At 40.3% G+C, this 56320-nt stretch carries 63 protein-coding genes, 3 tRNA genes and 1 pseudogene (2 of these 67 only partly in view); 36 read left to right on the forward strand and 31 right to left on the reverse strand.

Translation table 11 applies throughout. The features are described 5' to 3' along the window. The 4 genes from orn to PTET_RS01850 all read left to right on the forward strand — a co-directional run. Positions 1-334, forward strand: the 3' portion of a protein-coding gene (gene orn / locus PTET_RS01835; RefSeq protein ID WP_008115490.1) for an oligoribonuclease. It extends 212 nt beyond the left edge of the window; only the last 334 of its 546 coding nucleotides appear in the window; the start codon falls outside the window, past its left edge; the stop codon is at positions 332-334. A 97-nt stretch (positions 335-431) separates the two neighbouring features. Further along, positions 432-507, forward strand: a tRNA-Gly gene (locus PTET_RS01840). A gap of 53 nt (positions 508-560) precedes the next feature. Beyond that, positions 561-636 (forward strand) — tRNA-Gly (locus tag PTET_RS01845). Between the two features lie 127 nt (positions 637-763). Then, positions 764-839, forward strand: a tRNA-Gly gene (locus PTET_RS01850). Between the two features lie 169 nt (positions 840-1008). On the opposite strand, the gene PTET_RS01855 is transcribed toward PTET_RS01850, so the two are convergent. The 3 genes from PTET_RS01855 to PTET_RS01865 form a co-directional block, all read right to left on the reverse strand. Further along, entirely contained in the window at positions 1009-1437 is a 429-nt protein-coding gene (locus tag PTET_RS01855; RefSeq protein ID WP_013463965.1) for a secondary thiamine-phosphate synthase enzyme YjbQ, read from the reverse strand. Continuing rightward, on the reverse strand, positions 1434-1901 hold the full coding sequence (locus tag PTET_RS01860) for a chemotaxis protein CheX (protein WP_013463966.1): 468 nt from the start codon (positions 1899-1901) through the stop codon (positions 1434-1436). The genes PTET_RS01855 and PTET_RS01860 overlap by 4 nt, the downstream gene beginning before the upstream one ends. Before the next feature lie 63 nt (positions 1902-1964). Next, positions 1965-2399 carry a transcriptional repressor gene (locus PTET_RS01865; protein ID WP_013463967.1) on the reverse strand — a complete coding sequence of 145 codons (435 nt, stop codon included), beginning with the start codon at positions 2397-2399 and terminating at the stop codon, positions 1965-1967. 92 nt (positions 2400-2491) lie between these two features. Between PTET_RS01865 and PTET_RS01870 the strand changes: the two genes are divergently transcribed. The 8 genes from PTET_RS01870 (at position 2492) to PTET_RS01905 (ending at position 7996) form a co-directional block, all read left to right on the forward strand. Then, positions 2492-3112, forward strand: a complete 621-nt coding sequence (locus PTET_RS01870; RefSeq protein ID WP_008115498.1) for a MarC family protein — start codon at positions 2492-2494, stop codon at positions 3110-3112. Between the two features lie 123 nt (positions 3113-3235). Then, positions 3236-4168 carry a tRNA dihydrouridine(20/20a) synthase DusA gene (gene dusA, locus PTET_RS01875; protein WP_244186381.1) on the forward strand — a complete coding sequence of 311 codons (933 nt, stop codon included), beginning with the start codon at positions 3236-3238 and terminating at the stop codon, positions 4166-4168. Positions 4169-4404: 236 nt separating this feature from the next. Next, entirely contained in the window at positions 4405-5085 is a 681-nt protein-coding gene (locus PTET_RS01880) for a PspA/IM30 family protein (RefSeq protein ID WP_096038112.1), read from the forward strand. A gap of 10 nt (positions 5086-5095) precedes the next feature. Beyond that, positions 5096-5302, forward strand: a complete 207-nt coding sequence (locus tag PTET_RS01885; RefSeq protein ID WP_013463970.1) for a PspC domain-containing protein — start codon at positions 5096-5098, stop codon at positions 5300-5302. Positions 5303-5312: 10 nt separating this feature from the next. Then, complete coding sequence (locus PTET_RS01890) at positions 5313-5639, forward strand: hypothetical protein (RefSeq protein WP_096038113.1); 327 nt, start codon at positions 5313-5315, stop codon at positions 5637-5639. A 78-nt stretch (positions 5640-5717) separates the two neighbouring features. After that, positions 5718-6227, forward strand: coding sequence for a copper chaperone PCu(A)C (locus PTET_RS01895; RefSeq protein ID WP_096038114.1), 510 nt, complete (start codon positions 5718-5720; stop codon positions 6225-6227). An 8-nt stretch (positions 6228-6235) separates the two neighbouring features. Beyond that, positions 6236-7222, forward strand: coding sequence for a DUF2333 family protein (locus tag PTET_RS01900; RefSeq protein ID WP_013463973.1), 987 nt, complete (start codon positions 6236-6238; stop codon positions 7220-7222). Between the two features lie 3 nt (positions 7223-7225). Continuing rightward, positions 7226-7996: a TIGR04219 family outer membrane beta-barrel protein gene (locus PTET_RS01905; protein WP_024601350.1), complete on the forward strand. Its 771-nt coding sequence runs from the start codon at positions 7226-7228 to the stop codon at positions 7994-7996. 76 nt (positions 7997-8072) lie between these two features. On the opposite strand, the gene PTET_RS01910 is transcribed toward PTET_RS01905, so the two are convergent. Both PTET_RS01910 and PTET_RS01915 read right to left on the reverse strand, forming a co-directional pair. Further along, entirely contained in the window at positions 8073-8954 is an 882-nt protein-coding gene (locus PTET_RS01910; RefSeq protein ID WP_013463975.1) for a TIGR03899 family protein, read from the reverse strand. Further along, complete coding sequence (locus PTET_RS01915) at positions 8923-9471, reverse strand: SRPBCC family protein (protein WP_024601349.1); 549 nt, start codon at positions 9469-9471, stop codon at positions 8923-8925. The genes PTET_RS01910 and PTET_RS01915 overlap by 32 nt, the downstream gene beginning before the upstream one ends. Before the next feature lie 289 nt (positions 9472-9760). Here PTET_RS01915 and PTET_RS01920 point away from each other — a divergent pair, with 289 nt between their 5' ends. Beyond that, positions 9761-11944, forward strand: a complete 2184-nt coding sequence (locus PTET_RS01920; RefSeq protein ID WP_024601348.1) for a YgiQ family radical SAM protein — start codon at positions 9761-9763, stop codon at positions 11942-11944. Between the two features lie 87 nt (positions 11945-12031). Here PTET_RS01920 and mgtE read toward each other — a convergent pair whose 3' ends face one another. The 12 genes from mgtE to PTET_RS01980 all read right to left on the reverse strand — a co-directional run bounded on the left by mgtE (position 12032) and on the right by PTET_RS01980 (position 21585). Continuing rightward, complete coding sequence (gene mgtE, locus PTET_RS01925) at positions 12032-13390, reverse strand: magnesium transporter (RefSeq protein ID WP_024601347.1); 1359 nt, start codon at positions 13388-13390, stop codon at positions 12032-12034. A 139-nt stretch (positions 13391-13529) separates the two neighbouring features. Beyond that, positions 13530-13802, reverse strand: a complete 273-nt coding sequence (locus tag PTET_RS01930) for an HPr family phosphocarrier protein (protein WP_013463979.1) — start codon at positions 13800-13802, stop codon at positions 13530-13532. An 18-nt stretch (positions 13803-13820) separates the two neighbouring features. After that, positions 13821-14663 carry an RNase adapter RapZ gene (gene rapZ, locus PTET_RS01935; protein ID WP_010390558.1) on the reverse strand — a complete coding sequence of 281 codons (843 nt, stop codon included), beginning with the start codon at positions 14661-14663 and terminating at the stop codon, positions 13821-13823. A gap of 19 nt (positions 14664-14682) precedes the next feature. After that, positions 14683-15135, reverse strand: a complete 453-nt coding sequence (gene ptsN, locus PTET_RS01940; RefSeq protein WP_013463980.1) for a PTS IIA-like nitrogen regulatory protein PtsN — start codon at positions 15133-15135, stop codon at positions 14683-14685. A gap of 4 nt (positions 15136-15139) precedes the next feature. Next, entirely contained in the window at positions 15140-15427 is a 288-nt protein-coding gene (hpf, locus tag PTET_RS01945) for a ribosome hibernation promoting factor (protein WP_010390562.1), read from the reverse strand. A gap of 26 nt (positions 15428-15453) precedes the next feature. Then, positions 15454-16953: an RNA polymerase factor sigma-54 gene (locus PTET_RS01950; protein WP_024601344.1), complete on the reverse strand. Its 1500-nt coding sequence runs from the start codon at positions 16951-16953 to the stop codon at positions 15454-15456. Between the two features lie 334 nt (positions 16954-17287). Further along, positions 17288-18013: an LPS export ABC transporter ATP-binding protein gene (gene lptB / locus PTET_RS01955; RefSeq protein WP_013463982.1), complete on the reverse strand. Its 726-nt coding sequence runs from the start codon at positions 18011-18013 to the stop codon at positions 17288-17290. Beyond that, entirely contained in the window at positions 18010-18549 is a 540-nt protein-coding gene (lptA, locus tag PTET_RS01960) for a lipopolysaccharide transport periplasmic protein LptA (protein ID WP_016900279.1), read from the reverse strand. Before lptA ends, lptB begins: the two co-directional genes overlap by 4 nt. Further along, entirely contained in the window at positions 18539-19093 is a 555-nt protein-coding gene (lptC, locus tag PTET_RS01965; protein WP_024601343.1) for an LPS export ABC transporter periplasmic protein LptC, read from the reverse strand. The genes lptA and lptC overlap by 11 nt, the downstream gene beginning before the upstream one ends. Then, positions 19090-19641, reverse strand: coding sequence for a 3-deoxy-manno-octulosonate-8-phosphatase KdsC (gene kdsC, locus PTET_RS01970; protein ID WP_013463985.1), 552 nt, complete (start codon positions 19639-19641; stop codon positions 19090-19092). Before kdsC ends, lptC begins: the two co-directional genes overlap by 4 nt. Beyond that, positions 19642-20613: a KpsF/GutQ family sugar-phosphate isomerase gene (locus PTET_RS01975; RefSeq protein WP_096038115.1), complete on the reverse strand. Its 972-nt coding sequence runs from the start codon at positions 20611-20613 to the stop codon at positions 19642-19644. 3 nt (positions 20614-20616) lie between these two features. Further along, complete coding sequence (locus tag PTET_RS01980) at positions 20617-21585, reverse strand: calcium/sodium antiporter (protein ID WP_013463987.1); 969 nt, start codon at positions 21583-21585, stop codon at positions 20617-20619. Between the two features lie 266 nt (positions 21586-21851). On the opposite strand from PTET_RS01980, the gene PTET_RS01985 reads away from it, so the two are divergent. The 7 genes from PTET_RS01985 to murA are packed head-to-tail and all read left to right on the forward strand — an operon-like array spanning position 21852 to position 26518. Then, a complete protein-coding gene (locus PTET_RS01985; protein WP_013463988.1) occupies positions 21852-22667 on the forward strand; it encodes an ATP-binding cassette domain-containing protein in 816 nt (271 codons plus the stop codon). After that, positions 22667-23446 carry a lipid asymmetry maintenance ABC transporter permease subunit MlaE gene (gene mlaE / locus PTET_RS01990; protein ID WP_013463989.1) on the forward strand — a complete coding sequence of 260 codons (780 nt, stop codon included), beginning with the start codon at positions 22667-22669 and terminating at the stop codon, positions 23444-23446. Before PTET_RS01985 ends, mlaE begins: the two co-directional genes overlap by 1 nt. 14 nt (positions 23447-23460) lie before the next feature. Beyond that, a complete protein-coding gene (gene mlaD / locus PTET_RS01995; protein ID WP_013463990.1) occupies positions 23461-24009 on the forward strand; it encodes an outer membrane lipid asymmetry maintenance protein MlaD in 549 nt (182 codons plus the stop codon). Between the two features lie 5 nt (positions 24010-24014). Next, positions 24015-24695 carry an MlaC/ttg2D family ABC transporter substrate-binding protein gene (locus tag PTET_RS02000; protein ID WP_013463991.1) on the forward strand — a complete coding sequence of 227 codons (681 nt, stop codon included), beginning with the start codon at positions 24015-24017 and terminating at the stop codon, positions 24693-24695. Then, positions 24688-24981, forward strand: coding sequence for an STAS domain-containing protein (locus tag PTET_RS02005; protein WP_008465119.1), 294 nt, complete (start codon positions 24688-24690; stop codon positions 24979-24981). Before PTET_RS02000 ends, PTET_RS02005 begins: the two co-directional genes overlap by 8 nt. A 5-nt stretch (positions 24982-24986) precedes the next feature. Further along, positions 24987-25244: a BolA family protein gene (locus tag PTET_RS02010; protein WP_007378312.1), complete on the forward strand. Its 258-nt coding sequence runs from the start codon at positions 24987-24989 to the stop codon at positions 25242-25244. Positions 25245-25258: 14 nt separating this feature from the next. Then, positions 25259-26518: a UDP-N-acetylglucosamine 1-carboxyvinyltransferase gene (murA, locus tag PTET_RS02015; protein ID WP_008465122.1), complete on the forward strand. Its 1260-nt coding sequence runs from the start codon at positions 25259-25261 to the stop codon at positions 26516-26518. A 91-nt stretch (positions 26519-26609) separates the two neighbouring features. Here murA and PTET_RS02020 read toward each other — a convergent pair whose 3' ends face one another. From PTET_RS02020 to PTET_RS02030, 3 genes are all read right to left on the reverse strand, one after another. Next, the gene (locus PTET_RS02020) at positions 26610-27692 is read right to left on the reverse strand and encodes a trypsin-like peptidase domain-containing protein (RefSeq protein WP_013463993.1); all 1083 of its coding nucleotides are present in this window, start codon (positions 27690-27692) and stop codon (positions 26610-26612) included. A gap of 87 nt (positions 27693-27779) precedes the next feature. Continuing rightward, positions 27780-29132: a Do family serine endopeptidase gene (locus PTET_RS02025; RefSeq protein WP_096038116.1), complete on the reverse strand. Its 1353-nt coding sequence runs from the start codon at positions 29130-29132 to the stop codon at positions 27780-27782. Positions 29133-29254: 122 nt separating this feature from the next. Further along, positions 29255-29689, reverse strand: a complete 435-nt coding sequence (locus PTET_RS02030; RefSeq protein ID WP_008115546.1) for a YhcB family protein — start codon at positions 29687-29689, stop codon at positions 29255-29257. Positions 29690-29822: 133 nt separating this feature from the next. On the opposite strand from PTET_RS02030, the gene zapE reads away from it, so the two are divergent. Continuing rightward, positions 29823-30911, forward strand: a complete 1089-nt coding sequence (gene zapE, locus PTET_RS02035) for a cell division protein ZapE (RefSeq protein ID WP_024601625.1) — start codon at positions 29823-29825, stop codon at positions 30909-30911. 145 nt (positions 30912-31056) lie between these two features. Here zapE and gorA read toward each other — a convergent pair whose 3' ends face one another. Beyond that, a complete protein-coding gene (gene gorA / locus PTET_RS02040; RefSeq protein ID WP_028834537.1) occupies positions 31057-32418 on the reverse strand; it encodes a glutathione-disulfide reductase in 1362 nt (453 codons plus the stop codon). Between the two features lie 252 nt (positions 32419-32670). Between gorA and prlC the strand changes: the two genes are divergently transcribed. From prlC to PTET_RS02070, 6 genes are all read left to right on the forward strand, one after another. Next, positions 32671-34722, forward strand: coding sequence for an oligopeptidase A (gene prlC / locus PTET_RS02045; protein ID WP_096038117.1), 2052 nt, complete (start codon positions 32671-32673; stop codon positions 34720-34722). Positions 34723-34884: 162 nt separating this feature from the next. After that, on the forward strand, positions 34885-36063 hold the full coding sequence (locus PTET_RS02050) for a response regulator (protein WP_013463997.1): 1179 nt from the start codon (positions 34885-34887) through the stop codon (positions 36061-36063). Positions 36064-36139: 76 nt separating this feature from the next. Next, a complete protein-coding gene (locus tag PTET_RS02055) occupies positions 36140-36895 on the forward strand; it encodes a class I SAM-dependent methyltransferase (RefSeq protein ID WP_058154124.1) in 756 nt (251 codons plus the stop codon). Positions 36896-36956: 61 nt separating this feature from the next. Continuing rightward, positions 36957-37571, forward strand: a complete 615-nt coding sequence (locus tag PTET_RS02060) for a TniB family NTP-binding protein (protein ID WP_255314647.1) — start codon at positions 36957-36959, stop codon at positions 37569-37571. Between the two features lie 198 nt (positions 37572-37769). Continuing rightward, on the forward strand, positions 37770-38813 hold the full coding sequence (locus tag PTET_RS02065; RefSeq protein WP_208619155.1) for an aldo/keto reductase: 1044 nt from the start codon (positions 37770-37772) through the stop codon (positions 38811-38813). Between the two features lie 10 nt (positions 38814-38823). Further along, positions 38824-39237, forward strand: a complete 414-nt coding sequence (locus tag PTET_RS02070) for an SRPBCC family protein (RefSeq protein ID WP_058154126.1) — start codon at positions 38824-38826, stop codon at positions 39235-39237. A 77-nt stretch (positions 39238-39314) separates the two neighbouring features. On the opposite strand, the gene PTET_RS02075 is transcribed toward PTET_RS02070, so the two are convergent. The 4 genes from PTET_RS02075 to dkgB (PTET_RS02090) form a co-directional block, all read right to left on the reverse strand. After that, positions 39315-40184, reverse strand: coding sequence for a LysR family transcriptional regulator (locus tag PTET_RS02075; protein WP_016899538.1), 870 nt, complete (start codon positions 40182-40184; stop codon positions 39315-39317). Positions 40185-40503: 319 nt separating this feature from the next. After that, positions 40504-40830, reverse strand: coding sequence for a MoaF-related domain-containing protein (locus tag PTET_RS02080; RefSeq protein ID WP_016899539.1), 327 nt, complete (start codon positions 40828-40830; stop codon positions 40504-40506). A 5-nt stretch (positions 40831-40835) separates the two neighbouring features. After that, entirely contained in the window at positions 40836-41762 is a 927-nt protein-coding gene (locus PTET_RS02085) for a cyclase family protein (protein ID WP_016899540.1), read from the reverse strand. A 1-nt stretch (position 41763) separates the two neighbouring features. Further along, the gene (dkgB, locus tag PTET_RS02090; protein WP_096038118.1) at positions 41764-42570 is read right to left on the reverse strand and encodes a 2,5-didehydrogluconate reductase DkgB; all 807 of its coding nucleotides are present in this window, start codon (positions 42568-42570) and stop codon (positions 41764-41766) included. 110 nt (positions 42571-42680) lie between these two features. Between dkgB (PTET_RS02090) and PTET_RS02095 the strand changes: the two genes are divergently transcribed. Together PTET_RS02095 and PTET_RS02100 are read left to right on the forward strand one after the other, a co-directional pair. Next, the gene (locus tag PTET_RS02095; RefSeq protein WP_096038119.1) at positions 42681-43580 is read left to right on the forward strand and encodes a LysR family transcriptional regulator; all 900 of its coding nucleotides are present in this window, start codon (positions 42681-42683) and stop codon (positions 43578-43580) included. Then, entirely contained in the window at positions 43522-43953 is a 432-nt protein-coding gene (locus tag PTET_RS02100; RefSeq protein ID WP_255314646.1) for a type I restriction enzyme endonuclease domain-containing protein, read from the forward strand. Before PTET_RS02095 ends, PTET_RS02100 begins: the two co-directional genes overlap by 59 nt. 67 nt (positions 43954-44020) lie before the next feature. Here the strand turns inward: PTET_RS02100 and PTET_RS02105 are convergent, their stop codons facing one another. From PTET_RS02105 to PTET_RS02130, 6 genes and pseudogenes are all read right to left on the reverse strand, one after another. Then, positions 44021-44974 carry an alcohol dehydrogenase catalytic domain-containing protein gene (locus PTET_RS02105; RefSeq protein WP_096038120.1) on the reverse strand — a complete coding sequence of 318 codons (954 nt, stop codon included), beginning with the start codon at positions 44972-44974 and terminating at the stop codon, positions 44021-44023. A 1-nt stretch (position 44975) separates the two neighbouring features. After that, positions 44976-45794 (reverse strand): 2,5-didehydrogluconate reductase DkgB, encoded by an 819-nt coding sequence (dkgB, locus tag PTET_RS02110; RefSeq protein WP_096038121.1) that lies wholly within the window; start codon positions 45792-45794, stop codon positions 44976-44978. A gap of 10 nt (positions 45795-45804) precedes the next feature. Continuing rightward, a complete protein-coding gene (locus PTET_RS02115) occupies positions 45805-46719 on the reverse strand; it encodes an LLM class flavin-dependent oxidoreductase (RefSeq protein WP_096038122.1) in 915 nt (304 codons plus the stop codon). Positions 46720-46756: 37 nt separating this feature from the next. Beyond that, complete coding sequence (locus PTET_RS02120) at positions 46757-47932, reverse strand: MFS transporter (RefSeq protein WP_096038123.1); 1176 nt, start codon at positions 47930-47932, stop codon at positions 46757-46759. 299 nt (positions 47933-48231) lie between these two features. Beyond that, a complete protein-coding gene (locus tag PTET_RS02125) occupies positions 48232-49173 on the reverse strand; it encodes a cyclase family protein (protein ID WP_096038124.1) in 942 nt (313 codons plus the stop codon). 441 nt (positions 49174-49614) lie between these two features. After that, positions 49615-50764 (reverse strand): annotated as a pseudogene (locus PTET_RS02130) (IS3 family transposase). Positions 50765-51093: 329 nt separating this feature from the next. Between PTET_RS02130 and trmJ the strand changes: the two are divergent. From trmJ to hscA, 7 genes are all read left to right on the forward strand, one after another. Continuing rightward, positions 51094-51819 (forward strand): tRNA (cytosine(32)/uridine(32)-2'-O)-methyltransferase TrmJ, encoded by a 726-nt coding sequence (gene trmJ, locus PTET_RS02135; protein WP_096038125.1) that lies wholly within the window; start codon positions 51094-51096, stop codon positions 51817-51819. A 202-nt stretch (positions 51820-52021) separates the two neighbouring features. Next, positions 52022-52513 (forward strand): Fe-S cluster assembly transcriptional regulator IscR, encoded by a 492-nt coding sequence (iscR, locus tag PTET_RS02140; protein WP_008113921.1) that lies wholly within the window; start codon positions 52022-52024, stop codon positions 52511-52513. A gap of 24 nt (positions 52514-52537) precedes the next feature. Next, a complete protein-coding gene (locus tag PTET_RS02145; protein WP_008113922.1) occupies positions 52538-53755 on the forward strand; it encodes an IscS subfamily cysteine desulfurase in 1218 nt (405 codons plus the stop codon). A gap of 40 nt (positions 53756-53795) precedes the next feature. Then, the gene (gene iscU / locus PTET_RS02150; protein WP_054202356.1) at positions 53796-54179 is read left to right on the forward strand and encodes a Fe-S cluster assembly scaffold IscU; all 384 of its coding nucleotides are present in this window, start codon (positions 53796-53798) and stop codon (positions 54177-54179) included. Between the two features lie 9 nt (positions 54180-54188). Then, the gene (iscA, locus tag PTET_RS02155) at positions 54189-54512 is read left to right on the forward strand and encodes an iron-sulfur cluster assembly protein IscA (RefSeq protein WP_008113924.1); all 324 of its coding nucleotides are present in this window, start codon (positions 54189-54191) and stop codon (positions 54510-54512) included. An 86-nt stretch (positions 54513-54598) separates the two neighbouring features. Then, the gene (gene hscB, locus PTET_RS02160) at positions 54599-55126 is read left to right on the forward strand and encodes a co-chaperone HscB (RefSeq protein ID WP_096038126.1); all 528 of its coding nucleotides are present in this window, start codon (positions 54599-54601) and stop codon (positions 55124-55126) included. A 42-nt stretch (positions 55127-55168) separates the two neighbouring features. Continuing rightward, positions 55169-56320: the 5' portion of a Fe-S protein assembly chaperone HscA gene (hscA, locus tag PTET_RS02165; protein ID WP_096038127.1), read on the forward strand. The gene runs 711 nt beyond the window's last position; the window shows 1152 of its 1863 coding nt (coding positions 1-1152); its start codon is at positions 55169-55171; the stop codon falls past the right edge of the window.

Here is a 56320-nt window from a genome sequence, read left to right on the forward strand (position 1 = left end):
TACAGCGCGTTGTAAGGCAAGTACTTTCGATGAAGCTTATGCCGTTGAGCAAACCCTCGCGTTTTTAAAGCAATGGGTGCCAGCGGGTGCTTCACCCATGTGTGGTAACTCGATTGGCCAAGATCGTCGTTTTATGAATAAGTATATGCGTGAGCTTGAAGACTTTTTTCATTACCGTAATTTAGATGTAAGTACCATTAAAGAACTTGCTCGTCGTTGGAAACCAGATGTATTGGCTCAAGTGAATAAAAAAGGGTCACATTTAGCGTTAGACGACATTAAAGATTCGATTATGGAATTAAAGGTTTACCGAGAAAAGTTTTTTAATTTATAAAAAATACTTGCAAAGCACCCTAATTATTGTAGAATCCTGCCCCGCTCAAGACGATAACCCCCGCGGGGTTAGTGTGTTTGAGCTTTGACTTTTGAATGCGGCACTAGCTCAGTTGGTAGAGCGCGACCTTGCCAAGGTCGAGGTCACGAGTTCGAGCCTCGTGTGCCGCTCCAATTTCTCACCAAAGAAATTGTAGTTCAAGATGAAAAGTTAAAATTGATATAATGCGGCACTAGCTCAGTTGGTAGAGCGCGACCTTGCCAAGGTCGAGGTCACGAGTTCGAGCCTCGTGTGCCGCTCCAATTTCTCACCAAAAGAAATTGTAGTAGAAATAAAGATTCAAGATGAAAGGCGAAAGGAACAAGGTTTAATTTTGACAGAACCTAGAACTTAGAACCTAGAACCTAGGACCTAGAATCTTCATATAATGCGGTACTAGCTCAGTTGGTAGAGCGCGACCTTGCCAAGGTCGAGGTCACGAGTTCGAGCCTCGTGTACCGCTCCAATCTTATTTACTTTCCAGATATTCATTTTTAAATAGCAAACAATAATCCACATGTGAATCATTATAAATTTAATTTATATAATTTTTATTAGATTTGAAGTACTCAATGGATGCGAACGATCTGTGTTGTAAAACCTAAAACCTAAAACCTAAAACCTAAAACCTAGCTCTAAAACGTTTCGCCTTGCAAAGTGGCAATAATTCGCCTAGCCCCGCCATGGTCGCGATGTTCGCCTAAGTATATTCCTTGCCAAGTCCCCAGCGCTAATTGACCATTATTAATAGGTATCGTTAACTCGCAACCTAAAGTGCTGGTTTTAATATGAGCAGGCATATCATCATCGCCCTCATAGTCATGACGATAATAAGGCTGGCGCTCAGGTACAAACTGATTGAAGTGGCTTTCCATATCCATACGCACGGTCGGATCGGCATTTTCATTAATGGTTAAGCTGGCAGAGGTGTGTTGAATAAATAAGTGTAATAACCCTATTTTTAGTTGGCTCAGCTGTGGGAGTTTAGTCAGTATGTCGTTATCAATTAAGTGAAAGCCCCGCGAGCGAGGCTTTAATGTAATCGTGGTTTGCGACCAGCTCATAGCTTATCGAAGCTCACTTCAATGTTTGCATTACCTGCATCACTGGTAAATGGCATAATAATTTTTTTGCCGTCACTTTTATGCGTAATAGTATGGTTTTTACCAGACACAACAATGGGGGTTGCCATGGCAAAGTCATAGCCTTTTTCACCTAATAGGTTTTTAGCACCACCGGTGACCATATTGGTTATTTCGCCGACCATGTCAGTGACTTCTTCATTTACGCTGTCAGGTCGCTCACCTAACATACGTTCCATTATAGTCAGCGCTAAACTTTCGTCGAAGGTTATTGAAAATGAACCGCGAGTTTGGGGGCCAACCATACCAATTAATCCCGATACATCACCACAGGCTACTTCATCGGTTTTAATGCGAGGTTTACCTGGTTTTAACTGAGTTTGAGCCATGGTGCTCAATACATTCATCAAAGAAGATAAAAAGGGATTAATGAACTCTACATTCATATTATATATCCTTAAATTGGTACTGATAGAGGGTATACGTAAAGTATAGCTATAGTCGCTCAGCTATGCTCGACAAGCGTCACATTTACCGTGTGCTTCTATGGTTTGCCCAGAAACTACAAAGCCACTTTCGGCTGCTAAGTTATTGAGCTCATGTGAAATTACTGTTGAATGCAGCTCTTTAACAAACCCACATGTATCGCAAATTAGTAATTGAACAGGATGAATATGATCAAAGTGATGACACAACATGAATGCATTAGTGCTTTCAATTTTATGAATAAAACCGAGTTCTGCTAAAAAGTCTAAAGCACGATAAATTGTCGCAGGTTTTGCGCCTGTTTCAGTGACTTTTAATTGCTCTAGCAAATCGTATGCACCCACACCACCTTGAGCGCTTGCTAATAAACGAAATACCTTTTCGCGAATAGGTGTGAATCGCGCACCACGGTTGTCGCATACTTGTTTTGCTTTACTTACGAGTGATTCTATATTCATCTTCTCTCATCCTTACTTTGCCGTGATATACTAACATACTGTATTGTAGTTGCAGCGTTTTATTAACCGCTTTTGTGAAAAGGTATTCATTAATGCATGAACTATTAGCCATATTTATTTTCTTTTTTGCAGTTATCGATCCAATCGGCACAATTCCGGTTTTTATCGCCGTAACTCGGGGTGATGACGACAAGTTTAAGCGTAAAGTAATTTTTAAAGCAGTGGGTGTATCTGCTTTAGTACTGTTATTTTTTGTGGTTGCCGGTGAGCAATTACTCAATGTGATTGAGATTCCACTATCGGCATTTCAAATAGCCGGTGGGTTGATCTTATTAATTTTTGCACTCTCCATGACGTTTGGTGAAAGTAAACCCGAAGCTGAAATTAAAAGTGTTCGCGATAGCACTGAAACCGCTATTTTTCCGCTGGCTATACCCTCAATTGCAAGCCCAGGCGCTATGTTAGGTGCGGTATTAATGACGCGTAATGAAGAATATACTTGGGTTGAACAAATGATTACCTCATCAATGATGCTGGCCGTTTTAGTGGTGGTACTTATTTTGTTATTACTTGCTACGCATGTACATAAAATAATAGGTGATAGTGGGGCAAGTATTATTAGCCGAATTATGGGGTTAATTTTAAGCTCAGTCGCAGTAACGAATATTTTAAATGGTATCGCACAATACTTTGGCTTGCAGGTGTTTGCTTAATATTGCTGCGCATGGGGCTTTTGTGTAAAATGCAGCGCCTTTTAAGCTGTGCTTAAATTATAAATTTTTGAGGACTACATTTTGGATAAACGTACTTTAAATCGACGCTTTTCTGTTGCCCCCATGCTCGATTGGACTGATCGCCATTGTCGTACGTTTCATCGTAAAATGACAAAGCACACCGTGCTCTACACTGAAATGATCACCACAGGTGCTATTTTGTTTGGCCGTGGCGACTATTTGCACTTTAATCAACATGAAGGCCCAGTAGCGCTGCAGCTGGGGGGCTCAGATCCGCAAGCGCTAGCACAGTGTGCCAAGCTTGCAGGTGACCGCGGTTATGATGAAATAAACCTTAACGTAGGTTGTCCGTCTGATCGTGTGCAAAATGGGCGTTTTGGTGCCTGTTTAATGGCAGAGCCCGAGCTTGTGGCAGAGTGTGTTGCTGCAATGAAAAGTGTAGTCAGTATTCCTGTTACGGTAAAAACGCGCATTGGTATTGATGAGCAAGATTCCTATGAATTTTTATGTGCGCTTATTGAAGCATCGCATAAAGTAGGCTGTGATGATTTTATTATTCATGCCCGTAAGGCATGGCTAAAAGGATTGAGTCCAAAAGAAAATCGCGAAGTTCCTGAGCTTAACTACCCCCGCGTTTACCAGCTTAAAAAAGATTATCCACAACTTGATTTAAGTATTAATGGCGGTGTTAAAACCATTGAGCAAAGCCTTGAGCATTTACAGTACATAGATGGAGTGATGGTTGGGCGAGAGGCTTACAGCAATCCATTTATGCTAAATGAAGTTGATGAAAAAATATATGGTGATGCTGCTAATACTCAGACACGTCATGATGTTGTGCGCTCTATGTATGATTACATTGAAGAAGAGATGCGTTTAGGCGCTAACTTTTGGCATGTTGCTCGCCATATGTTAGGTATTTTTCAGGGACAACCCGGTGCGCGTGGTTTTAGACGCCATTTATCTGAAAATGGCCATGGCAAGCAAGCTGATTTGAGTGTTATGGATAAAGCACTAAGTTACGTACCCGAATAATAGATCCTCTGTATAGAAAAAAGCCACCTCAGGTGGCTTTTTTTGATCCCAAATTTTGGTCAAAAGTTTAATTTATTAGCCAATTCGACTTAATTTCATTCAGTGGCGAGTCATTAATTTACCTACTTAAAATAACTTAACTACATGATATTTAATGAAAATAAAACCATTTTAAGTTGTTGGCATAACTCTTGGAATCCTGTTGATGTATAAATAAAAATCATCAGGAGAATAACATGGGCATATTTAACCGCGTAAACGACGTCATTCAAGCAAATATTGTAGCTATGCTTGATAAAGCAGAAGACTCAGAAAAGTTACTCAATTTAATGCTTACTGAAATGCAAGAAGCGCTTAATGAGTGTCGTAGTACGGCAGCTGCACTTTTATGTGAAGAAAAGAGCATTAAACGTCAAATAAGTAACAAACAGCAAGCGCTCGCAAATTGGCAATTAAAAGCTGAGCATGCTGTGACAAAAAATCGTGACGATTTAGCTAAATCAGCATTAGCCGAAAAACACACTGTTGAACAAAGTATCAAGTGCCTACAAACACAGCTTGAAACATTGCAGCAATCGATTGTAAAAATCACAGAAGACTGTGAGCGCTTACAGCAAAAAATGACGCAGGCAAAAGCAAAGCAAGCACAACTTGCAAAGCGTGAAAACGTAGTTGAGGCAAGGGCAAAAATAAATACGCAACTACAAAGCGATAAAGTGGCTTTTGCCTTATCACGATTTGAGCAAATAGAGCGCCGCGTTGAAAGTGTAGAGTCGCAAGTTGAAGCGTATGAGCTCACAGATACTGCGAGCAATACAGCTATGCAAATTGAGTCACTGGTTAAAAATGAAAAAATTGATGCAGAACTGGCTAGTTTAAAAGCAAGTTTAAATACTGCTAATAAACAAACAGCTTAAGGAGATTGTTATGAATAGTTTTAATACACACCGTCGTTGGTACAAAAATACGCTTAACAAAAAAATATCAGGCGTCTGTAGTGGGTTAGCTTACCGACTAGACTTTCCGGTATGGTCTACTCGCTTAGTGACTGTTTTATTATTTTTAAGTTTTCCGTTTGCAGTGGCGCTAGGTTATTTAATTGCTCACTGTTGCCTTGAAGAAAAAGCAGTGTAAGGAGAGCAGCATGAAAACATTCGCCGTGTGCCTAGTTATTGTTGCGTTGTTTTTAATTAATAGCGGTTCAATTATTCACTTTGATGTGTGGCAGTTTCCGCTATGGATCTCAGATATTAGCTGGACAGGTATAGAGCTCATTGGTGCATTAGTTGCTATTATCGTTTTTATTGCGATTGTTGCTTTAGTGACGATGGGGTTAGTTGGAGCGGCGATGGTGGCACTGGCTGGTACTATTTTAGCTTTTTTATTCGGATCATTGATGATTGCTTGGCCGTTATTGTTTGTAGCAGGGCTGTGTTGGTTAATCGCAGATAACAAAAAAGTCGTCTCTTGAGCTTAAATTAGCTGCCTAACATAGGGGAATTATGATAAATTTGAACTATATTTTTTTGTTTTAACAAGGATTTTACTGATGATTAAACAATGTATTTCGATAGCAAGTGCATTAATGGTGGGTGTTTTTTCGTCTTCGTTAATGGCGCACGAAGGACATGAACACGATAGTGTTGTTGCGCAGCTACAAGTAACACATGCGCAAGTAAGAGAGTTTTTGCCGGCAACCAAAGCCAGTGTGGCTTACTTTAGTATTAAAAACCACAGCAATGTACCAGCAACCTTGACTAAAGCGACAATTGATGGCCTAGGGCGTGTTGAAATTCATGAGCACGTTCACGCTGACGGTATGATGAAAATGCAAAAAGTCGAATCATTGCGTATTAAAGCTCACCAACAACTCGATTTTAAGCCAGGCAGCTATCATTTAATGGTGTTTGAACCACAAGAACCGTTAAAAGTAGGTCAAGAACGTAAACTCACGCTATATTTTGAAGACGGGAACCGAGTATTTACCAATGCAAAAGTCGTTTCGTTAGCCTCACAAGCAGAGCCGGTAAAAGCATCGAAAGATCATAGTCATCATTAGGAGGATAAATGTCACAGCATAAAGGAAAAATAATAACGGCACTGGTACTGTTATTTGTCGTGTTTTACGCCATTGCAGTGTACTGGAGTATAGAGCCTTCACGTTTTGATGTTGTGCAAAATGCTAAGCAACAAGCGCAGCAACGCAGTGAAAAACTAGTCACAGGTTATGTAACAACTTCAACACTCATCACTGTAGCTGATACGCTTTTAACTAAATCAGGCGGTTACTTATCAAATGATGTGCTACCACCGAGCGTAATAATGGACAATATGCCGGCCTGGGAGTATGGTGCGCTGGAAATGGTGCGTGATTTAGCGTTGTCTATGCGAAAAGATTTTAGCCGCTCACAATCGCAATCAACTGAACACGAAGCGCTCAAAAAAGCTCAGCCACAATTTAATATCAGCTCTGAAGCATGGGCATGGCCAAGTGCTGAGGGTGAATACCAAAAAGGAATTGATTATTTAATGGTATATCGTTCTCAAATAGCCAATCAGCATGAGCGCGATAGCCAATTTTACTCTCGTGCAGATAACCTACGCAGTTGGTTAAAAGAAGCTGAAAAGCGTTTAGGCAGCTTAAGTCAGCGTTTAAGTGCAAGCGTGGGTCAAGATAAGGTTAACACTGACCTCGCCGGTAACTCTTCAAATACACAGGCCACCTATACGCCTTTACAACAACAAATAAAAACATCATGGTGGGAAATTGATGATGTATTTTATGAGTCACGTGGGGCCACTTGGGCTTTACTGCACTTTTTACAGGCGGTTGAATATGATTTTGCCGATGTGCTTGATAAAAAGAACGCCCGTGTCAGCTTGCAACAAATTATTCGCGAGCTTGAAGCAACCCAAGAAACGGTATGGAGCCCAATGATTTTAAACGGTAATGGATTTGGTTATGTCGCCAACCATTCACTTGTTATGGCAAATTATATTTCTAGAGCCAATGCGGCACTAATTGAACTTAGCGAATTATTAGCGCAAGGATAAAAAATGAAAAAGTATTGTATAGCAGCAGCCTTATCAATGGCATGTTTAGCCCCTGTAGCACAAGCCGACACTGTATTGGGTTTATATGTAGGGGTTGATGGTTGGAAAGCAGATAATGACGGTAGCTTTTCTGATAACAATAACGCCCTGCAAAACTTCAACTTTGAAGATGAAACCTTTGTAAGTTATTACGCTGCGCTTGAGCACCCAGTGCCATTAGTGCCAAACTTAAAGTTAAAATACACTGAGCTTGAATTAAACGGCTCAACAGTGCTTGAAGACACATTTAGTTTTAACGGTACTGATTATATTGTTGGCACTGATGTTAATTCAGTGACTGACTTATCGCACATTGATTATATTTTTTACTACGAGATTTTTGATAACGATTTAATCTCAATTGATTTAGGTCTTAATGCTAAGCAGTTTGATGGTGAGCTTGTTGTAACAGGTACATCACAACAAGGTGGCGCTAACTTTACTGAAATCGAAGAGTTCTCTGGTGTTGTGCCGTTAGTATATGGACGTTTTGAAGCGGGTTTACCATTTAGTGGTTTAAGTGTTTTTGCTGAAGGCAGCTTTTTAGCCATAGATGACAGTAAAGTACAAGATTACCAAATGGGTATTGCTTGGGAGTTTATTGATAACCTAGCGGTTGATGTTGCGGTTAAAGCGGGCTACCGCTCTATGGTTTTAGAACTTGATGATGTCGATGATATTAATACTGATATTGATGCATCGGGTCCGTTTGCCGGTATTCAGGTTCACTTTTAATTAAAGTATTATTTTGAGCCACCTTGTGTGGCTCTTATTTTTAAAAGCTAACACACGCTTTAGTCATCTCTGTTTGCTATTTTAAAGAATGCCAAACTAATTCAAACTCCCCTTCAAATGCTGAACCAATTAACTGTTTGTACACCTTGTTAATCGGGTAGTTCATTAATCTAAATAGTTCATCACCTGTTTGAGTAAACTTATAATAGCTAAGCACCAAATCGTTACTTTTTGCTTTTAAGGTTAGTTTTTGTGATAAAAAGGATAGGGTGAACTCTTGTCCTACTTTTAATGCCGCTGACTCTATTTCTTTACGATACAGCAAGTTTAAATCCATTAAAGTTAGTACGTCTGGAAAGCTCACGCCGCTTTTACCTATGCTTAATGACACTTTATTGCCTTTACCTAGTAAATCAAATAATGAGGGTTTTTTGTAATACCCCAAGAATATTAGGTGGCTGCTATCCTTTTCGTTATATCCAGAAATAGACACGCACTTTCTTAATGAATCGGCTTCGCGCTGGGTCATGTGCTTAAGTGTTTGTAAACTTTTAATAGAAAAAGTACCTGGGCTAATGGTTTCGCCAGTAAAAATTTTTGCCCACAACACTTGCATAGATTGATTTGAGGTATCTTCACATAAGGCTATAAAGTGCTCCACCCAATCAGCATCGGGCTGCTTAGCGCAAGCAACATCAGGACAAAACTCCATTGCTAAGGCTAAAATAGTCTCAATATTTTGTTGCTGTTTAATCAGTAGTAAGTCTTGTCGTTTTTGAGCACGCGCTAAAATTGAATGCTCGCTATTAATACTATAAAGCGATTTGGCTTTACCTTGAGGATTATAGGTTTTTTCATCAATGGCAGGCGTATTGCTCACTTTTGTGACCGAGTAACCTAGCAGTGACTCAATAATATTGGCAAGTTTAATCCTGGCTTGTGCGGTTTTGACTGTCATGGCTTTCCATTATTGCTTGTGCATCACTGAGTTGAGCGACCGTTTTTAGGTTATTTAATCCTAGGGTCACTATATTACCTAATATATTTTCAGCAGATATAGCAACGTACCCAGAAATAAGCGGCATCGTTGCTTGTCCTTCTATATGCCACGTGACGGTTTTTGTGTGCGGGCTAAATAGTAATTTGCTAGTGATAATATGCTCTTGATTAAATAACACACTAAATACAACTTCATTATCGCTTAATGACGATATTGTCATTTCGCCTTTGCCCCATTTACCTTCCCAAGATTGGTAGGCTCCTGCGCCAGAGCTCGGTTCTCCAATATTAAACTTAATATTAGGGTCTATTTGTTGCCACGGCGACCATTTATACCACTGGGTAAAGTCCTCCACTAATGACTTTATTACGGGAGCGCGTGCATTAATTTTTATACTTTTTTGCACATGATAATTTTGTGGTAACAATAATCCAACGACAACAAAAACCAGAAGCAATATGATTGAAAACTGCATTATTTTTTTAAGTAGTTTAATAGGTATTCCTCATCTATTTTAATTTACAGCGTCTATCAATTATTAATTATTTAATAGTTTAACGAAGTCACGGTTGCTTTTGATCTATTTTATCTACCTTGTATTATTCCAAAAGCAGACATTAGCCGTAATAAGTTTAGATGATTTATTAGTTTTAGTAATGCAATAAAGGTAAACAATTTTTAATCAGCGCTTTCATTTTGTGCTATATCAACGGGGATGTCGATAGGGTATAATTCGCGCCTTTTGTTATTGAACGGCCAATTTTATGAGCACATTAAAAGCTGAACGCGCCTTATTCTCATACCCCAAGTATTGGGCTGAGTGTTATGGCACAGCTCCATTTTTACCAACAACACGCGAAGAAATGGACGCGCTTGGCTGGGATAGCTGCGATATTATTATTATTAGCGGTGATGCTTATGTAGACCATCCTAGTTTTGGGATGGCCGTAATTGGCCGAGTGCTAGAAGCGCAAGGTTTTAGAGTGGGTATTATTGCTCAACCAGATTGGAACTCTAAAGATGCGTTTATGGCATTGGGTAAGCCTAACTTATTTTTTGGTATTACAGCCGGTAATATGGACTCGATGATCAATCGTTACACCGCTGAAAAACGAATGCGCCATGATGACGCATACACACCAGGAAATGTCGGCGGTAAACGCCCAGATCGCGCAGTGATCATTTATTCACAACGCTGTCGTGAAGCCTACAAAGATGTGCCATTAGTGTTAGGGGGCATTGAAGCCAGTCTGCGCCGTATTGCTCATTATGATTACTGGCAAGAAAAAGTACGTCGTAGCGTATTATTTGACGCTAAAGGCGATATTTTAATTTATGGTAATGCCGAACGCCCGTTAGTTGAAGTAGCGCATCGTATCGCTGCCGGTGAAACCATCGATACCATACAGGATGTTAGAGGCACGGCAGTTATTCGTAAAGAGCCTTTACCTGGTTGGCGTGGCAGTGACTCAACAGCCATTGATAAAATTGGTAAAATAGACCCTATTCCTAATCCTTATGGCGCGGATGATGTGGGCTGTGCTAAATCAGAATTTAAGCAAGCCGGCATCGATTTACAAGCAGAAGCTGCAAAACCAATTACCATCCAGCCTGCTCGTCCTAAGCCGTGGGAAAAAACTTACGTTAAACTGCCGGCATTTGAGCAGGTTAGCGTTAATAAGCCTTTGTATGCCCATGCATCACGTATTTTACATCAAGAAACCAACCCAGGTTGTGCAAGGGCGTTATTTCAGCGTCATGGCGATCGTTCTATTTGGGTGAATCCGCCGGCTTATCCGCTTGAAACTCAGGAAATGGATGACGTGTTTGGTTTACCTTACCAGCGTATACCACATCCAAGTTATGGCGATGATAAAATCCCTGCTTACGATATGATTAAAACGTCGGTAAATATTATGCGCGGCTGTTTTGGCGGCTGTTCGTTTTGTTCTATTACCGAGCATGAGGGGCGCATAATACAAAGCCGTTCTCAAGAATCGATTATCGAAGAAATTGAACAAATTAGAGATAAAGTGCCGGGCTTTACTGGGGTTATCTCTGATTTAGGTGGGCCAACTGCAAATATGTACAAACTGCGTTGTACCAGTAAAAAAGCAGAGAGTACGTGCCGTCGCTTGTCGTGTGTGTATCCTGATATTTGTAAGCATATGGATACCGATCACACACCCACTATCGACTTATATAAAAAAGCGCGTGAGGTCAAAGGGATCAAAAAGATCTTAATTGCTTCGGGCGTGCGTTATGACCTTGCAGTACGTGATCCTCGTTACGTTAAAGAGCTAGTAACCCATCATGTTGGTGGATATTTAAAAATAGCACCTGAACACACAGAAGATGGCCCATTATCAAAAATGATGAAACCAGGTATGGGCGCCTATGATGAATTTAAAGCGTTATTTGATAAGTACTCAAAAGAAGCGGGTAAAAAGCAGTATTTAATTCCATACTTTATTTCTGCTCACCCGGGGACTAAAGATGAAGACATGGTAAACATGGCTTTATGGTTGAAATCGAATGATTTTAAGCTTGATCAGGTACAAAATTTTTATCCATCACCGATGGCCAACGCAACCACCATTTACCACACAGAAATGAACTCGCTACGTAATATTAAAAATAATACGGAGCAAGTACCTGTGCCTAAGGGAGCGCGCCAACGTCGTTTGCATAAAGCGATTTTACGCTATCACGATCCTGCCGGTTGGCCAATGATCCGCGAAGCCCTGCGTAACATGGGCAAAGCCAAGCTTATTGGTAAAGGGCCTAACTGTTTAGTCCCTGAAGAAGGACGAGATGAAAGACAAACCAAAGGCGGAAAAGGTAACAAGGGCGGTCGTCCTGCGCTTACTCGTCATACTGGCTTTAGCCAGTTTAAAAAAGCCAACACTAAACCTAAGGTAGGTGGTAATCGCCAGCGCGCTAAGTAGCCTTAACTTATGTAAAGTAACTATCGGCTTAAACAAAAACACCGCGTATTGATGCGGTGTTTTTGTTTAAAAACGTTTATAAAAAGATTAAATCAATAACCAAGTCGCAGTACCTAAGAAGGCAAATATACCAACAATATCAGTTACCGTGGTTAGTACCACACTGCCTGCAAGTGCTGGATCTATTTTCATTTTTTTAAGCAATAGTGGGATACTAGCACCCGCAATACCTGCTGCAACTAAATTCATAAACATAGCAAACGCTAAAACACCACCGAGTTTGAAATCCCATTGCCAAAGCGCAACAACACCGGCAATTAGGATAGACCAAACCATACCGTTAATCGCACCGATAGCGAGTTCTTTTAATAATAAAAAACGTTGGTTAGTTTGGTTGATATGACCCACCGCGATACCGCGAATAACCAAAGTTAAGGTTTGGCTGCCTGCAACCCCACCCATTGACGGGACAATGCCATTGAGCACAGCAAGAATTGGTAATATAGCTAAGGTGTTTTCAAAAAAGCTCGCCACAATTGCAGCCAGCAATGCAGTTAGTAAGTTTACACCCAGCCAAATTGAGCGCTTTTTAGAGCTTTTCAACACAGGTGCAAAGGTATCTTCTTCATCATCTAAACCCGCTAAACCCAGTAAACTGTGCTCAGCGTCTTCACGTATAACATCAACGATATCATCAATGGTGATCCGCCCAAGCAAGTGTGCGTTGTCATCAACAACCGGTGCCGATATCCAATTATGACGCTCAAACAATTGTGCAACTTCGCTCTCATCCATTGAAATAGGAATAGACTCACAGTCTTCATCCATTAAATCATGAACAATTTTTTCAGGGGGGTTGGTTAATAAAGTGCTCAGCGATAGGGCGCCTAAAAAGCAGTTATTTTCATCAACCACATATAAGTCATCTGTACCCTCAGGTAATTCGCCGCGTAAGCGAATATAACGCAGTACCACATCTAGAGTCACATCGGGGCGAATAGTAACGGTATCGATATTCATCAATGCGCCAGCAGAGCGCTCTTGATACGATAAAGCCTGCGTTGCACGTTCTCTATCTTGAATATCCATAGCGCTAACAACATCTTTATAAACGGTGTCAGGTAGGCTACGTAGTACTTCCCCTAAGTCATCATGGCCCATGTCTTCGGTTGCAGCAGCAATGTGCTCGGGTGCCATTTGCGCAATAATGCCCAAACGTACATCTTCAGAAAGCTCTTCAAGCACATCACCTTGTACATCAGGATCAACGAGCTGCCAGAGCATACGGCGAATTTTATGCGGGGATGATTCTAAAAGAAGTGCGGTATCACAAGGCGCCGTCTTTGCCAGCATGCGTCTAACTTGAACAAATTGACCACTATTTAGTGACTTAGTCACCTGTTTTAGTTGTTGTAGTGGAATATCTTGTTCTAAAGCTTCAGGCATTGGCGTCCTTAATTAAATTGTATTACATGCTGGAAGGGTATAAATGCTATTCAATTTTAGTTTATCTTACTTTATGTGAGCAAACTACCTCAACCACTATTAACCTAAGCTTAGGATGATGAGTTAATAATGAACTTTTTTATTCTTGCTCATTAAATCGTTGGTCAATTAGTTCACCTATTGCGCTAAGTGCAGGCTCAGCGTCGGGGCCTTCGCATACCACCTTAACTTCTTTGCCTTGGCTACTTTCGAGCAACATAAGTGCCAGCACGCTATCGCCAGCGGCCTGTTTGTCATCTTGAAATAAAGTGATTGTGGCATCAAATTGCACAGAAAGCTGAGCTAATACTGTCGCCGCTCTAGCGTGTAATCCTAATTTGTTTTTTATTAAAAATGTATTTTCTAAGCGCATGACATCTTCTCGCAAGCTTTATTCTTGTTCTCGGTGGCGAATTTTTACATTAGGATGGCTCATTGCAAAGCTTTCACCAATGGTTTGCGCTAAATAAACAGAGCGGTGTTGCCCACCAGTACAGCCAATTGCAATGGTTAAGTAGCTGCGGTTATTTCGTTCTAAATGCGGCAACCATGTTTGCACAAATGTTTGAATTTGCCATGTAAATTTTTGCACTATACTGTGACTTGCTAGGTAGTCTTTTACTGGTTGGTCCAGCCCTGTAAGTGGCTTAAGTTCAGGCTCCCAATGCGGGTTTGGTAAAAAGCGGGCATCGAATACGTAATCTGCTTCTTTAGGGATGCCGTGTTTAAAACCAAATGACTCAAAGGTAATGATCAGTTGTTTATCTTTTTTTCCGAGTATTTTTTCACGAATAGACTCAGCAAGCTGATGCACACTTAAATCTGTGGTATCAATCATATAATCAGCACGATTAATCAATACATCAAGCAGTTGTTTTTCTTTTTTTATGGCTAAATCAAGCGGCAAAGAATCAATAGATAAAGGGTGGAGACGTCGCGTTTCTGAAAAACGTTTTATTAATGTTTGATCGTCACTGTCTAAATAAAATACCGTTGGTTTAGTAAAACCAGGTAAATATTCAATGATTTCATTAAACTGCTGTTGCTCTTTAGGTAGGTTACGTACATCAACACTCACGGCAATTTTATTATAACTGTCGGAAACACTGCGCACTAATGATGGTAATAAATTAAGAGGAATATTGTCTACACAATAATAACCTAAGTCTTCCACAACGCGTAACGCCACAGATTTACCTGACCCTGAACGACCGCTTATAATTATTAATTCCATTTATCACCTTTCTTTGTTACTACGATTGACTGACGATAACCTGATATAGTTCGCTATCCGATTTGGCGGCGCGTAACTGTTTACAAAATTCTTTATCATTGAGCTTATCAGCAATCGTGGCTAGCGTCTTCAAATGCTGCTGATTATCGCCATCGGGAACAATTAACGCGACAAAAATGTCAACCGGTCGGTTATCAATCGCATCAAAATTAATAGCTGTTTCGCTCACTAAAATCAAAGCAAGGGGCTCTTGAGCACCACTCATGCGACCATGTGGAATAGCAATGCCTCGGCCAATGCCTGTACTTCCAAGCTTTTCTCTTGCAGTTAATGCATTAAGAATATCTTGTTGTGTTAAATAGGGCAGCTTATTGTGAGCCAATTCACTGATAAATTCTAAAATTCTTTTTTTACTATTAAAAAGGACCGCAGCTTTACTGCAGTCCTGACAGATAAGTGAGCTTAGTTTCATAGTGTTAGTGTCGAGCAAGTTTCTCTTTGTGTTTAATTACTTGACGATCTAGCTTGTCAATGAGCGAGTCTATAGCGGCATACATATCTTGATGCTCAGTAGAGGCAAAAATCTCAGCGCCACTAACATGAACGGTTGCTTCAGCTTTTTGGTTTAGTTTTTCTACATCGAGAATAACGTGCACATTCGTTATGTGATCAGTGTGCCTCTGTAACTTCGAAAATTTACTATTTACGTAGTCTCTAAGCGAGTCGGTAATATCTACATGGCGACCAGTTAAATTCAGTTGCATAAACATTTTCCTCTTTGTTGTACGCCTTAAATCAAACTTTTACGTTGATTAGACGGGGGAATAGCTAGAGATTCGCGATATTTTGCAATGGTTCTCCTCGCTACTTTAATTCCTTGCTCTGCCAATATATCTGCAATTTTACTATCACTCAATGGTTTAGCTGAGTTTTCTGCAGCGATTAATTTTTTAATTAATGCACGTATTGCTGTTGATGAACATTCGCCACCATTTTCAGTACTTACATGGCTTGAAAAGAAATATTTAAGCTCAAAAATGCCACGTGGTGTATGCATGTATTTTTGCGTAGTAACACGCGATATAGTCGACTCATGCATTTCCACCATTTCAGCCACATCGTTAAGCACCATAGGCTTCATAGCCTCAGGACCGTGTTCAAAAAAGGCCTGTTGCTGCTGCACAATACAGTTGGTTACTTTAAGTAGCGTGTCATTTCTACTTTCTAAGCTTTTTATAAACCATTTAGCCTCTTGTAAGTGCGAGCGAATAAATTGGCTATCACCACTTGATTTAACCGTACGCGACATAGCTGCATATTGGCTATTTACTCTGATCTTAGGCATGCTATCTGGGTTTAATTCAACTACCCAACGACCTTTAACTTTTTTAACCGACACATCAGGAATAACGTATTCAGACTCTTCTCTGACAATAGTGTCTGCCGGTTTTGGGCTGAGCGTATGAATCAACGTCATGATTTCTTTTAGCTCATCTTCTTTAAGCTTTGTTTTTTTCATTAACGTGCGATAGTCACGTGCAGCAAGTAAATCAATATGATCGGTTAAGATCATTTTTGTTTCGTTTAAAAAAGGTGTGTCTTTATCAAATTGATTTAGCTGAATACACAAGCACTCTTGTAAACTACGCGCGGCTATTCCCACTGGATCAAATAGTTGAATACGCTTTAGTACCGCTTCTATTTCGTCAAGTTCAACTTCATCTTCGCCGTCGTTTTCTTGGTTAAAGCTTTCTAATATTTCTTCACAGCTAAGGGTTAGAATCCCTGAATCGTCCACAGCTTCTACAATTGCAATAGCTATCGCTTCATCGGTAGGACTAAACGGCGTCAGTTGAAGTTGCCACATTAAATACTCATGCAGCGTTTCAGTCGAAGAGCCTTGATAAATAGATTCATCTTCTGGCATTGGGCCCGATGAAGAGGCAGGCGCAGCGCTCATATATTCATCCCAAGTAACATCCATAGCCATATCATCGCTAATGGTGTCTTTGGTCATTGCTTCGCCGCTATCTTGCTCATACTCGCTAGGTTTATCGTCAGCTGAGGCACTTAGCGTTAAGTCATCGTTATCGGCTTTTTGTTCGTTTTTACCTGCAGTGTCTTCGCTGTAATCGTGTTCTTCAACTTCAAGCAAGGGGTTGCTATCGAGCGCTTCTTGAATTTCTTGCTGGAGATCCAATGTACTGAGTTGCAATAAGCGAATTGCTTGTTGCAACTGTGGAGTCATTGTAAGTTGCTGGCCCATGCGCAGCTGTAATGATTGCCTCATGTATCTCTAACAATCCTTTTAAATTACGGTCTGTTGACCTTTACGGATTAAAATTTGTTCAAACTAGGGGCGGTTTAATTGCGGCGCGAGGTTTGTAACCTAGTGGGCTAAGTCAAAACCGAGCAACAAAGAGTAAATCGTCCCTAGGCAGAACCCGAAGGGCAGCGCCTGTTTGGCATTGATGCTGCGTTATCGCCTATTTATGGGGAATACCACACCACATAGGCTCTGCCTTGCCTAAATACCAAACAGACTGCTGCAAATTCAACCTTGAAAGGTCAACAGACCTAAGTATAATTAATCTTAGCAGATGCTTAGTGTAATAACACACATATTAGAGCTTGAACTGCTCGCCTAAATAAACATCGCGTACTGTTTTATCGTTTAATACATATTCTGGAGTGCCTGATGCAATTAACTCCCCATGAGAAACTATGTAGGCTTTTTCACAAACATCAAGAGTTTCGCGTACGTTGTGATCTGTGATAAGTACGCCAATTCCTCGGTTTTTAAGATGCTCTATAATCTTTTTAATATCTAATACTGAGATAGGATCAACCCCCGCAAAGGGTTCGTCTAAAAGGATAAATTTAGGGTTTGCTGCTAACGCGCGAGCAATTTCAACGCGGCGACGTTCACCACCTGATAAAGCCATACCTTGACTATCGCGGATATGCTGAATGCTAAATTCATCAAGTAAATTATTTAAGGTATCTTCGCGTTGTTGTTTATTTAATTCTTTACGTGTTTCTAAGATAGCCATTAAGTTTTGATAAACAGTCAGCTTTCTAAAAATAGACGACTCTTGCGGTAAATAACCAATCCCTAAACGCGCTCGGCTGTGCATCGGTAATAAAGTAATATCTTTATCATCAATTGATATTTTGCCTTTATCGCTAGGGACAAGGCCTACAATCATATAAAAAGTGGTGGTTTTACCTGCACCATTAGGGCCAAGTAACCCCACAATACTGCCAGCTTCAACCTCTAGGCCAACGTTTTTTACAACTTCACGACCTTTGTAGCTTTTAGCTAATAGCTCTGCTTTTAATGTGCTCATGGTTGGCCTTTATCATCTTCTTTTTTATTTTCAACAGGGACTAAAATAGTGTGTACACGGTCTGTTGAGTTTTCGTCTTTTTCTGCGCTAATTAACTGCTGCTCGATATCGTAAGTGATACTTTTAGCTGTTATTTTTTGACCTGCTTGAGCAATGCTTGCATCGCCGATTAAGGTTAAAAAACGCAGCGACACATCGTAACGCACTTCATTAGCACTGGCGCTCATTATGGTGCCATCAGCTTGTGTTTCTTCAAAATATGCAGGGCTGCCTGTGGCAATTAATAACTGTTTGTTATCGCCTAGGTCATCGCGTTTATGCACTTCTAAACGGTCAGCTGTGATACGGCGATTACCATGAATAATTTCAACATTTTTCTCAAAAATGCCTACGTTTTCTTTTAATTGACCTTCTTGCTTATCTGCACTAATTGAAATTTGATTTGCAGCGGGGGCTTCAGCAGGTTCAGCGCCATTACTGTTAAAAGCAATTAATAGTGAGGGAACAATTAAAATTTTAAATAGGTTATTGGTCATAATATAGGGTTCGCGTATGGTTAATAAGTTTAATCACCTCGGTTTTTAAATCGGCCTCAAGGCCTTTACCTGTGATTTTTAAATTAGGTCCTGTAATAACGACAGGCTGCTGTGATTGCATGGTTAATAGTTTTATATCAACATTGATGGTCTGGGCGGTGATCGTATCGATCATGGCGTTATCTACTAAATTTTGAGCGGTTACATTACCCTCTAACACCAGTTGACGGTCGTCGTAGAGTGTGGCTTCATCGGCGTTAATACGCCATGTTTGCTGCTCGTTGTATAAAGTGAATATAGGCTTTTCAAAAAAGGTAAAACCGAGTTGTTGATACAACTCCATTTTTACCGCAGTTACCTTATGGCTCACTTTACCTTGTTCATTATAAGCCGTTTGTTTTAGCTCAATAGCGGTATAATCAGGCTTAGCAATAACTTGTGTTTCTTCGCTTGCAGTTATATCAACCTTAGTAAAATAAGGATACCAGAGCCAAACCATACAGCTTATGAATAAAACGCTCAGTATAATGCGCGCTACATTCATGAACTCGTTCCTTGGCTAGTTAGTGGCTTGTTATTTTCGAGCATAAGTAAGTCTGTCAGCTCTCTTACCGCACCAAAACCGCCGGGCAGTTGGGTTACATAATGTGATAAACGTTTAATAAGTGGATGAGCATCGTTTACGGCTACCGCAAAACCGACTTGCTCCATTACTGGCATGTCTGGGCCATCATCACCTATATAAGCAATTTGCTCATCGCTAAGCGCTAATTTTTGTTTTAATTCTTGATAGGCTATGAGTTTGTCTTCTTGGCCTTGATATATATGTTGTACGGTTAAACTGCTCATACGTTGCTGCACTATATGAGAATGGCGCCCGGTGATCACGGCGACTTCAAAACCGCTGTTAATCAGGGCTTTGATACCAAATCCGTCTTTGGTGTTAAATGCTTTGAGTTCTTCACCTTGGTTTCCAAGGTAAATACGGCCATCAGAAAATACACCATCAATATCACAAATTAATAGCTTTACTTTTTTTGCGCGCGCCTTTGCATCATCACTTAGCGGTTGATAGAGATCTTCAAATTGCATTTATAGCACTCCCGCTTTAAGTAAGTCTTGCATATTTAGTGCGCCAATCGGTTGATTATGCTCATTAATTACAATTAAGCCATTAATACGTTTTTGTTCCATAATATTTAACGCTTCAGCCGCGAGCATCTCTTGGGTGGCTGTAGTACACGACTTGGTCATCACAACATTAATTTCAGTGCTATGAATGTCAATACGTTGCTCTAAAATACGGCGTAAATCGCCATCGGTAAACAGGCCTGATAATTGCTGGTCACTATCAACAATAGCGGTCATGCCGAGTCCTTTGGCCGACATTTCAATCAAGGCATCTTTAATCGTTTGCGTCTCGTTTATGATAGGCGTATCAGCACCACTGTGCATAACATCTTTAAGAGTTAAGAGTAATCGCTTGCCTAAGCTACCACCAGGGTGCGATAGTGCAAAATCATCAGCAGTAAAGCCGCGTGCTTCTAATAATGCCACCGCCATGGCATCACCCATAGCGAGTGTGGCAGTGGTACTTGCAGTAGGTGCTAAGCCCAATGAGCAGGCTTCTTGTTCAACTTTAATACACACATGCACATTTGCCAATGTTGCCATGGTTGAGCCTTGGTTGCCTGTCATGGCAATCATTTTGGCACCAATGCGCTTTAATACTGGAATAATATTAAGTACTTCGCTGGTTTCACCAGAGTTTGAAATGAGGATAACCACGTCATTTGCTGTGATCATTCCTAAATCACCATGGCTTGCTTCACCCGGGTGAACAAAAAATGCGGGGCTGCCGGTACTGGCAAGAGTGGCGGCTATTTTGTTACCAATATGGCCTGATTTACCCATGCCAATAACAATAATACGACCTGAGCAGTCATACATTAATTGACAGGCTTGGTTAAATCTTTCATTAACGTATTGTGTAATATCGCTGAGTGCTTGGCGTTCAATCTCTAGAACACGTAACCCTTGTTGAATAAAGTTTAGCGTTGCCATGGGCTATCCTACTTGACTAAAAATATAACCTTGGTAAATCATAAATGCGACGATGAGCAAGCCACCTTCTATTCTATTGATACGTCTTTGACCTCTAAAGTTCAATGACATAGCAATTAGCGCCAAGGTTGCGCCAATCATAATAATAACATCACGGTTAGCAACCGAAGTATCGATAACCGATGGATTAATTAATCCTGCCAGCGGTAATACCGCTAAAATATTAAAAATATTCGAACCAACTATGTTACCCAGCGCTAAGTCATCTTCATTTTTAAGTACACCTGCAATTGAAGCTGCAAGTTCAGGTAAGCTGGTGCCTATAGCAATAATGGTCAAACCAATCACTAAGTCACTTAAGCCAAAATATTTTGCGATATCAACGGCTGAGCCAACTAAAAAGTGTGAACTAACCGGCAGTAAAATCATACCCACTACCAGCCAAAAAACAGCTTTTTTGGTTGGTACGTTGTCAGGTACTTCGTCACAGGCTTCGCTCACAAACGGATCGTCTTGGTTTTTAGCTCGCAGTGAGACAAAAATAAGTCCGCCAATAAAAACAACAAAGCCAGATAATAAGGCTGCACCTTCAAAAAATGAAAAATAGTTATCTGAAAAAATATACCAAGTTGCAATGGAGACCAGCAGTACCAGTGGAATTTCACGTTTTAACGTACTTGAAGATACTGATAAGGGTCTTAAAAGGGCGGTAATACCTAAAACTAATAAGATGTTAGTGATGTTTGAACCAACTGCATTACCCACGGCAGTATCGGTTTTATTTGCCAAAGCTGCTGAAGCCGATACCATCATTTCAGGCGCTGAAGAGCCCATAGCTACCACGGTTAAACCTACAATTAGCGTTGGCACGCCAAAGTTTTTAGCCAGTGCTGCTGCACCATAAACAAACCTGTCTGCACTCCATACGAGAGCCGCAAAACCAAGAATTAAAATGACAAACGAGGTAACCATTGTGATAAGCCAATTAATGTAAATTCAGATAGCGCGAATAGTAACAAAAGCCACCATAAAAGTATAAATAAAAGAATAAGGTGTAATACATTAGGCGGTTATTTTAAGTATTCTTTGGCGCTTTTTATATGAAATTTTAAGCCAAAGTTAAGGCTGCTTGAATCAATCTTATAACTGTTTTTGCGACACTATTACAAAATCTTACGAATTGTTTTTTCCATATTGGTTAAAAAACCCTTAAAATAGAAATATGAGAGAGTATTGTTATGGAGAGCGACTTGTCGCAATCAATAGTTGAAGTCAAGGATGTTACCTTTTCTAGAGGCGATAGGGTCATATATAAAAATATGAGCTTTGACGTACCTGAGGGTAAAATTACTGCCATTATGGGGCCAAGCGGAATTGGCAAAACCACGATGCTACGCCTAATAGGTGGCCAGCTTAAACCAGACTCCGGTGATATTTTATTTAAAAACGACAGCATTGTCGCTATGTCGCGCAAAGAACTCTACGCGGCACGTAAACGCATGAGTATGTTATTTCAAAGCGGTGCCTTATTTACTGATATGTCGGTGTTCGATAACATTGCATTCCCCATTCGAGAGCACACGCAACTCAGTGAAGATTTAATCCGTTTAGTGGTATTAATGAAACTACAAGCTGTTGGCTTACGTGGTGCTAAAGATTTAATGCCTTCAGAGTTATCTGGCGGTATGGCACGTCGTGCAGCTTTGGCTCGCTCTATAGCGCTTGATCCTGAACTTATTATGTATGATGAGCCTTTTGCAGGACAAGACCCTATTTCAATGGGGGTTTTAGTTAAGCTGATCAAATCTTTAAACGAAGTACTTGGCTTATCTTCTTTAATTGTCACGCACGATGTGACAGAAGTAATGAGTATTGCCGACCACGTTATTATTATTGCTGATCAAGGCGTTATTGGCAGTGGTACACCAGAGCAGATGCGAGAGCACGAATCACCACTTGTTCAACAGTTTTTAAAAGGGTTATCAGATGGTCCAGTGCCATTTCATTATCCAGCACAAACCTATGCAGATGAACTGTTAGGAGAGCAGCAGTAATGTTGGATTTACTACAAAAAATAGGCCACAAAACGCTGGGCCGATTTGCTGCACTGGGGCGTTCAACCCAAATGCTGGCAAGTGCGTTATGGCATGTACCCAATTTTAAAAAAGGCACACCTTTACTCGTGCGCCAATTATATATGGTTGGCTCACAGTCATTATTGATCATTGTTGTATCAGGATTGTTTATCGGCATGGTATTAGCCCTGCAAGGCTATACTGTTTTAGTTGATTATGGTGCTGAAGACAGCCTAGGCCCTTTAGTGGCACTCAGTTTATTACGTGAACTTGGGCCAGTAGTAACCGCATTATTATTTGCCGGTAGGGCAGGCAGTGCGTTAACCGCTGAAATTGGCTTAATGAAAGCCACCGAACAGTTATCATCGCTTGAGATGATGGCCATTGACCCGCTTAGACGAATTATAGCGCCGCGGTTTTGGGCTGGTTTGATTAGTATGCCAATGTTGGCACTTATTTTTTCTGCTGTAGCTATTATTGGTGCTCATTTAGTGGGGGTTGATTGGCTAGGCGTTGATACGGGAAGTTTCTGGTCAATTATGCAATCTCAGGTGTCGTTTGAAAAAGACATACTAAACGGTTTAATTAAAAGTATCGTATTTGCGATTGTTGTTACCTGGATTGCGCTTTACAAAGGGTATGACTGTGTTCCCACATCAGAGGGGATCAGCAAGGCAACAACAGAGACAGTGGTGCACTCATCACTAGCGGTATTAGGTTTTGACTTTATTTTGACAGCGGTAATGTTTACCAGCTAATAGGGTATTAAATAATGAATTCACGGAAATTAGAAATTTTAGTTGGTTTTTTTGTAGCATTGGGCATTTTGGCATTTTCAATGCTGGCCCTCAAAGTGGCTAATTCGGGTATTAGCGGCTCAGGTGAAACCTACACATTGAACGCCAAGTTTGAAAATATAGGATCATTAAAAACACGTGCACCCATTAAGGTGGGCGGCGTTGTTATTGGTCGTGTAGAGTCAATTTATGTACACCCACAAGAGTTTTTACCAGTAGTAAATATGAGTATTGATGCGCAGTATTTATGTCGTTTTTCAGATACCAGTTCTATCTCAATTTTAACCTCGGGTATTTTAGGTGAGCAATACTTAGGTATTAACCCCGTTATCGCATCAGATTCAGCTAAACAGCGATGTTTAGGCGAAGATGTAGCGAACAGCGAACAAGATCAAGCCATTGACGATTTATTTGGTGTTCAAAGTAAAGCATTAGCCAACGGCGATTCTATTACAGATACCAAGTCAGCATTGGTACTAGAAGAATTAATAGGCCAGTTTTTATTCAACCAAGGTAGTGAGTAATTATTATGTTGAAAACATTTTTAGCAAGTATCGCATTAGTAACTGTCACGCTAGTACAAAGTGTTCATGCCGGTGAAGTGAAATTGACTGATCCTAATAAAATGGTACGTCAGGTTGCTGATAATACCTTTGAGCGTATTACCAAAGACCAGCCGTTAATAACCACTAACAAAGAGCATTTACGGGTCATCGTTGAAGAAGAACTGATGCCCTACATTGACTACAAATATGCTGCACTGAGAGTGTTAGGTAGCGAAGTGTCTAAGGTACGCGCCATTACCAACAAAGCAGAAAAAGCAAAAGCAATTGAAGATATTCAGCGTTTTATTGGCGCGTTTAGAGAGTACCTTGTTGCCACTTATGCTGGCGTTTTTACCCAGTATACTAATCAACAAGTTGAATTTGCTGCCGAGCAGCCTTTTAAAGGCAAAGATGTGGTGGTGGTAAAAACCAAAATTGTAGAAGCCGGTAAGCCTGATATTAAAATTGATTTTAAAGTACGTGAAGATAGAAGTGGCGAATGGCGCGCTTACGATATGATTGCTGAAGGCATTAGCTTACTTGATGCAAAACAAAGTGAGCTTCAGGGCATTTTACGCCAACAAGGTATTGACCACGTTAGCGACCTGTTAGAGCAAAAAAGTAAGTTACCGGTTCAGTTTAGAGGCAGTGACACAAATGACTAAATTGGCAATCAGCCAAGTCGATGAACAGCATCTACGAGTCAGTGGTGAATTGACTCATAATTCAATTGGCAATGAACGGCTTCTGAATACCAAGCGACAAACTGAGCATAAAACCCTTTATTTTGACCTAAGTGAGGTGACAAGGGTTGACACAGCCGGCTTAGCTTGGTTAATTCACTCTTTTACAGAATTTAAGCAACAAGGCATTCGCCTTGAATTGCAAAACCCACCTGAACAACTGCAAAACCTTATGCAGTTAGGCCAGGTTACAACCCTATTTGAGTGAGAGTTATGGAAACGAGTCAAGTCGAAACATTATTACGCGACGAACTTCAGTTAGCTGAAGTACATGTAAAAGCCAATGGCAGTCATTATGAAGTAATCGCTGTCGGTGAATGCTTTGACGGATTAAGTCGTGTTAAAAAGCAACAGCTAGTATATGGGCCATTAATGAACACTATTTCAGACGGTACCATTCATGCTGTTTCTATCCGCGCTTTTACTCCGACAGAGTGGAAACGTGAGCAAAAATTCATTTTACCGCAATAAATAAGGCCCCTTAGATGGATCAATTTGTAATTCAAGGTGGCACTTCACTGGCTGGTGAAGTAACTATTTCTGGCGCTAAAAACGCAGCTCTTCCGATTCTATTTGCAGCTTTATTAGCTGATGGCAAAAGTACTTTTACTAACGTACCACATCTTCGCGATATCATCACGACCGAAGCCTTACTGAAAACGTTAGGCGCTGATGTTCAGTGGCAGGGCGATTCACTCATTATTGATGGTGCAACGGTAAATAGCACGTTAGCGCCTTATGACTTAGTAAAGCAAATGCGTGCGTCAGTGCTTGCACTTGGCCCTTTAGTCGCTCGATTTGGTGAGGCACAAGTATCTTTGCCAGGTGGCTGTGCTATTGGTGCACGCCCAGTTGATATTCATATTCAAGGCTTAGAGCGTATGGGCGCTCAAATAACCGTTGAAAACGGTTATATTAATGCCAAAGTAGATGGTCGCTTAAAAGGCGCTGAAGTTTTCATGGAAATGATCAGCGTAGGTGCTACTGAAAACTTACTGATGGCGGCAACGCTCGCCGAGGGTAAAACAGTACTAGAAAATGCTGCCCGCGAGCCAGAAATTATCGATTTAGCCAATTGCTTAATTGCTATGGGGGCTAAAATCAGTGGTGCGGGCTCAAGCCGTATTGAGATTGAAGGGGTTGAGCGTTTATCAGGTTGTGAACACCGTATATTACCGGATCGTATTGAAACAGGTACCTTTTTAGTGGCTGCAGCGATGGCTGGCGGCGAAGTACTATGTAAAATGACCGATTTTCATTCACTTGAGCCTGTAATAGAGAAACTACGTGCAACCAATGCGTTATTAGAAGTGCACGATGACAGTATTTACCTAGATATGCGAGGCCGAGAGCTTAAAGCGGTGAATATTAAAACTATGCCTCATCCAGGTTTTCCAACCGATATGCAAGCGCAGTTTACCGCATTAAATGTGGTGGCTAATGGTAGTGCGACGATTACCGAAACTATTTTTGAAAATCGTTTTATGCATGTGCCTGAGCTTCAACGGATGGGCGCTAATATTCGCTTAGAAGGCAATACAGCCTTTTGTGGTGAAACAAAAAGCTTATCGGGTGCGCAAGTAATGGCAACTGACCTTCGTGCATCAGCGAGTCTTATTCTAACGGGGATTGTGGCTCAAGGCGAAACGGTTGTTGATCGTATTTATCATGTAGATAGAGGTTATCAGCGTATTGAAGATAAGCTTAGTGCGCTAGGTGCTAACATCAAACGCAAAAGCAATTAGTTATACTAATACAATTATTATTCTAATCCATAAAAAACGCGATGATCTATCGCGTTTTTTTATGTCTAATGCCAAAGTATAAATAAGCGCTTTATAGCTTGGTTTCGAGCTCTGCTACTTTCACCATTATTTTTTGTATTTCACCGTTACGGTAAAGCTCAAATTCAATTTCTTTCCCCGGTTCGGTACTGCCTATTTTTTTCAATACATTTTGTGGATTAGCCACTGAAAGCCCAGCAATTTTAATCACAATATCTTGCTCTTCTATACCCGCCTGCCATGCAGGACCTAAAGGGTCTAGGTTGGTAATACGCATGCCTGCAACAGGCGTTAAGCTATCATTGACCTCTTTGCCTGTACTGTCTACCGCTGTGCCTTCAAAGCCCAAATAGCCGCGTACAACACGACCATGGCGTATAAGCTTACCCATTACCTCTTTTGCCAAGGTGTAAGGCACCGCAAAAAAGATCCCTTGTATATTTAAGTTTTCACGGGTTTTAAACTGGGCAGAGGTGATCCCTACTAAATCGCCATTAGAATTTACCAGTGCACCACCAGAGTTACCTACGTTAATAGCAGCGTCCATTTGCAGTAAGTTATTGTAAGGACTGTCGGTAATTTTTTGCTTACCGGTGGCGCTAATGATCCCCTGAGTAATGGTTTGCCCTAAGTTAAGTGGGTTTCCGATGGCTAATACTAAATCGCCTACACTCGAACTGTAGTTATCGTTAACGGGTATAACAGGCAGGTGATTGGCATTTATTTTTAACAATGCTAAGTCGGTAATAGTATCAAAGCCAATGAGTTGCACATCAAAAAAACGTCTGCCGTCAGTAAGAATAACTAGTATTTGATCGGCATTATTGATCACATGGTAATTAGTCAAAATATAACCGTCAGGTGACATGATCACTCCAGAACCAAGCTCTTGCACCGTATTTTGGCGTTTATAGCGTGGCTCTTTAGAAATGCTTTCTGAAAAAATGGTGACAACCGATGGCGCTGCGCGCTTAACTGCGTCAGAAAAGCTCAAATGACTTGCAGTCATTGCACTGGGTAGCGGCACGTTAGGTAGCAATGCAGTGCGCATGTTAGGGCTAAAAAAAACCACTAAAAAAGCAATGCCTAAACCGGCAAATAGAGGAGGAAGTACAAATTTTAGAAGTTTTAGCACGGTATTCTTATTGTTAGTGAGCAATCCCTTTATGATGGCACAAAAAAAATAACAGCGGCAAGTGCCGCTGTTACTTTTATTGTATTATTACTGAATTAATACAAAAATAGATTCACGTCCGCGTTTCACACCTAACACAATATTACCTTGAATATCTTCGATAATTTTGTTCATGTCGCGAATGCTTTCTACTCGTTGACGGTTTACTTGCACAATAACATCGCCTTCTTCAAGGCCAACCCGTGCTGATGGCGAACGAGGGTCTACAGAGGTCACCTCAATCCCTTTCATTTTGTTCTTCTTCACGTTTTCAAGCGTTGCACCTTGGAATGCTGGGTGTAACTCTTCGCCCGCAGCGGTAATGCCTGATGCACCATCTAGGGTTACTTCCACATTTTTAACTTTACCGTCACGGTAAATCCCCAACTGTACTTCACGACCCTCACCTAAGGTGGCAATTTTACTGCGTAGTTCATGGAAGCCACTAATTTCACTACCATTAATACTAATAATCACATCGCCTGCTTTAATACCGGCTTTGCTGGCTGCGGTGTCATCCATTACCTGCATAACATAAGCCCCTTGTTTAACATCAAGCTGCTGTGCTTTAGCAAGGCCTGCATCAAGAGGGCGGCCTGAAATACCTAACGAACCACGGCGTACTTCACCATGCTCTACAATTTGATCAACTAGGTTTTTCATCATATTTGACGGAATAGCAAAGCCAATCCCCACATTTCCGCCTGATGCACCTAAAATAGCGGTATTAATACCAATCAGCTCACCGTTTAAATTAACTAAAGCCCCACCTGAGTTACCTTGGTTTATCGCGGCATCGGTTTGAATGAAATCTTCGTAACCCTCAATATTTAAGCCACTGCGGCCTAATGCGCTAACAATACCTGAGGTAACCGTGTGGCTTAAACCAAAAGGGTTACCAATTGCGACGGCAAAATCACCGACACGTAAGTCATCTGAGTTAGCTAGCTTTACTGCGGTTAATTCATCTGCGTCTATTTGTAGTAGCGCAATATCAGACTCTTTATCGCTACCAATTTTTGTTGCTTCATATTCGCGGCCATCCTCAAGAGTGACCACCATTTTTTCAGCGTCTTGCACTACATGGTTGTTAGTAACGACATAACCTTTGTCAGCATCAATAATAACTCCTGAGCCTAAACCACTAAACTGGCGCTTTTGGCTACGTGGCTGCGGGTTGCCAAAAAAGAAATCGAGCGGGTCACCGCGTCGGCGAACCTCTTTAGAGCCTGAAACCTGAATACTCACTACACCTGGGGTAATTTGCTCAAGCATAGGGGCAAGTGTTGGTAATTGTTGACCATTAACGGCAACCGGCAATTTAGCAAACGAAGCGGCTGGACTTAGTAATAAGCTAGTAGATAAAATAGCAGCACTGATAAGTGATAATTTCATTTTCATAGTCAGGGTTTACTCCACTTAAAAAGCAAAAGGCTGCAATAAGCAGCCTCAAAAAAGTATATCAATAAGATAAAACAACAAAGCTGTTATATCTAAAGACTATGGGGTCAAAAAAAAGTTCATCAAGATGCTTTAGAAGTATTCACATCACCAGCAAATAATCCTGATTTACCCGACACATAATCAGCTGGTTGAGCATCGGCGTTTGAGCGATCTGAACTACGCTCTTTTAATGACGCTTGTAATTGCTCTGTGGTTTCTTTAGAGAAAAACGGTTCAGCAGGGGCTTTATTTCTGTCTTCAAGTAATAGTTGATTGGTTTCTTCAACATGGCTTAATAACTGGTCGTAGTTTTCTTTCATTTTGTTTACTAACTTACCAGTGTTCGCTAAATGGTCGGCAACATCTTGACGATACTGCTCAAGCGAATGCTTAGCTTGCTCTGCTTGTTGCTCTAACTCATCTTGCTTAAATTGTTTTTTAGTGACAAAGGCACCAACGAAAAATGCAGCAATAGCAACCACTATCACTAAACCTACCCATGTAAATGTACCCATAAATTCACCTCTATGCGAAAATAACTAAAAAAATTTAGTTCAATAATAATTCATACTAAGTCTAATATACCCTGAGTATTGATGCGTGTTAATATGCTTTACAAATTAAACTGTGTTTTAACTGTAAATAGATATGACTCCTTGGCAAACATACCAGCAAGACCTTCAACGCGATGACTTTGTACATGACGCAGCGCAAGAAAATGCAGTTCGTCATTTACAGCGTTTATACGACGATTTAACACAAGCAAAACCACAATCTAAAGGCTTTTTTGCAAAGCTTTTTAATAAAGCAGAGCCAGCTCCCATTAAAGGTTTATACTTTTGGGGTGGCGTAGGCCGTGGTAAAACTTACCTTGTTGATACTTTTTACGAAGCTTTACCGAGCGATAGAAAAATGCGAGTGCATTTTCACCGCTTTATGCACCGAGTACACGACGAGCTTAAAAAGTTAAACAACACAGCAAACCCATTAGAAACAGTTGCCGATATTTTTAAAGCAGAAACAGACATAATTTGTTTTGATGAGTTTTTTGTACAAGACATTACCGATGCCATGCTGCTCGGTGGTTTAATGGAAGCGCTATTTGCTCGTGGTATTGTGTTGGTTGCAACCTCTAATATTATACCTGATGATTTATACCGCAATGGCTTACAACGCGCTCGTTTTTTACCGGCTATTGCCTTAGTGAATAAGCATACTGAAATAGTTAATGTAGATTCCGGTGTTGATTACCGGTTACGTACACTGGAACAAGCAGAAATTTTTCACAGCCCGCTTGATGAGCAAGCTGATAAAAACCTATTTGAATACTTTGATAAGCTCTCCCCTGAGGCCGGTAAAGTAGACACCCCAATTGAAATAGAAGGGCGGATGATCAAAACCCGCAAGGTGTCTGATTGCATCGTTATGTTTGAATTTAGCGAACTGTGTGAAACCGCGCGTAGCCAAGTGGATTACATGGAAATAAGCCGATTATATAACACGGTGATTTTATCAAACGTAAAACAGCTTGGACAAAATAATGATGATGCAGCAAGGCGTTTTATTGCGCTAGTTGATGAGTTTTATGAGCGCAATGTAACGTTAATTATCTCTGCAGAAAAACCCATTACTGAGCTGTACACACAAGGCAATTTAAACTTTGAATTTAAACGCTGTATTAGTCGCCTGCAAGAAATGCAATCGTTAGAATATTTAGCCCGAGAGCATTTAGCTTAAAATACGAAGGTTAGCGGGCGACGGGCTACGAGCTACGAGTTGAAATTACCTAGCAGCGGGTTTACCCCGCGTAAAGTTGGTCATTTAAAATAAAAAACCTTGCGATGTTAACCGCAAGGTTTTTTTATTTTCTCGAACCTCGAGCTTATCTCATGGTAACAAACTCTTCCGAACCCGTCGGGTGTAGTGCGACGACCGCATCAAAATCGGCTTTAGTTGCGCCCATTTTCATGGCGACTGCAAAACCCTGAATCATTTCATCAACGGTAAAACCAATACCGTGTAAGCCCACAACTTTTTCATCATCGCCTGCACACACAAGCATCATGTTACATGCTTGGCGATGCTGAGTAACTGCGGTGTACATAGCCGCAAAGCTTGATTTATATACTTTTACATTTTCTTCGCCGTACTGAGAAATCGCCTCTTGTTCAGTTAAGCCAATGGTGCCGATAGGTGGATGGCTAAATACCACGGTTGGTACTAGGCTGTAGTCCATTTTCAAATCATCCGGCAGCGCTTTATTAAATAAACGCTCCGATAGAGTACGACCCGCTTTTACAGCAACTGGTGTAAGCTCAATACCATTTTCGATAATATCACCCACAGCGTATACATTTTTAGCCGTGGTGTTTTGGTATTCATCTACTTTTACATAGCCGCTTTCGTTTACTTCTACGCCTGCTGCAGCAAGGTTAATTTTATCGGTTGTAGGTGTACGACCAATCGCCCAAATAACCTGATCAACATTTTCGCTGTAACCGTTTTCAAAATGAATAGTTAAGCTGCCATCAGCCTCTTTTACCACCTCTTTTGGCGAACACTCAGTGTGCAGAGTAGGGCCTTCTTTTGCCATAATATCAACCAGTGTGTCGATAATGTATGGGTCAAAGGTGCGCAGCGGCTTGCTCTTACGAACAAATAAATGGGTTTGTGTCCCTAGGCTGTGTAGCACACCTGCAATTTCTACGGCAATGTAACCTGCACCAACAACAGCAACACGCTTAGGTTGTTCGTTCAGCTCAAAAAAGCCGTTTGAATCAATACCGTGTTCAGCACCTGGAATATTAGGAATAGTAGGGCGTCCGCCTACGGCGACTAAAATGTGATCAGCAGTGTAATGCTCACCATTTACTTCAACGGTTTTACTATCCACAAATTTTGCAAAGCCTTTGATCACAGTTACGCCATTTTTAGCTAAACCATTATCATAGCCTTTGTGAATGCGGCCAATATAGGCTTCACGGCTTTCTACTAGCTTTGACCAGTCAAAGCCTTTAACTTCAACATCAAAACCGTAATCAGGAGCATAAAGATTAATTGCTTCAGCAACTTGAGCGCCATGCCACATTACTTTTTTAGGAACACACCCTACGTTTACGCAGGTGCCACCCATGTGTTTAGCTTCAATTAATGCTACTTTTGCGCCACGCATTGCTGCACGGTTAGCTGATGCAATACCACCACTACCGCCACCAATTGCAATGTAATCAAAATGCTGAGCCATGTTTAATCCTCTAAATATTAATTTAACTTTTCTGTGCCGATGATAGCATATGCGATGAGCAAGTCACTTGTTCGGGGCTGCTAAAATCTATCAAACATCCTTCATCAAACGAAAGATATGCTATTTCAGATCAAGCTGCTAAGTGATCATTTACAGATACACACTCGTTAACTAGTAAAGCAGGTTTGCCCTTGTATTTACGTATTTTGCCCCAACTTAAATTTTTATATTTTGCATAAACCGAGAATCACTATGACCAATGCACATACTAATCCCCTAATCGGGCTTGAAGGTTTACCGCCTTTTTCAAAAATAAAGCCAGAGCATGTTGTCCCGGCACTAAAAAAAGGTATTGAGCACTGTCGCAGTGCAATTAATGATGTATTAGCAAAGCAATCATACACATGGGAAGATTTAGTATTACCCCTTGAAGAAGCTGACGATAAACTATCGCGATTGTTTTCACCGGTATCGCATTTGAACTCAGTAATGAACAATGATGAACTTCGCGAAGCCTACGAGCAATGTTTACCGCTTATTTCTGAATACTCTACTTTTGTTGGTCAGCACCAAGGTTTATATGAGGCTTACAACGCACTTTATAACAGTGACGAATTTAAAACACTCACTACTGCCCAGCAAAAAACCATTACTAACGCATTACGTGACTTTAAGCTTTCAGGTATTGCGTTAAATCCTGAGCAACAAAAACGCTACGGTGAAATTAGTGCGCGTTTATCAGAGCTTGCCTCAAAATTTGGTAATAATGTGATGGATGCCACGCTTGCATGGCATAAGCATATTACTGATGAAAGCCAATTGGCTGGTTTACCAGAATCAGCGCTTGCATTAGCGGCCGATACGGCAAAAAGTAAAGAGCTAGATGGCTGGGTATTTACCCTAGATTTCCCTTCATATTTGCCGATCATGACCTATGCAGATAATCGTGAACTTCGTGAAGAAACATACACCGCGTTTTCAACCCGTGCATCCGATCAAGGCCCTAATGCGGGAGAGTTTGATAACTCAGCCATAATGAGCGAAGAACTTGCACTGCGTCATGAGTTAGCACAATTACTTGGCTTTAATAACTACGCTGAAAAATCGTTGGCTACAAAAATGGCAGAATCACCCGCGCAGGTATTCTCATTTTTAGAAGACTTAGCTGCTAAGTCTAAACCACAAGCAGAGCAAGAACTTAAAGAGCTGCAATTATATGCAGAGCAAAAGCATGGTATTAGTGAAATGCAGGCGTGGGATTTTGGTTATTACAGTGAAAAACTAAAGCAAGAAAAGTACGCGATTTCAGATGAAGTTCTTCGCCCGTACTTCCCAGCAAATAAAGTACTAAGTGGCTTATTTGAAACGGTTAATCGCCTATTTGGTATTACTGTAAAAGAAGTCGCTGATTTTGATAGCTACCATAAAGATGTACGCTTTTTTGAAATTTATGACAGCAATAACACTTTACGTGGTCGTTTTTACTTAGATTTGTATGCGCGCGATCACAAGCGTGGTGGTGCGTGGATGGATGACTGTATGGGTCGAAAAGTGCGCGCAAATGGCGAGCTACAAACACCGGTTGCTTACCTGGTGTGTAATTTCAATAAAGCGATTGGCGATAAGCCTGCTTTGTTTACCCATAATGAAGTAACCACACTGTTTCATGAGTTTGGTCACGGTATTCATCATATGCTTACCCAAGTGGATACAGCCCCCGTTGCCGGTATTAATGGGGTAGCGTGGGATGCCGTTGAGTTGCCAAGTCAGTTTTTAGAAAACTGGTGTTACGAGGAAGAAGCGCTTAGCTTTATCTCAGGTCACTTCGAAACCGGTGAGCCACTACCAAAAGAGTTGCTTGATAAACTACTTGCGGCTAAAAATTATAACTCAGGTATGCAAATGTTAAGACAACTTGAGTTCTCGTTATTTGATTTTAAAATCCACCACGATTACGTGGCAGACAAACCATGTAACATTCAAGCTGTGCTTGATGATGTACGCAGTCGTACCTCAGTCATTAAGCCGCCAGCGTTTAATCGTTTTCAGCATGGCTTTAGTCATATTTTTGCGGGCGGTTATAGCGCAGGTTATTACTCGTACAAATGGGCTGAAGTACTTTCGGCAGACGCCTATTCTAAATTTGAAGAAGAGGGGATTTTTAATCCACAAACAGGCCAAGCGTTTATGCAGCAGATTCTTGAAAAAGGCGGCAGTGAAGAGCCAATGGCACTGTTTAAAAACTTCCGTGGTCGTGAGCCAAGTGTAGACGCACTACTACGCCACAGTGGCATTGCCGCTTAGGGTCTATTGACCTTTGCGGATTAAAATATAATTAAAAAAGCGCCCCAGTGGCGCTTTTTTATTGCCTAAAACACAGTATTGTTAAAGAATATTTTGAATAAATTTTAGTAGTTTCAACATAGCGTACTATGCTTTGAACAAAGTACTAAAAGGGACTAACGCATGGCAAAGTTAATACTGGCAATTGATGACGATAAATTAATGCACCATATTATTGAAGAGTCTTTAGCTGGGTTTTGTAAAGTGCTCCATGCCAAAAATGGTGAAGATGGCATAAGACAAGCAAATAAGTATAACCCTGATATTATTTTGCTTGATGTTGAAATGCCGGGTATGTCTGGTTATGAGGTCTGCCAAAGTATTAAACAAAATAAAGCCACAACAGACATTCCGGTAATGTTTTTATCATCCAAAGTGGGGCAGGCCGAACGTATTAAAGGGTTTAGTGTTGGCGGGGCTGACTATATTTTAAAGCCTTTTAACGCACAGGAGCTGATGGCACGCATTAAAATTCTTTACCAGTACCGCAAGCAATGCGCAGCACTGCAGTATGATATAGCAAAGGCCAATAAAACAGCTGAAATGGCGATGATTGAAACCGGTGACATGGGACGCATTATGCGCTTTGTTTGTCAAAGCTACCATGCTGATAATTTAGAACTATTAAGTGAATACTTTTTAGGCTTTTTTACGCCATTACACCTCAATGTTGTGGTCGTTTTTTGGCAAAATAACCAGGGAGTGTTTTATAGCCAAGAGACGGGCGTATGCCCATTAGAGCAAGAGCTACTCATGCAGCATAAAAATGCAGAGCGCTTTGTTGATATTGGTCATAGTACTATTATTAATTACCCTAATATTTCACTGTTAATTAAAAATATGCCAATAGATACGCCATCACTGTATGGTCGCTATAAAGATTTATTTCCGCATATTTTAGAAGTAACTAACGAAAAAGTAGTTACTATACAGCAGCACCAATATCGACTAATGCGCGACAATGAGCTAACCCTTGCTTTTAAAGATATTGTTGCCCAGCTTAAAAATCAAAATGCCATGCAAACGAATGCGATTAGCCAGCTTACAGAGCAGCTCGAGCAACTCCAATCGTTAATGCAAACACAAAATGACTTACCAGCTTCGCAGCTCAATGAGCAAATAACTCAGCTTAGCCATACATCACAGCAGCTGGTTGCAACCACGAATGATTTAGCGTTTATCAAGCACCAACTAAAAACAACTACTCAACAGCGTGATGACTTAATTACTCAAACACAACTAAGTAAACAACAAGCGCAGCCAGAATCTGAGAGTGAAAATAACGATATTGAGTTGTTTTAAACTATACACCTTGCGAACTTCGTATATTGCTGCTGTTTGGGTATAATAGCGGTGAAATTTATCATCGGAGTGTGAAGTGATTATACAGTGTGCGTTTAAAGAGTGTCGGCCATATTTGAATGAGTTAGAAACACGCTTTGGGCTTGCTCAATGGGCGGAGCAAAGCCGTGGCTTTAGTTTGCATTACGATGATAAAGGGCTAAGCCTATATAAAACTGATGAGCCTAAACTAGGTGCAATTAACGTAGACTTTGTAACTGGTGCCGTTGCACATAGGCGTAAATTTGGTGGTGGTAAAGGGCAATCAATTGCTAAAGCGGTTGGCCTTAATAAGGGCGCAACGCCAGTGGTACTCGATGCAACCGCAGGGCTTGGACGTGATGGTTTTGTTTTAGCTTCGCTAGGCTGTAAAGTGATTTTGCATGAGCGCCACCCCGTGGTTGCCGCGCTGTTATATGACGGTTTACAACGTGCTTATAACGATAGTGAAATTGGCCCATGGATGCAGCAAAATATGAGCTTAATATTTGGCTCAAGCCATACCTTACTTGCTCAATGTGACAGCATGCCCGATGTAGTGTACTTAGATCCTATGTTTCCGCACCGTGAAAAATCAGCATTGGTTAAAAAAGAAATGCGCGTATTCCAAGAATTAGTAGGTGGCGATACCGACGCCGATGATTTACTCGAGTTTGCCTACCCCCTTGCCAGCAAACGTGTGGTGGTTAAACGCCCCGATTACGCACCATTTTTAAATGATAAAACTCCAAGCATGCAAATCAAAACTAAAAAGAACCGCTTTGATGTATATGTAAAAGCCGCGATGGTTTAGGTTAAAGGTTAAAGTGTCGCTGCAACCATAGTTTGACATAATACAACCATAGTTTGACATAATTAAAGCTCAAGTAGAGCTACTCATCATTAATGAGTTTCAGGAGTTAATAGAGTTTAAAAGCGTACAAGAACGACAACAAATTGCAAATGGGTTAAAGTTTATTAGTGAAGAAGCCAAAGTGCCAATAGTACTGGTTGGTATGCCTTGGGCTGCAAAAATAGCTGAAGAACCTCAATGGGCTTCTCGCTTAGTTAGAAAAAGAAAACTTGAATACTTTAGCCTAAAAAATGACAGCAAGTACTTTCGCCAATATTTGATGGGGTTAGCTAAGAAAATGCCATTTGATGTACCTCCTAAGCTTGAAAGTAAAAATACCACAATAGCGTTGTTTGCTGCATGTCGAGGTGAGAATCGAGCTCTTAAACATCTACTGTTGGAGGCTTTAAAATTAGCACTAAGTTGTAATGAGTATCTTGAAAATAAACATTTTATTACTGCTTATGACAAGTTTGATTTTTTTAATGATAAGGAAAAACTAAAATCAAAAAATCCTTTTAAACAAGACATTAAAGATATTGAAATTTATGAGGTAATCAAAAGCTCATCATACAACCCAAATGCATTAGATCCTGAACATATGCTCACAGGTCGAAAGTTCGAAATAGTAAAATAAACTGTATAACCTAAGTTCTGGTTAGGTGGAATAAAAGAGCAAGTCTTAATTTACACTATCTACGGTAAATAGGGATCCTACAAAATATATTAGTCCGTCGTCTGATCATCTCTACTTTCCTATGGACCCTATTTAATTAATGCAAGTAAGGACTCAACTAGCGCCAATTAAGTCTTAGACACCAAATTGGGGAGCTGTATGATCGCCCTACTTCTTAGTAATAAATTAGGTTTAAGTATGAAAAGTAAATTGTTAGAAAATCAAAAGTTAGGTTTTGGAACTGCTCCTTTAGGCAATATGTTTAGAAATATACCGGAGGAAGAGGCATTAGCCACTATAACAGAAGCTTGGAATCAGGGTATCCGCTATTTCGATACAGCACCATTTTATGGCGCTGGTTTAGCAGAAATAAGATTGGGACAAGTGCTTAAAAACTATAATCGTGATGAATATACATTAAGTTCAAAGGTTGGTCGTATTATCCTCGATGAGGAGGTTGAGTCTCAAGAGTTCGGTGAAAAAGGCGCTTTATTTGAGCATGGAAGGAAGAATAGAGTTGTTAATGATTATACTGCTAGTGCAACTTTAAGATCTATTGAAGATAGCTTAAAACGATTAGACACAGACAGCTTAGATATTGTCTATGTACATGATATTGCACAAGACTTTTATGGCGACAATTGGTTAGCTAAATTTGAAGAGGCCAGAAATGGGGCATTTAAAGTATTAGCTGATTTAAAAAAAGAAGGTGTTATTAAATCTTGGGGTTTAGGTGTAAATAAAGTTGAACCAATTGAACTTGCTTTAAATCTTGAAGAAGATAAACCTGATGCATTTTTACTAGCAGGAAGATATACACTGTTAGATCATGAATTGGCACTACAACGTCTGATGCCTAAAGCCGCAGCACAAAAAGTTGATATTATTGTCGGAGGTCCATATAGCTCCGGCATTTTAGCAGGGGGGTCTAATTTCGAATATCAAAAAGCTCCTACTCATATTGTTAACAAAGTAGCTAAAATAAAAGCAGTTTGCGAGAAATTTTCGGTCAGTATTAAAGCTGTAGCACTCCAGTTTGTATTAGCCAATGATGCGGTTAGCTCAGTTATTCCTGGTGCAAGTAAACCTTCTAGAATTGCTGAAGATATCTCAGCCTTAGAAGAAAAATTGCCTCATGAACTATGGCTTGAATTAAAGCGTGAGGGTGTTATTTCTGAACTCGCTCCAACACCAACTAAGTAGGGAAAACGACATGCTAAAAGCTCAAGCTCAAACTGTAATAATAGCTCCCTCTAACGATGTATGGGAGCTAATTGGTGGATTTAATAGCCTGCCAGATTGGTTACCGTTCATTCGGGAAAGTAAGCTTTCTGAAGGTGGTAGAGTTCGAACATTGCAAAGCCATAAAGGTGATAAAATCATTGAAAGGTTAGAAGGCTTTAGCGAAGATAAAACGTTTTACAGCTATTCAATTATTAACGCGCCATTTCCAGTGAGTAGCTACCTTTCAACTATAAGTGTAAAAGCTATAGATGATAAAAGCTGCCAAGTAACGTGGTTTGGTTCATTCATGGCTGACGACAGCGTAAAAGATTCTGATGTGATTGAACTGTTTACTACTATATATTCAGACGGTCTAAAGGAGTTAAGCAATAATTTCGTCTAAGAAATCACTAACCCCAGTACATTCATCTTGTATTGGGGTTTTTAATGTTTCAATAGTTGAAGGCTAATACGGTATAGCTAACTCATTAGTTGCTCTCTAAATTCTCTTACTATCGGTCTCAGTATTTCAGCATGCCAAGCGACCCATAGAGTAATAGAGAAATTTAGTGCATTGAGTTTAATAGTTACTACATTCTTTGGTAGTTGTTGTTTCAAGCTCTCCTGAATCATTGTAATCCCATTGCCAGCAGCAACCAAGCCAAGGGCACTGACAGGATCATCTACTTCGATCAAGATATTAGGAGAAAACCCTTTCTTAGCGCACTCATTGATAAAGCCTTTTTTGTACGGACCTTTTACTGTCAGCCAAAGCTCCTCGCTTAGATCTACCTCGGTAATAGTTTCTTTTTTGGTAAAATGATGGTCGTCAGCAACAACAAGTACCATTGGATCTTCATAAATTTTTGAAAATTTAATAGTGGTATGTTTTTCTAACAGCTCATCTACAATTGCAATATCAAGACTTCTTTGAATCAACCCTTCGAATTGCTTGTCACTTTTCAAGTGGTATAAAGCTGTATGAATTTTCGGTTTCGTTTTTCTTAACTCTCGAAGCTTAGACGGCAATATATTTGAGAACATTGCGCTATTAACGTACCCGATACATAGTCCACCCTCTTCACCTTTTCCCAACCGTTTTCCTAGTGACTCTAAACGAGTAGCATGTGTTAAAAGAGCTTTTGCCTCTTTAAGGAAAGTATGTCCGTCTGTTGTCAGAATTATTCGCTTTGCTTTTCTTTCGAATAATATTAAGCCAAGTCTATCTTCTAATTGAGATATTTGTCTGCTTAATGGGGACTGAGATATGAACAGCACTTCTGCGGCTTTGCCGACATGTTCTAATTCTGCCACAGTTATAAAATAATGAAGTTGCTTTAGATCTAGCATTGTAATGGCACCGTTTAATATAGAATTTAGCTTTTATAGCTACTGGTACGCTAGCACGTATACTTTTAACTACATATCTCAAATTTAAGATAGAGATTCCTTAAAGAAAATAATTGTCATTGTTTTTAATCTAGCCATAGTTAGCAATTGATGACATACATTTTAGGGTTAAAAGTTTAATGAATGGAAGCTATAGCTAGCCATCTAGGTTAAAGTAAATATAAAAAATATTAATAAACAGCCACATCAATAGATGTGGCTGTTTATTTAGCTTCGGTAAAATCATAGTATCTAAATAGAATATGTGTCCTTATCGAGCTTAGCTCGATAAGCCATTATCTTTCACTACGAGTGTACCTTTAAGCCTATAAAACTCATTATTAGCCGTTGAGAAAAAAGTCATTGATGTACCCTTTTTAAAGTCATCTAAATGAACCACTGTGGCTCCCGAATCTTCTTGCCACGAGATTAAATATACGCCTTCAGATACCTCGTTCCACTCACATGAAGATTTTCCCTTTGAGCCCTTACCTGGTCCTTCAATAATCTCATATTCAACTTGAGAGGCATCAGTATTATATTTATTTGTAGCAACTAAACCGTCATATGAGACAGTAACGAACTTTTCTGCAAAGAATTTTGACATATATTTCACCTTATAGCGATTGGGTTTATATTAACTTGGGTCGATCCTTTATATAGAGGATGACCAAGTACGAATAAAAATTCGAAAATACCGTCTTTTAGTAGCTCTCTTGTATCTATCAATTCAAGGTTATAAATCCCTTTCTTAGCTAACATGAACTGATTGACAGGAAATTCTAGCCCCTTAGGGTTAGGGTAAACCTCAGAAGCCCAAGTATCACCACCAAACGCTACAATCTTCTTATTAGCTAGCCAAGCAGCTGCTTCCATATCGATACCAGGCTCAGTCTCTAAAAATTTTTTATTATCTTTGCCAATAAGGTTTAACCATCCGGTATTAAATAAAACAACATCGCCTTCATTGATAGTTATCTTCTGCTTGGCTAGTACCGCTTTAATATCTTTAACTGTAATGACAGTACCTCCATCAACCACCGGGGTATTAAAGTGAGATGTCATATCTAAAACGACTCCTCGCGTTACTATAGGTGGTACTTTTTCTATACCTAATTTAGTTACACCTTCAACAGTGACAAAATCTTCAGCTTTATTACCATTATAGTAAACATTATCAATACCTATATGGCCAATACCGTTTAGCTGAGTCCCAATTCCAGTCCATCCATTTACAAGCTCATCATTAAATGTAAATTTATTTACACCCAATGTTTTACCTGCTTGACCTTCAGGTTGTACATTGTAAAGATTGAAAGATCTATGTCTAAAAGCGGGTAAATCTTTACTAACGGGAACAGCTAAAGAGTAAACTTTACCAGTGCTAACGAGATCTACCGCTTGCTTTACTAAACTTGAAGTTAATAAATTAGCAGCTCCAATTTCATCGTTCTGGCCAAATTCTGAGGAAGTCCAATCATTAGCCAAAGCATTAAAACTGACTAAAATTGATAATGAAAGAGTTTTAATTTTTTGCATCTTATATATCCCACTCTGGTGCTAGCCCTTCTGGGTTAACTAGTCGGCCATCTCTTTCCAAGTTATCAATGAGCTGAACCGTTTTCTCATCCAAAACAATTTTCAGCGCCTGCAAGTTACTCGCTAAATTCTCTCGTTTTGTGGAAGATGGAATAACGGCATAACCCTTATGTAATGCCCAAGCTAATGTAAGCTGAGCGGGGGGGATTTGTAACTCTGATGCTAAGTCATTAATAGTAGAGTCATTTAATACACTGCCATATGCCAGTGTCATGTATGAAGTAACCTTTATACCTAAAGTTTTCATATGATCTACGAGCTTATTATTCTGTAAGTAAGGGCTTAGTTCTATTTGGTTTGTAGCAATATTTTCTGCGCCCAAAATATCAACAGCTTTATCGATAAGTTCAATAGTAAAATTTGATACGCCAATTTCTTTTGTTAATCCTAAACGTTTAGCTTCAGCTAAGGCTAAGAGGTACTCTTCAATTGCAACGTTGCTTGTAGGTGCTGGCCAATGAATAAGAACAAGATCCAGATATTCAACCCCGAGTTTTGTAATGCTCTCTTTGACACTTTGAATCAGCTTATCTCTTTCGTAATTGTCTACCCACACTTTAGTAGTTATATATAAGTCACTCCTATTTATATCTGCACGTTTTAGTGCTTTACCAATATCACTTTCATTCTGATATATTTGGGCTGTGTCAATAGCCCTGTAGCCAAGCTCTATCGCATTGCTTACTGATTCAATAACAACATCACCTGTTAACCTAAATGTACCCACTCCGAAAGATGGTACTGCCATAATCATTACCTCGTATAGTTATTTAGTATAAATAAGACATACATATTAGCTGGTAATTTTATTTACATTAAGGCACAGTAAGTAAAATTATATTTGAATTATTATCAACAATGAAAGCTACTTTAGACGAATTAAATACCTTTGTTGCGGTAATTGATTGTGGAACCATTAGTCACGCCGCTGATAAGTTAGACTTAACAGTTTCTGCAGTAAGCCGGAGTTTATCTAGGCTTGAAGAAAAGTTAGGTACAACATTGATAAGTAGAACAACACGCAAAATGGAGCTAACGATTGAAGGACAAGCCTATCTAGAAAAAGTTAGAAAAATCCTCGATGATATCAATGAGGCTGAAGAAATGTTGGCTTTAAAAAAAGGGATGCCTTCAGGTAGGTTACGTGTAGATGCAGCAACACCATTTATGCTAAATGTTATCGCACCTCTAATTAAAGAGTTCGTTCACAAATATCCCCACATACAATTAGAGCTCAACAATAATGATCAAGTAATAGATCTTTTAGAAAAGCGCACTGATGTCGCAATTCGTATTGGTGAGTTACAAGATTCGACACTGCACGCTGCGCTTATAGCCAAAAGTCAAATACGCATTTTAGCAAGCCCAAATTACCTTAGCCGGCATGGTGTACCAACCTCAATCCAGGATTTAAAAAACCATTCTCTAATTGGTTTCAGCAATCTAGAAAAATTAAACTACTGGCCTATATTAGATTCCGAAAAAAAGCTATTTCATGTGAACACTAGTATAAAAGCCTCAAGCGGAGAAACAGTAAAAAAACTTGCACTAGAAGGAGTTGGTATTGCTTGTTTGTCAGATTTTATGACAGCAACAGAAAGACAAAACTCAGAATTAGTTCAACTTTTTGCTGATGTGACAATTGAGTCTATGCAATCAATTAACGCTGTGTATTACAAGAATTCCGTAGTGTCTAGTCGTGTTAGCTCTTTCATTAACTTTCTTAAAGAGAGGCTTAATACTCAGTTGTTTTTGTAAAGCAGCTTTAAACTTAATAGAAAGCATGGTTGATATGATTTACAGCGTACGCGACGAAATGAACGCCGGCGATGAGCTAGGTATTGATATTGAAGAAAAAGGCTTTTACGACGCCCTAAAAATGTTAGCGGTTAAGTACGACTTTGACTACCCCGAAGATAAGCTCATTGAGCTTGCCCAAGCGGTAAAAGTAATTGTAGACGACAAGGTAAAATTTGTAGATTGGAACCACCGCGACGATATTAAATCAGCTTTAAAAGTAGAGCTGATTTTAATACTCGCTAAATTTAAATTCCCACCAATTAGCCGCGATGAAGTATATAAAGAAATATTTGAACAAGCGCAAAATGTGAAAGCGAATAAAAAAGTTTAAATTACTAGGCTTAGTTTGGATGTGATTTATGGAGTTCGCGATTAAAAGCGATCTCCATAAACAAGCGTTATAACGCACTTTGGCTAACTACGGTTTTAGCGTTTGATTGTTCACTAAAAGTAAGTGCCTCATTAAGTTTTTCAAATGGAAATACTTTAGGTGTATCAGTGATTAGAGTTTGGTTATCTAACAGGCTTATTAATGCCTCACCCTCTTTTATGAGTTCAGTCCAGTCTTGCTCATCGCCATAACTGTGCAAAGAGCCAAGAGCAACTTCATGATAAGAGATTGAGTTGGTAAATGCAGGAAACAGCGGTTCCTCAATTCTATCCTGAATACAGACTAAGTGGCCATTAGCTTTAAGGTAGCTTGCAAGTTTAGTAGCACTTTGTTGGCCTTTAGCATCGAATACGGCGTGGTATTGTTGCTGACATCGGCTTTGCTCCCTCAGCACTTTATTTACACCAAGTGATAAGGCCTCTGTTTTATTCGCACTTGGGCTGAGTAAATCGATTTTAACACCATTTTTATGAAGCAGCTGTATAAGGATTTTGGTGACTGCACCAAAACCAGAGACCAACACCTTTTTATTTTGCATGCTTGGCAATTTATTAAATGCCTGTATTGCAGTGAGCATGGGGCACGGTAAGCTTGCAGCTTTAGATAAAGAAAAGCTTTGCGGGAGTCTCATTACTCGTTGAAATTTTAACACTGTGTATGTTGCAAAACTGCCAGGTAAAAGCAGCGATTGATGATAACAAACCGAGCTGCCTATAAACTCTTTAGGTACGCTTGCGCCTGTTTCAATAACAATTCCAGCGCCATCCACACCGGGTGTAAAACCGGGCGGCCAAGCTAGTGGATTGGCTTTTATAAATTTCCAATCAACAGGGTTTATACCCATTGCTTTATTTAAAACAACAATTTCATTTTCGTTTATGTTTAAAGGTGGCGCAATTGAAGATAGAAGCAGGGGTGAGCCTGCCTCTTCAAACTGCCACGCTAAATCGCAGCTGTTCATTTTAGTTATCCCACTGTGGAGAAAAGTCAGGTGATGCTTGGCGATCGTTTTTATTTAATTGATCAATTGCGGTTATTTCTTTAGCACTAAGTGTTAAATCAGGGCTAGTTAAATTTGTAATCAGATTACTTCTTTTAGTTGATGAAGGAATCGTTGTTAATCCATTCGCAAGTGCCCACGCAATAACAACCTCAGAAGGCGCCTTATTATGACTATTGGCAATCTCAATAATGGTTTTATCTTTGAGAACTTTACCAACAGCAAATGGCATATAACCTGTCACATGAATGTTATTTTCACTGCAAAATTCGCGTAATGACTCGTTTGTTAAGTAAGGGTGTACTTCTACTTGGTTAGTAAAAATTTCACCGTTAGGCAAAATAGCCATAGCCTGTTTAAGCAAATCAATAGTGAAATTTGATACGCCAATATTTTTAGCAAGGCCTAGCTCTTTAGCTTTAACTAGCTCACCTAAATATTCTTCCATCGGTTCATCGTTCTCTGGAGATGGCCAGTGTATCAATAACAAATCTACATAATCAGTTTGCAGTTTACTTAGGCTTTCTTTAACACTATCAATGAATGATGCTTTGTTTAAGTTAGCATTCCATACTTTTGTAGTAATAAAAATATCGGCTCTAGGTATGCCGCTGTCGCTAATAGCTTGGCCTACTTGCGCTTCGTTGCCATAAATTTGTGCAGTATCTATATGCTTATACCCAACTTCTAACGCCATTTTTACAGAGTTGTAAGCCACTTCGTCTTCTAAGCGAAAAGTACCCATACCTAATTTTGGCATAGTGTTTAAATTTATGTTCATTAGTTATCCTTTATTTATGAAAAACGGGTAAGACATTTTTTGCTATGTCTTCCATGCTTTGTTCGATATTTATTTCATTGCGTCTAAAATGAAGGCCAATATGATCTACGCCAGCAGCCTTCATGCTGTTTAGCTCTTTTATTAAGCCATTCACTCCGGTTCTAACCCCAAAGTGGTGTCTCTCAATGGGTGCGTCTGGGTTGTCTACAAAATCTAAATGAATAAAGCTTACATAAGGTTTGTCACCTGCAACGCTTCGCCATAGAGCTACACGTTTTACATGATCGTCAGGTGTACCTGGATACGCTAACCATCCATCGAGGTTTTCACCTATAAATTGCGGCGATTGTTGTGCAAGGCCTGCGGCGTAAATAGGGTATTGCGCTACTTGAGGGTATATTTTTTGCCCTGGTTGTAATTTAGAGTCAGACTCATCCTTTAACACCTCAATAGCTTCTCTAAAAAGCTGGCCACGAGCGGCGTAATCAACATTAAATAAAGGATATTCTGAGGGTCTATCACCACTTGCTACACCTAAAATTAATCGGTTGTTGCTTAGCTCAGCCATTGTGTTCGCTGATTTTTTCACAAGCCAAGGCTGTCTTAATGGCAGAACAATAGCCGCAGTACCTAGTAAAATATTGTTTGTAATACCCACTAGGTAGCCTAAGTATGTAAACGCTTCAAATACTTGTGCAGCATCGCCAAAGTTAGGGTCGTACAGTGGCACGTCTCTTACCCATGCAGTACTAAAGCCAAGCTCATCGGCTAATATAATGCGCTCTTTATGCTGTGACATATCAGGCACACCAAAAGGCTTGCCTTCTTTAATTCGTTTTTGTTGGCCATCTCTTGACCAGTCATTGTCTAGTGGCAGTTCAACACCAATTGAAAAGCCCAAGTTTTTTAATTTATCAATAGTCATAATCAGCCTCTTTCGAAGAAAAAATTCGGGATTAAATTTAAATAGCTTTCACTTGTTCGCGTGAATCTAGAAAACCCGATAGTCGTGTTAATACAATGGCAAATATAACGATTGATGCGCCCACCCAAGGGGTGTCCATTAACTCCATGTCTTCTACAACAACACCGCCAATGATTGAGCCAATTGCAATACCGACATTAAAGGTCGCTATATTTAAACCTGATGCAACATCTACAGCATTAGGCGTATGTTTTTGTGCTAGCTGCACAACATAGACTTGCAGACCTGGTACGTTACCAAAAGCGAAGGCGCCCCAGATAAGTAGTGTTAAAACAGCGCCAATTTGATTACCAGCTGTAAATGTAAATACAAAAAGAATGATAGCGAGTGCGCTAAAAATACCTGTTAACGCTTTTACTGGCCCCATGCGGTCAGCTAGTTTTCCACCCCAAATATTGCCTATTGCTACTGAAACTCCATAAACAAGCATAATTAAGCCAATTGAACTGGATTCGAAACCAGAAACCTGCTCTAAAATTGGGGCTAAATAGGTAAAGGCTACGAAAGTGCCGCCGTAGCCAACAGCTGTAATAGCGTAAACTAAAAGTAATCTAGGCTGTGTTAGCACTTTTAGTTGCTCTGAGATTTTTGCCGGTACCGCTTTTTTTAAGTTTGATGGTACAAGAATCGCGCTACCAATAAGTGCGATTAAGCCCAATATAGAAACGATTAAAAATGTTGCTCTCCAGCCCAGCTCTTGCCCAATCCACGTACCTAAAGGCACACCGGTCACTAAGGCTACGGTTAAGCCCGTAAACATGATTGCGATTGCGCTGGCTTCTTTTTCTTTAGCAACTAAGCTCGTTGCAATGGTTGAACCAATAGAGAAAAACACACCATGAGCCAATCCTGTTAGGATTCGGGCTACTATTAGGGTTTCATAACTTGGGGCTTGCCAAGCAAGTAGGTTACCTGCGACAAATAAAGCCATTAAAACTAATAAAACAGATTTACGATTCCAACGACCGGTTAATGCTGTTAGCACTGGCGCTCCAATAGCGACACCGAGTGCGTATAAGCTGACTAATAAGCCTGCTGATGGTAGTGAAACACCTAAGTCTGCTGCAATAGTTGGTACTAAGCCAACAATTACAAACTCAGTTGTTCCTATAGCGAATGCGCTGAGTGTAAGCGCCAATAATGCTAAAGGCATTTGTAGTTCCTCAATAATTAATGTGGGGTAATTTTCATTTAATTTAAGGGGAAGAAACACAGCGTATTTCTCAAAACAATTTTGTTAAAAATGCAAAAGTAAAAATGTTGGCTTGTTATTTTCAATAAAATAAGGGGCCCAGTAGTAGGTTTAATAAAGCTGTTAAAACGGCAGGTTTTATGCGGGTTCAGAGTATGGGGTATTGGCTAGTATAAATGGGGGAGGGAAGCCACAAAAAAACGGCAAACAGGGTGCGGTTGCATCTCGTTTGCCGTTAAATAACTATGTCTAAATGGGTGTTACAAAATAGCGACAGGGTTAATTTGCACCTGAGTAGAGCCTTCGTATAGAGGGTGGCCAAGTACGAACATAAATTCCCAGGCTTGATCTTTTGCTAGGTCGTCACACAAAATGTTTTCAAGCACGTGTACGCCGTAATTAGTGGCCATCATTTGGTTTACAGGAAATGAAAGACTAGGATCTTCATGCGGAACGGCTTCAGATGACCAGTTATCGGCACCTACTGCAATAACGCCTTTTTCGGCAAGGTACTTACCACCTTCAACGCCAATACCTGGGCCGCCCGCAAGGTAACGTTCGTTATCTTTACCCATTAAGTCAGACCAACCGGTACAAAATAAAACAACATCGCCTTTTTGAATATCTACGCCTTGTTGTTTGGCTACTGCGTCAATTTCTTTTTTATTAAAGGTGGTGCCCTCGTTCACTATATCTTGGTTAAAATAAGGACGCATGTCTAATAATACACCACGATAAACCATTGGTGGGACTTTCTCTAGACCGAGTTTTTTAACGCCTGTTACAGTCATAAAATCAGATACTTTATGGCCGTTATAATGAACGTTGTCGCGGCCATAGTGCGCTAGGCCATTAATTTGAGAGCCTACACCAGTCCAGCCAATAATTTGGTCATCGATATAAGTAAATTTATTTGTACCAAATGTTTTAGGTTCAGGCTGCGACGTATGAACTTCAAAGTAACGGTGACGAAATGCTGGGGTATCTTTATTTACCGCCATGCCTAAACCGTACACTTTACCTTGTTTTATTAATTTTGATGCTGTTAATACAGAGCTTGGAGTAATGTAATTCATTGCGCCAATTTCATCATCGGCCCCCCACTTTGAAGTAGGTACTTGATCGGCCGCGTTAACACCAGCAGAAAGTGTAAGTACTGCACTTAGAGCAGTGGCTATTTTCAATTTTTTATGTGCTTTCATATTGCTATTACCTTGTATTTAATTTTAGAGGTGCAAAGCATATTTGCTATGACGTGGCCTACTATATTTAAAACAACGTGAATAATTGATAGTTGAAAACACAAAACTCTTTTTCATTTTTTGCAATTAACGAGCATATTAAATAATAGTGAATACACCTAATTAAAGCTTATGTAATCACTGTAAATAAGAATTAGTTTAATTTTATTATTTCATTTTTAACAAAATAGATTTAACAACAATAGCGTTTTTAACATTTGGAAACCCTTACATAATCTCCTTGCTTTAAAAAAGAGGGCTCACTATAGAGCTTTCTAAATAATTAATTTAGGAGATACACAATGAAAATGAAAAAACACGTACTTGCTATTGCTGCAATCGTTTCAGCCTCACTCAGCTCTGCATCTGTAATGGCAGCAGATTTTGTTCTGCACAACTAAATCAGGACACTTTTTTTAAGGAACTTTGCTCATACTTTACTGGCGATAGATCACCATGAGCAGTATGAAGTCGCTCTAAGTTGTAATAGCGCATATACGCTGCCACATCATTTCTCATATGCTCACGAGTTGGTTGCGGAACTTTCAACAGCCAATCATGTTTTAAGCTGCCGAAGAATCATTCAACAACCGCATTATCCCAACACGCACCGACATCGCCCATACTGGCTCTGACGCCATAACTCCATAGTAATTGTCGATATTGTTTACTGGTGTACTGTGAACCTCTATCACTGTGAAACACCAAGCTTTTTGGTGGCTGCCGTAAGTTATAAGCTTTCATCATCGCCTTGCTAACTAAGTCAGTCGTCATGCGTTTATCAATATGCCAACCAACAATACGACGTGAATATAAGTCCATGACGATAGCCAGATACATCCAACCTTCGCCAGTTCTTAGATAAGTCACATCACCAGCCCACACCTGATTTGGCGCAACAGGATTAAAGTTCTGATTCAAAAGATTATCAGCAACGGCATCACTGTGTTTACGCTTGGTTGTTACCTTGTATGCCACTCGTTGAGTAACGACTAAACCAAGTGTTGCCATTAATTTCTGAACGCCATAATCACTGACGCTAAAGCCCTCACTGCGTAACTTCTTTCTAAGCTCTCGGTAGCCTAAGCTATTTCTGCTTTTCTTGAAGAAATACTTGGCCTTTCGATATAAATTAAGCTGCTCTACAGTAATTACTTTTGCTGGCCGCTTAAGCCAAGCATAATAAGCACTGCGGCTTACTTTCATCACTTTGCAGAGCTTAACCACGGGAAACACCGAGGATAACTGCTTAATCGTTTTAAACGTTACTTGGTTTCTTTTAGCAGGAGGGCGCTGGCCTTTTTAAAATTTCTTTTTCCATCCTTAGCTCTTTATTTTCCTTGCGAAGCCTTAACAGCTCAGCCCGCTCATCAGCATGCAAACTGGCACCAGATTGTTCTGCTTCAACTTTAGCTTTCCAGTTATAAAGTAATTTATCTGTGATACCTAAAGACGCTGCTGCCTTAGGTACGCTGTAACCTTGCTCGGTTACCAATGCCACAGCTTCTTGTTTAAATTCTGCTGTGTAACTTCTGTTTGTTCGTTTTGTCATTTAACACCTCAATAATTGGATTATATTCCATTATTAAAGTGTCCTGTTTGATTAAAGCAGATCAGGGTTAGGTGATGAATAAATAAATGACGAATTGCTTTTAATTAATCCCAAACACAATCCTGCCGAACCCCGAACCCCGAACCCCGAACCCCGAACCCCGCAATTAAGCTATTAGTTTCTCCGCAAGGTTGAGTTCCATTGTTGCTTTTAATAAACGGTATAAGTTAATTGATGCGTCTATTTCTTCTTCTATTGAATATAGGATCTCAGCGCGTTTTCATGCTAGAATTTGCGCAATTTTTTTGTACTCGATAAGTAGCACTGTAATGATCTTAGATGATATTCGCATCGTTTTAGTAAACACATCACACTCTGGTAACATTGGTTCAGCGGCGCGCGCCATGAAAACCATGGGATTATCAAAGTTATACCTTGTTGATCCAGCCTGTGAAATAGACAGTCATGCAAGTGCGCTTGCTGCAGGTGCGACTGATGTACTAGGTAATGCTGTTATTGTTGATAGTGTTGCAGATGCGATTGCTGATTGTGCATTAACGATTGGTACTAGCGCCCGCTCGCGTACATTGTCGTGGCCTATGGTAGAGCCGAGAGAATGTGGTGAAAAGCTTGTTGGCGAAGCCGTAAACGGCCCTGTAGCGCTTGTGTTTGGCCGTGAAAACAGTGGCTTAACTAATGAAGAATTACAACTGTGTAATTACCATGTGTGTATTCCTGCTAACCCAGAATACAGCTCACTTAATTTAGCCATGGCTGTGCAAACCTTATGTTATGAAACGCGTATGGCGTTTTTAAATCAGCAACCTAAGGCTGTTCAAGAAGAAGACGACACCCAATATCCATCGTCTAAACAAACAGAACTGTTTTACGAACATCTTGAAGACACTTTGTTTAAAACAGGCTTCATCATTAAGCAGCACCCAGGCATGGTAATGACTAAGCTACGTCGCTTGTTTAATCGTGCTCGCCCTGAAGATGCTGAAATGAACATATTACGAGGTATTCTTACCTCAATTAATAAGTCTATAAAATAGCAATTAGTTATAAATAGCGCCCTTTATTGCTCTACTAATACTTGACTAAATTACTCAGGTAATTACAATAGACTCAATACTTGACCAAAACAGTCGGGTATTACAAGTTTATCGGCTGGCATTCGAGGCTAGCCAATCAGGATAATACTTGACTAATCTACTCTGGTAATTAAAATTTGCACTCTTTTGTGCGGGGGGCGTTATGAAGTTAACATCAAAAGGCAGATACGCCGTTACAGCCATGCTGGATGTTGCACTACATGCAAATATAGGCCCTGTAGCGCTTGCAGATATTTCGCAGCGCCAAGAAATTTCTTTGTCTTATCTTGAGCAATTATTTGCCCGTTTACGTAAAAATGGGCTAGTGAGTTCTGTTCGAGGTCCTGGTGGGGGCTATTTACTAGGACGTGAGGCTGACGTAATTTCAGTTGGCGATGTTATCAATGCGGTAGATGAATCTGTTGACGCTACACGGTGTCAGCGAAGCAATACTGGTTGTCAAAGTGGTATGCGTTGTTTAACCCATACATTGTGGTCAGACTTAAGCGCACGAATTGAAGAATTTTTAAATAATATTACCTTAGCTGAACTGGTTGAAAAGTCGGACGTTAAAGCGGTCGCTCTTCGCCAAGAAAACAGCGTTAATGATGCAATTAAGCAGTTGGAAAATATTCAAGTAAGCTGTCAACTTTAAGGTTGACCTGCAGCGGAGAGAGAAATGAAGTTACCGATTTATTTAGATTACGCAGCAACTACGCCTGTTGACGAACGAGTTGCCAAAGAAATGATGCAGTGCCTGACTATGGACGGTAATTTTGGTAATCCAGCATCGCGTTCACACCGTTTTGGTTGGCAAGCTGAAGAAGTCGTTGACCAAGCACGTACTGACATTGCCGATTTAATTAATGCAGACCCTCGTGAAATTGTATTCACATCGGGGGCAACAGAATCAAATAACCTTGCTATTAAAGGTGCGGCTCAGTTTTACAAGAAAAAAGGTAAGCATGTTATTACCGCTAAAACTGAACACAAAGCGGTTATCGACACATGTCGTGAGCTTGAGCGTCAAGGGTTTGAAGTAACTTATATGGACGTTGAAGAAAACGGCCTACTTGATCTGCAAAAATTAGCAGATACGATGCGTGACGACACCGTGCTTGTAAGTATTATGCATGTAAATAACGAGCTAGGTGTAATCCAAGACATCAATACTATTGGTGAAATGTGTCGCGAACGTAAAATTATGTTCCACGTAGATGCAGCACAAAGCGCAGGTAAAGTTTTAATTGACGTGCAACAAACCAAAGTAGATTTTATGTCATTCTCGGCGCACAAAGTATACGGCCCTAAAGGCGTAGGTGCTTTGTATGTTCGTCGTAAACCACGTGCTCGTTTAGAAGCACAAATGCACGGTGGCGGCCATGAACGTGGTATGCGTTCTGGTACATTAGCAACCCATCAGTTAGTAGGTATGGGCGCAGCATTTAGAATTGCAAAACAAGATTTTGAAAAAGATCACGCACACATCAGTGCGTTACGTAAACGCCTAATCGACGGCATTTTAACAGATATGGACGAAGTGTACTTTAACGGCACACAAGACCAATCAGTACCTGGTATTGTTAATATCAGCTTTAACTTTGTTGAAGGTGAGTCGTTACTAATGGCCGTTAAAGATATTGCGGTATCGTCAGGTTCAGCCTGTACATCTGCAAGTTTAGAGCCTTCTTACGTATTACGTGCATTAGGCCGCAACGACGAATTAGCGCACAGCTCAATTCGTTTTAGTATTGGCCGCTTTACCACCGAAGAAGAGATTGATTACACCGTTGAGCTAATGAAAAACTCGATTGGCCGTTTACGTGAAATGTCTCCTCTTTGGGAAATGCACCAAGAAGGTGTTGATTTAGATTCAGTTGAATGGGCGCACCACTAATTAGTGGAGCCCATACCTAGCAGGTAGTGAGGATAGAATTATGGCTTACAGTGATAAAGTAATCGACCACGTAGAAAACCCACGTAACGTAGGTGCTCTAGATAAAAACGATCCGTCAGTGGCAACGGGTATGGTAGGCGCACCAGCATGTGGTGACGTAATGAAACTGCAAATTAAAGTTTCAGCAGAAGGCGTGATTGAAGATGCAAAATTCAAAACGTACGGCTGTGGTAGTGCAATTGCTTCATCTTCACTGGTAACAGAGTGGGTTAAAGGCAAAACATTAGACGAAGCGTCTACTATCAAAAATACTGATATCAGCGCAGAGCTAGAATTACCACCAGTGAAAATTCACTGTTCAATTTTAGCCGAAGATGCAATTCAAGCAGCAATTGCAGATTACAAAAGCAAACATACAAACTAAGAGATATTCATGGCAGTGACATTGACAGATGCGGCAGCAAACCGCGTACAATCATTTTTAGCAAACCGTGGTAAAGGCATAGGCCTGCGAGTTGGCATTAAAACGACGGGCTGTTCAGGTCTTGCTTATGTATTAGAGTTTGTTGATGAGCTAAACGATGACGATGAAACATTTGCGGCCAAAGGCGTTACCTTAATTGTTGACGCTAAAAGCTTAGTTTATATCGACGGCACTGAGCTCGACTACACTAAAGAAGGCTTAAATGAAGGGTTTAAATTTAACAACCCTAATCAAGCTGATGAGTGTGGTTGTGGCGAAAGCTTTACCGTTTAAGCTCAAACTTGTTTTGGATACCTAAGCTACTTGGGTATAACTAAGCCCTGCCAATTAATGTAGGGCTTTGTCATTTGTGAGAAGTTATGCGTTATTTTGAGTTATTTGCAATTCCCGTTGACTACAATATTGATTTAGCAACGATTAACAAGCACTACTTAGAACTTCAACGTGCTGTTCACCCTGATCGCCATGCTAACGCTAGCAGTCGTGATAAATTAATGGCCGTACAAAGTACTGCCGAAATTAATGATGCACTGCAAACACTTAAGCATCCGGTTAAACGTGCAGAATATATGCTGAGCGAGCTAGGCGTAGATATTCGTGCTGAGCAGCAAACATTGCAAGATCCCATGTTTTTAATGCAGCAAATGGAGCTTCGCGAAGAACTTGAAGAGTTAGCGAGCGCAAGCGATCCTGATTCTGCTATTGCCCATTTTGAAAAACAAATCAAACAGCTTGATCAGCAATACAGTGCGCAATTGGCAGAGCAGTTAGCAAGTAACGATGAGCAGCAATATCAACAAGCAGCAGACAGTATCCGTAAGCTAAAGTTTGTTTATAAGTTACGCGACGAACTTGAACGCATTGAAGACAGTTTATTTGACGATTAATTCACTTGCTGCAAAGCGAGCAACACGAGTTTAAAGAGCATTATGGCATTATTGCAAATTGCTGAGCCGGGGCAGAGCGCGGCACCACATGAACATAAATTAGCAATTGGAATTGACTTAGGTACCACGAATTCATTAGTGGCAACCGTACAAAGCGGCGAAGCTCGTACTATTACTGATGAGTCAGGCGAAGCAATGTTGCCGTCTGTAGTGCGTTACCAAACTGGTGGCATAACCGTGGGTGCAGACGCGATGCAAGCAGCTACACTCGATCCGGTTAATACGCTTATTTCAGTGAAGCGTTTTTTAGGTAAAACGCAAACCGAAATAGAACAAAGCTATGGTCAACTGCCTTATCAGTTTTGTGATGATGATGGTGCACTTGCAATAGCAACTGAAGCCGGGAAAATCAGCCCAGTAAAAGCATCAAGCCATATTTTAGGTGCTTTAAAAGTACGTGCAGAACAAAGCTTTGGTAATCAAGATATTTTAGGCGCAGTTATTACCGTACCAGCCTATTTTGATGATGCACAACGCCAAAGCACTAAAGATGCGGCTGAACTTGCCGGCATTAATGTACTGCGTTTATTAAACGAGCCAACTGCCGCTGCCGTTGCTTATGGTTTAGACTCAGGCCAGGAAGGCATAATTGCTGTTTATGACTTAGGTGGCGGTACTTTTGATATCTCTATTCTGCGTCTTAATAAAGGCGTGTTTGAAGTGCTGGCCACCGGTGGCGATTCAAGCCTAGGCGGCGACGACTTTGACTCATTATTAGTTGATTACCTAAAACAAGAAACCGGCGTGACAGGCTTATCTCCTTCGGTATTACGCTTATTCATTAATAAAGCCAAAGCCTGTAAAGAAGCACTCAGCCAATACGAAAAAGTGAATGTTGGCCTTGAGTTTGACGATGAAAAATACATGGTTGAAGTAACGCGAGAAAAATTTAATGAGCTCGCTATGCCACTGGTCAAAAAAACGCTCCGCTCATGTCGTCGTGCAGTAAAAGATGCCGGTATTGAAAACCAGGAAGTATTACAAGTTGTAATGGTTGGTGGTTCAACCCGCATGCCGTTGGTTCGTACTCAAGTTGGCGAGTTTTTTGATAAACAGCCACTCACTTCAATTGACCCTGATCGTGTTGTTGCACTTGGTGCTGCGCTTCAAGCTGACGTATTGATTGGTAACAAG

The sequence above is a fragment of the Pseudoalteromonas tetraodonis genome (assembly GCF_002310835.1).
Classification (GTDB): domain Bacteria; phylum Pseudomonadota; class Gammaproteobacteria; order Enterobacterales; family Alteromonadaceae; genus Pseudoalteromonas; species Pseudoalteromonas tetraodonis.

Excerpts from the sequence above, each read along its gene's own strand:
- PTET_RS01930 (WP_013463979.1), bottom strand. The coding sequence starts at position 13,802 with ATGCGCTTAGAAAATACATTTTTAATAAAAAACAAATTAGGATTACAC.
- prlC (WP_096038117.1), top strand. The coding sequence starts at position 32,671 with ATGACCAATGCACATACTAATCCCCTAATCGGGCTTGAAGGTTTACCG.
- PTET_RS02050 (WP_013463997.1), top strand. The coding sequence starts at position 34,885 with ATGGCAAAGTTAATACTGGCAATTGATGACGATAAATTAATGCACCAT.
- dkgB (WP_096038121.1), bottom strand. The coding sequence starts at position 45,794 with ATGAACATAAATTTAAACACTATGCCAAAATTAGGTATGGGTACTTTT.
- PTET_RS01885 (WP_013463970.1), top strand. The coding sequence starts at position 5,096 with ATGAATAGTTTTAATACACACCGTCGTTGGTACAAAAATACGCTTAAC.
- gorA (WP_028834537.1), bottom strand. The coding sequence starts at position 32,418 with ATGGCTCAGCATTTTGATTACATTGCAATTGGTGGCGGTAGTGGTGGT.
- PTET_RS02065 (WP_208619155.1), top strand. The coding sequence starts at position 37,770 with ATGATCGCCCTACTTCTTAGTAATAAATTAGGTTTAAGTATGAAAAGT.
- PTET_RS01865 (WP_013463967.1), bottom strand. The coding sequence starts at position 2,399 with ATGAATATAGAATCACTCGTAAGTAAAGCAAAACAAGTATGCGACAAC.
- PTET_RS01910 (WP_013463975.1), bottom strand. The coding sequence starts at position 8,954 with ATGACAGTCAAAACCGCACAAGCCAGGATTAAACTTGCCAATATTATT.
- trmJ (WP_096038125.1), top strand. The coding sequence starts at position 51,094 with ATGATCTTAGATGATATTCGCATCGTTTTAGTAAACACATCACACTCT.
- dkgB (WP_096038118.1), bottom strand. The coding sequence starts at position 42,570 with ATGGCAGTACCATCTTTCGGAGTGGGTACATTTAGGTTAACAGGTGAT.
- lptA (WP_016900279.1), bottom strand. The coding sequence starts at position 18,549 with ATGACCAATAACCTATTTAAAATTTTAATTGTTCCCTCACTATTAATT.
- mlaE (WP_013463989.1), top strand. The coding sequence starts at position 22,667 with ATGTTGGATTTACTACAAAAAATAGGCCACAAAACGCTGGGCCGATTT.
- PTET_RS01870 (WP_008115498.1), top strand. The coding sequence starts at position 2,492 with ATGCATGAACTATTAGCCATATTTATTTTCTTTTTTGCAGTTATCGAT.
- PTET_RS01915 (WP_024601349.1), bottom strand. The coding sequence starts at position 9,471 with ATGCAGTTTTCAATCATATTGCTTCTGGTTTTTGTTGTCGTTGGATTA.
- PTET_RS01975 (WP_096038115.1), bottom strand. The coding sequence starts at position 20,613 with ATGGCAACGCTAAACTTTATTCAACAAGGGTTACGTGTTCTAGAGATT.
- PTET_RS01860 (WP_013463966.1), bottom strand. The coding sequence starts at position 1,901 with ATGAATGTAGAGTTCATTAATCCCTTTTTATCTTCTTTGATGAATGTA.
- murA (WP_008465122.1), top strand. The coding sequence starts at position 25,259 with ATGGATCAATTTGTAATTCAAGGTGGCACTTCACTGGCTGGTGAAGTA.
- PTET_RS02070 (WP_058154126.1), top strand. The coding sequence starts at position 38,824 with ATGCTAAAAGCTCAAGCTCAAACTGTAATAATAGCTCCCTCTAACGAT.
- PTET_RS01895 (WP_096038114.1), top strand. The coding sequence starts at position 5,718 with ATGATTAAACAATGTATTTCGATAGCAAGTGCATTAATGGTGGGTGTT.
- mlaD (WP_013463990.1), top strand. The coding sequence starts at position 23,461 with ATGAATTCACGGAAATTAGAAATTTTAGTTGGTTTTTTTGTAGCATTG.
- PTET_RS02030 (WP_008115546.1), bottom strand. The coding sequence starts at position 29,689 with ATGGGTACATTTACATGGGTAGGTTTAGTGATAGTGGTTGCTATTGCT.
- PTET_RS02105 (WP_096038120.1), bottom strand. The coding sequence starts at position 44,974 with ATGAACAGCTGCGATTTAGCGTGGCAGTTTGAAGAGGCAGGCTCACCC.
- kdsC (WP_013463985.1), bottom strand. The coding sequence starts at position 19,641 with ATGCAATTTGAAGATCTCTATCAACCGCTAAGTGATGATGCAAAGGCG.
- dusA (WP_244186381.1), top strand. The coding sequence starts at position 3,236 with ATGCTCGATTGGACTGATCGCCATTGTCGTACGTTTCATCGTAAAATG.
- PTET_RS02025 (WP_096038116.1), bottom strand. The coding sequence starts at position 29,132 with ATGAAAATGAAATTATCACTTATCAGTGCTGCTATTTTATCTACTAGC.
- PTET_RS01985 (WP_013463988.1), top strand. The coding sequence starts at position 21,852 with ATGGAGAGCGACTTGTCGCAATCAATAGTTGAAGTCAAGGATGTTACC.
- PTET_RS02075 (WP_016899538.1), bottom strand. The coding sequence starts at position 40,184 with ATGCTAGATCTAAAGCAACTTCATTATTTTATAACTGTGGCAGAATTA.
- PTET_RS02005 (WP_008465119.1), top strand. The coding sequence starts at position 24,688 with ATGACTAAATTGGCAATCAGCCAAGTCGATGAACAGCATCTACGAGTC.
- hpf (WP_010390562.1), bottom strand. The coding sequence starts at position 15,427 with ATGCAACTGAATTTAACTGGTCGCCATGTAGATATTACCGACTCGCTT.
- PTET_RS02000 (WP_013463991.1), top strand. The coding sequence starts at position 24,015 with ATGTTGAAAACATTTTTAGCAAGTATCGCATTAGTAACTGTCACGCTA.
- PTET_RS02095 (WP_096038119.1), top strand. The coding sequence starts at position 42,681 with ATGAAAGCTACTTTAGACGAATTAAATACCTTTGTTGCGGTAATTGAT.
- PTET_RS02085 (WP_016899540.1), bottom strand. The coding sequence starts at position 41,762 with ATGCAAAAAATTAAAACTCTTTCATTATCAATTTTAGTCAGTTTTAAT.
- PTET_RS02145 (WP_008113922.1), top strand. The coding sequence starts at position 52,538 with ATGAAGTTACCGATTTATTTAGATTACGCAGCAACTACGCCTGTTGAC.
- zapE (WP_024601625.1), top strand. The coding sequence starts at position 29,823 with ATGACTCCTTGGCAAACATACCAGCAAGACCTTCAACGCGATGACTTT.
- iscA (WP_008113924.1), top strand. The coding sequence starts at position 54,189 with ATGGCAGTGACATTGACAGATGCGGCAGCAAACCGCGTACAATCATTT.
- PTET_RS01980 (WP_013463987.1), bottom strand. The coding sequence starts at position 21,585 with ATGGTTACCTCGTTTGTCATTTTAATTCTTGGTTTTGCGGCTCTCGTA.
- PTET_RS01890 (WP_096038113.1), top strand. The coding sequence starts at position 5,313 with ATGAAAACATTCGCCGTGTGCCTAGTTATTGTTGCGTTGTTTTTAATT.
- PTET_RS02115 (WP_096038122.1), bottom strand. The coding sequence starts at position 46,719 with ATGACTATTGATAAATTAAAAAACTTGGGCTTTTCAATTGGTGTTGAA.
- mgtE (WP_024601347.1), bottom strand. The coding sequence starts at position 13,390 with ATGCCTGAAGCTTTAGAACAAGATATTCCACTACAACAACTAAAACAG.
- ptsN (WP_013463980.1), bottom strand. The coding sequence starts at position 15,135 with ATGAAACTAAGCTCACTTATCTGTCAGGACTGCAGTAAAGCTGCGGTC.
- PTET_RS02010 (WP_007378312.1), top strand. The coding sequence starts at position 24,987 with ATGGAAACGAGTCAAGTCGAAACATTATTACGCGACGAACTTCAGTTA.
- PTET_RS01920 (WP_024601348.1), top strand. The coding sequence starts at position 9,761 with ATGAGCACATTAAAAGCTGAACGCGCCTTATTCTCATACCCCAAGTAT.
- lptC (WP_024601343.1), bottom strand. The coding sequence starts at position 19,093 with ATGAATGTAGCGCGCATTATACTGAGCGTTTTATTCATAAGCTGTATG.
- PTET_RS01950 (WP_024601344.1), bottom strand. The coding sequence starts at position 16,953 with ATGAGGCAATCATTACAGCTGCGCATGGGCCAGCAACTTACAATGACT.
- rapZ (WP_010390558.1), bottom strand. The coding sequence starts at position 14,663 with ATGGAATTAATAATTATAAGCGGTCGTTCAGGGTCAGGTAAATCTGTG.
- hscB (WP_096038126.1), top strand. The coding sequence starts at position 54,599 with ATGCGTTATTTTGAGTTATTTGCAATTCCCGTTGACTACAATATTGAT.
- PTET_RS02125 (WP_096038124.1), bottom strand. The coding sequence starts at position 49,173 with ATGAAAGCACATAAAAAATTGAAAATAGCCACTGCTCTAAGTGCAGTA.
- PTET_RS01855 (WP_013463965.1), bottom strand. The coding sequence starts at position 1,437 with ATGAGCTGGTCGCAAACCACGATTACATTAAAGCCTCGCTCGCGGGGC.
- PTET_RS01905 (WP_024601350.1), top strand. The coding sequence starts at position 7,226 with ATGAAAAAGTATTGTATAGCAGCAGCCTTATCAATGGCATGTTTAGCC.
- iscU (WP_054202356.1), top strand. The coding sequence starts at position 53,796 with ATGGCTTACAGTGATAAAGTAATCGACCACGTAGAAAACCCACGTAAC.
- PTET_RS01900 (WP_013463973.1), top strand. The coding sequence starts at position 6,236 with ATGTCACAGCATAAAGGAAAAATAATAACGGCACTGGTACTGTTATTT.
- PTET_RS01880 (WP_096038112.1), top strand. The coding sequence starts at position 4,405 with ATGGGCATATTTAACCGCGTAAACGACGTCATTCAAGCAAATATTGTA.
- PTET_RS02120 (WP_096038123.1), bottom strand. The coding sequence starts at position 47,932 with ATGCCTTTAGCATTATTGGCGCTTACACTCAGCGCATTCGCTATAGGA.
- PTET_RS02080 (WP_016899539.1), bottom strand. The coding sequence starts at position 40,830 with ATGTCAAAATTCTTTGCAGAAAAGTTCGTTACTGTCTCATATGACGGT.
- lptB (WP_013463982.1), bottom strand. The coding sequence starts at position 18,013 with ATGAGCACATTAAAAGCAGAGCTATTAGCTAAAAGCTACAAAGGTCGT.
- iscR (WP_008113921.1), top strand. The coding sequence starts at position 52,022 with ATGAAGTTAACATCAAAAGGCAGATACGCCGTTACAGCCATGCTGGAT.